General features: G+C 30.9%; 61 protein-coding genes and 2 pseudogenes. 20 read left to right on the top strand and 43 right to left on the bottom strand.

The genetic code is table 11. The features are described from left to right. Positions 1-27: 27 nt before the first annotated feature. Together AC2FB1_RS04490 and mspA are read left to right on the top strand one after the other, a co-directional pair. The gene (locus tag AC2FB1_RS04490; RefSeq protein WP_490674096.1) at positions 28-195 is read left to right on the top strand and encodes an SE1832 family protein; all 168 of its coding nucleotides are present in this window, start codon (positions 28-30) and stop codon (positions 193-195) included. Positions 196-267: 72 nt separating this feature from the next. Beyond that, a complete protein-coding gene (mspA, locus tag AC2FB1_RS04485) occupies positions 268-585 on the top strand; it encodes a membrane stabilizing protein MspA (RefSeq protein WP_490674095.1) in 318 nt (105 codons plus the stop codon). 64 nt (positions 586-649) lie between these two features. Here the strand turns inward: mspA and AC2FB1_RS04480 are convergent, their stop codons facing one another. Together AC2FB1_RS04480 and AC2FB1_RS04475 are read right to left on the bottom strand one after the other, a co-directional pair. Further along, the gene (locus tag AC2FB1_RS04480) at positions 650-3823 is read right to left on the bottom strand and encodes an efflux RND transporter permease subunit (protein ID WP_490674094.1); all 3174 of its coding nucleotides are present in this window, start codon (positions 3821-3823) and stop codon (positions 650-652) included. Positions 3824-3929: 106 nt separating this feature from the next. Beyond that, positions 3930-5192 carry a lipid II:glycine glycyltransferase FemX gene (locus AC2FB1_RS04475; RefSeq protein WP_490674093.1) on the bottom strand — a complete coding sequence of 421 codons (1263 nt, stop codon included), beginning with the start codon at positions 5190-5192 and terminating at the stop codon, positions 3930-3932. 122 nt (positions 5193-5314) lie between these two features. On the opposite strand from AC2FB1_RS04475, the gene AC2FB1_RS04470 reads away from it, so the two are divergent. Beyond that, positions 5315-5614, top strand: coding sequence for a hypothetical protein (locus AC2FB1_RS04470; RefSeq protein ID WP_490674092.1), 300 nt, complete (start codon positions 5315-5317; stop codon positions 5612-5614). On the opposite strand, the gene AC2FB1_RS04465 is transcribed toward AC2FB1_RS04470, so the two are convergent. Next, positions 5607-6377, bottom strand: a complete 771-nt coding sequence (locus AC2FB1_RS04465; protein WP_490674091.1) for a VOC family protein — start codon at positions 6375-6377, stop codon at positions 5607-5609. The two genes, AC2FB1_RS04470 and AC2FB1_RS04465, sit on opposite strands and share 8 nt — an antisense overlap. 170 nt (positions 6378-6547) lie before the next feature. On the opposite strand from AC2FB1_RS04465, the gene AC2FB1_RS04460 reads away from it, so the two are divergent. Both AC2FB1_RS04460 and AC2FB1_RS04455 read left to right on the top strand, forming a co-directional pair. After that, the gene (locus tag AC2FB1_RS04460; protein WP_490674090.1) at positions 6548-6991 is read left to right on the top strand and encodes a MarR family winged helix-turn-helix transcriptional regulator; all 444 of its coding nucleotides are present in this window, start codon (positions 6548-6550) and stop codon (positions 6989-6991) included. Beyond that, complete coding sequence (locus AC2FB1_RS04455; RefSeq protein WP_490674089.1) at positions 6978-8183, top strand: MFS transporter; 1206 nt, start codon at positions 6978-6980, stop codon at positions 8181-8183. Before AC2FB1_RS04460 ends, AC2FB1_RS04455 begins: the two co-directional genes overlap by 14 nt. A gap of 58 nt (positions 8184-8241) precedes the next feature. Here the strand turns inward: AC2FB1_RS04455 and AC2FB1_RS04450 are convergent, their stop codons facing one another. The 7 genes from AC2FB1_RS04450 to AC2FB1_RS04420 form a co-directional block, all read right to left on the bottom strand. Then, positions 8242-8592, bottom strand: coding sequence for a SarA family transcriptional regulator (locus tag AC2FB1_RS04450; RefSeq protein WP_490674088.1), 351 nt, complete (start codon positions 8590-8592; stop codon positions 8242-8244). A 232-nt stretch (positions 8593-8824) separates the two neighbouring features. Further along, positions 8825-9847, bottom strand: coding sequence for a GTP 3',8-cyclase MoaA (moaA, locus tag AC2FB1_RS04445; protein WP_490674087.1), 1023 nt, complete (start codon positions 9845-9847; stop codon positions 8825-8827). Between the two features lie 15 nt (positions 9848-9862). After that, positions 9863-10468 carry a molybdenum cofactor guanylyltransferase MobA gene (gene mobA, locus AC2FB1_RS04440; RefSeq protein WP_490674086.1) on the bottom strand — a complete coding sequence of 202 codons (606 nt, stop codon included), beginning with the start codon at positions 10466-10468 and terminating at the stop codon, positions 9863-9865. Between the two features lie 2 nt (positions 10469-10470). Further along, positions 10471-10704, bottom strand: a complete 234-nt coding sequence (moaD, locus tag AC2FB1_RS04435; protein ID WP_490674085.1) for a molybdopterin converting factor subunit 1 — start codon at positions 10702-10704, stop codon at positions 10471-10473. Further along, a complete protein-coding gene (locus AC2FB1_RS04430) occupies positions 10705-11154 on the bottom strand; it encodes a molybdenum cofactor biosynthesis protein MoaE (protein WP_490674084.1) in 450 nt (149 codons plus the stop codon). After that, the gene (gene mobB / locus AC2FB1_RS04425; RefSeq protein WP_490674083.1) at positions 11141-11632 is read right to left on the bottom strand and encodes a molybdopterin-guanine dinucleotide biosynthesis protein B; all 492 of its coding nucleotides are present in this window, start codon (positions 11630-11632) and stop codon (positions 11141-11143) included. The genes AC2FB1_RS04430 and mobB overlap by 14 nt, the downstream gene beginning before the upstream one ends. After that, positions 11629-12888, bottom strand: a complete 1260-nt coding sequence (locus AC2FB1_RS04420; RefSeq protein WP_490674081.1) for a molybdopterin molybdotransferase MoeA — start codon at positions 12886-12888, stop codon at positions 11629-11631. Before AC2FB1_RS04420 ends, mobB begins: the two co-directional genes overlap by 4 nt. Before the next feature lie 141 nt (positions 12889-13029). Here AC2FB1_RS04420 and moaC point away from each other — a divergent pair, with 141 nt between their 5' ends. Further along, positions 13030-13524 (top strand): cyclic pyranopterin monophosphate synthase MoaC, encoded by a 495-nt coding sequence (gene moaC / locus AC2FB1_RS04415; protein WP_490674080.1) that lies wholly within the window; start codon positions 13030-13032, stop codon positions 13522-13524. Between the two features lie 84 nt (positions 13525-13608). Here moaC and AC2FB1_RS04410 read toward each other — a convergent pair whose 3' ends face one another. The 5 genes from AC2FB1_RS04410 to modA all read right to left on the bottom strand — a co-directional run bounded on the left by AC2FB1_RS04410 (position 13609) and on the right by modA (position 17321). Continuing rightward, the gene (locus tag AC2FB1_RS04410; protein ID WP_490674102.1) at positions 13609-14115 is read right to left on the bottom strand and encodes a MogA/MoaB family molybdenum cofactor biosynthesis protein; all 507 of its coding nucleotides are present in this window, start codon (positions 14113-14115) and stop codon (positions 13609-13611) included. Positions 14116-14131: 16 nt separating this feature from the next. Continuing rightward, positions 14132-15136 carry a ThiF family adenylyltransferase gene (locus AC2FB1_RS04405; RefSeq protein WP_490674079.1) on the bottom strand — a complete coding sequence of 335 codons (1005 nt, stop codon included), beginning with the start codon at positions 15134-15136 and terminating at the stop codon, positions 14132-14134. Positions 15137-15237: 101 nt separating this feature from the next. Next, complete coding sequence (locus AC2FB1_RS04400; protein WP_490674078.1) at positions 15238-15843, bottom strand: ATP-binding cassette domain-containing protein; 606 nt, start codon at positions 15841-15843, stop codon at positions 15238-15240. Further along, a complete protein-coding gene (modB, locus tag AC2FB1_RS04395) occupies positions 15844-16515 on the bottom strand; it encodes a molybdate ABC transporter permease subunit (protein WP_490674077.1) in 672 nt (223 codons plus the stop codon). An 11-nt stretch (positions 16516-16526) separates the two neighbouring features. Then, positions 16527-17321, bottom strand: coding sequence for a molybdate ABC transporter substrate-binding protein (modA, locus tag AC2FB1_RS04390; RefSeq protein WP_490674076.1), 795 nt, complete (start codon positions 17319-17321; stop codon positions 16527-16529). A gap of 154 nt (positions 17322-17475) precedes the next feature. Between modA and fdhD the strand changes: the two genes are divergently transcribed. Then, complete coding sequence (fdhD, locus tag AC2FB1_RS04385; protein ID WP_490674075.1) at positions 17476-18270, top strand: formate dehydrogenase accessory sulfurtransferase FdhD; 795 nt, start codon at positions 17476-17478, stop codon at positions 18268-18270. 38 nt (positions 18271-18308) lie between these two features. On the opposite strand, the gene AC2FB1_RS04380 is transcribed toward fdhD, so the two are convergent. From AC2FB1_RS04380 to AC2FB1_RS04350, 7 genes are all read right to left on the bottom strand, one after another. Continuing rightward, positions 18309-19073, bottom strand: a complete 765-nt coding sequence (locus AC2FB1_RS04380; protein WP_490674074.1) for a GNAT family N-acetyltransferase — start codon at positions 19071-19073, stop codon at positions 18309-18311. A 34-nt stretch (positions 19074-19107) separates the two neighbouring features. Then, positions 19108-19653, bottom strand: a complete 546-nt coding sequence (locus AC2FB1_RS04375) for a biotin transporter BioY (RefSeq protein WP_490674073.1) — start codon at positions 19651-19653, stop codon at positions 19108-19110. Between the two features lie 78 nt (positions 19654-19731). Next, positions 19732-20670, bottom strand: a complete 939-nt coding sequence (locus AC2FB1_RS04370) for a nucleoside hydrolase (RefSeq protein WP_490674071.1) — start codon at positions 20668-20670, stop codon at positions 19732-19734. Positions 20671-20762: 92 nt separating this feature from the next. Then, positions 20763-21908 carry an acyl-CoA dehydrogenase family protein gene (locus AC2FB1_RS04365; RefSeq protein ID WP_490674070.1) on the bottom strand — a complete coding sequence of 382 codons (1146 nt, stop codon included), beginning with the start codon at positions 21906-21908 and terminating at the stop codon, positions 20763-20765. A gap of 155 nt (positions 21909-22063) precedes the next feature. Continuing rightward, positions 22064-22408, bottom strand: a complete 345-nt coding sequence (locus AC2FB1_RS04360) for a transcriptional regulator, SarA/Rot family (RefSeq protein WP_490674069.1) — start codon at positions 22406-22408, stop codon at positions 22064-22066. Positions 22409-22867: 459 nt separating this feature from the next. Further along, positions 22868-23596: a transcriptional regulator, SarA/Rot family gene (locus AC2FB1_RS04355; RefSeq protein WP_490674068.1), complete on the bottom strand. Its 729-nt coding sequence runs from the start codon at positions 23594-23596 to the stop codon at positions 22868-22870. Between the two features lie 141 nt (positions 23597-23737). Beyond that, a complete protein-coding gene (locus tag AC2FB1_RS04350; RefSeq protein ID WP_490674067.1) occupies positions 23738-24565 on the bottom strand; it encodes a helix-turn-helix domain-containing protein in 828 nt (275 codons plus the stop codon). A gap of 633 nt (positions 24566-25198) precedes the next feature. Between AC2FB1_RS04350 and AC2FB1_RS04345 the strand changes: the two genes are divergently transcribed. Beyond that, positions 25199-25930 (top strand): CHAP domain-containing protein, encoded by a 732-nt coding sequence (locus tag AC2FB1_RS04345; protein ID WP_490674066.1) that lies wholly within the window; start codon positions 25199-25201, stop codon positions 25928-25930. Between the two features lie 254 nt (positions 25931-26184). Here the strand turns inward: AC2FB1_RS04345 and nhaC are convergent, their stop codons facing one another. Both nhaC and AC2FB1_RS04335 read right to left on the bottom strand, forming a co-directional pair. Further along, positions 26185-27576 (bottom strand): Na+/H+ antiporter NhaC, encoded by a 1392-nt coding sequence (gene nhaC, locus AC2FB1_RS04340; RefSeq protein WP_490674065.1) that lies wholly within the window; start codon positions 27574-27576, stop codon positions 26185-26187. Positions 27577-27632: 56 nt separating this feature from the next. Then, positions 27633-28703 (bottom strand): NAD/NADP octopine/nopaline dehydrogenase family protein, encoded by a 1071-nt coding sequence (locus AC2FB1_RS04335; RefSeq protein ID WP_490674064.1) that lies wholly within the window; start codon positions 28701-28703, stop codon positions 27633-27635. Positions 28704-29219: 516 nt separating this feature from the next. Here AC2FB1_RS04335 and AC2FB1_RS04330 point away from each other — a divergent pair. From AC2FB1_RS04330 to AC2FB1_RS04315, 4 genes and pseudogenes are all read left to right on the top strand, one after another. Further along, positions 29220-29747, top strand: a pseudogene (locus tag AC2FB1_RS04330) (CHAP domain-containing protein). A gap of 206 nt (positions 29748-29953) precedes the next feature. Then, positions 29954-30283: a DMT family transporter gene (locus AC2FB1_RS04325; RefSeq protein ID WP_490674063.1), complete on the top strand. Its 330-nt coding sequence runs from the start codon at positions 29954-29956 to the stop codon at positions 30281-30283. Position 30284: 1 nt separating this feature from the next. Further along, entirely contained in the window at positions 30285-30599 is a 315-nt protein-coding gene (locus tag AC2FB1_RS04320) for a DMT family transporter (protein WP_490674062.1), read from the top strand. A 79-nt stretch (positions 30600-30678) separates the two neighbouring features. Beyond that, complete coding sequence (locus AC2FB1_RS04315; RefSeq protein ID WP_490674061.1) at positions 30679-31638, top strand: 2-hydroxyacid dehydrogenase family protein; 960 nt, start codon at positions 30679-30681, stop codon at positions 31636-31638. A 56-nt stretch (positions 31639-31694) separates the two neighbouring features. Here the strand turns inward: AC2FB1_RS04315 and AC2FB1_RS04310 are convergent, their stop codons facing one another. The 7 genes from AC2FB1_RS04310 to AC2FB1_RS04280 all read right to left on the bottom strand — a co-directional run bounded on the left by AC2FB1_RS04310 (position 31695) and on the right by AC2FB1_RS04280 (position 39519). Further along, the gene (locus AC2FB1_RS04310) at positions 31695-32819 is read right to left on the bottom strand and encodes an FAD-dependent monooxygenase (protein ID WP_490674060.1); all 1125 of its coding nucleotides are present in this window, start codon (positions 32817-32819) and stop codon (positions 31695-31697) included. A 20-nt stretch (positions 32820-32839) separates the two neighbouring features. After that, positions 32840-33625 carry an N-acetylglucosaminidase gene (locus tag AC2FB1_RS04305; RefSeq protein WP_490674059.1) on the bottom strand — a complete coding sequence of 262 codons (786 nt, stop codon included), beginning with the start codon at positions 33623-33625 and terminating at the stop codon, positions 32840-32842. Positions 33626-33648: 23 nt separating this feature from the next. Continuing rightward, positions 33649-33819, bottom strand: a complete 171-nt coding sequence (locus tag AC2FB1_RS04300; protein ID WP_490674057.1) for a hypothetical protein — start codon at positions 33817-33819, stop codon at positions 33649-33651. A 216-nt stretch (positions 33820-34035) separates the two neighbouring features. Then, positions 34036-34503, bottom strand: coding sequence for a helical membrane plugin domain-containing protein (locus AC2FB1_RS04295; RefSeq protein ID WP_490674056.1), 468 nt, complete (start codon positions 34501-34503; stop codon positions 34036-34038). Between the two features lies 1 nt (position 34504). Further along, positions 34505-37456, bottom strand: a complete 2952-nt coding sequence (gene fdhF, locus AC2FB1_RS04290; protein ID WP_490674055.1) for a formate dehydrogenase subunit alpha — start codon at positions 37454-37456, stop codon at positions 34505-34507. Between the two features lie 220 nt (positions 37457-37676). Next, a complete protein-coding gene (locus AC2FB1_RS04285) occupies positions 37677-38624 on the bottom strand; it encodes an LCP family glycopolymer transferase (protein ID WP_490674054.1) in 948 nt (315 codons plus the stop codon). A gap of 115 nt (positions 38625-38739) precedes the next feature. Continuing rightward, positions 38740-39519 (bottom strand): inositol monophosphatase family protein, encoded by a 780-nt coding sequence (locus AC2FB1_RS04280; protein ID WP_490674053.1) that lies wholly within the window; start codon positions 39517-39519, stop codon positions 38740-38742. A 369-nt stretch (positions 39520-39888) separates the two neighbouring features. On the opposite strand from AC2FB1_RS04280, the gene AC2FB1_RS04275 reads away from it, so the two are divergent. The 3 genes from AC2FB1_RS04275 (at position 39889) to AC2FB1_RS04265 (ending at position 42236) form a co-directional block, all read left to right on the top strand. Then, the gene (locus AC2FB1_RS04275) at positions 39889-40596 is read left to right on the top strand and encodes a helix-turn-helix transcriptional regulator (RefSeq protein WP_490674052.1); all 708 of its coding nucleotides are present in this window, start codon (positions 39889-39891) and stop codon (positions 40594-40596) included. Positions 40597-40688: 92 nt separating this feature from the next. Next, the gene (locus AC2FB1_RS04270) at positions 40689-41042 is read left to right on the top strand and encodes a hypothetical protein (RefSeq protein ID WP_490674051.1); all 354 of its coding nucleotides are present in this window, start codon (positions 40689-40691) and stop codon (positions 41040-41042) included. 321 nt (positions 41043-41363) lie between these two features. Continuing rightward, positions 41364-42236 carry a MurR/RpiR family transcriptional regulator gene (locus AC2FB1_RS04265; RefSeq protein WP_490674050.1) on the top strand — a complete coding sequence of 291 codons (873 nt, stop codon included), beginning with the start codon at positions 41364-41366 and terminating at the stop codon, positions 42234-42236. Positions 42237-42448: 212 nt separating this feature from the next. Here AC2FB1_RS04265 and AC2FB1_RS04260 read toward each other — a convergent pair whose 3' ends face one another. Continuing rightward, positions 42449-43837: an amino acid permease gene (locus AC2FB1_RS04260; protein ID WP_490674049.1), complete on the bottom strand. Its 1389-nt coding sequence runs from the start codon at positions 43835-43837 to the stop codon at positions 42449-42451. Between the two features lie 326 nt (positions 43838-44163). Here AC2FB1_RS04260 and AC2FB1_RS04255 point away from each other — a divergent pair, with 326 nt between their 5' ends. Together AC2FB1_RS04255 and AC2FB1_RS04250 are read left to right on the top strand one after the other, a co-directional pair. After that, on the top strand, positions 44164-44508 hold the full coding sequence (locus AC2FB1_RS04255; RefSeq protein WP_490674048.1) for a hypothetical protein: 345 nt from the start codon (positions 44164-44166) through the stop codon (positions 44506-44508). 6 nt (positions 44509-44514) lie between these two features. Further along, a complete protein-coding gene (locus AC2FB1_RS04250) occupies positions 44515-44703 on the top strand; it encodes a hypothetical protein (RefSeq protein WP_490674047.1) in 189 nt (62 codons plus the stop codon). A 255-nt stretch (positions 44704-44958) separates the two neighbouring features. On the opposite strand, the gene AC2FB1_RS04245 is transcribed toward AC2FB1_RS04250, so the two are convergent. The 3 genes from AC2FB1_RS04245 to AC2FB1_RS04235 are packed head-to-tail and all read right to left on the bottom strand — an operon-like array spanning position 44959 to position 46764. Continuing rightward, entirely contained in the window at positions 44959-45150 is a 192-nt protein-coding gene (locus AC2FB1_RS04245; RefSeq protein ID WP_490674046.1) for a hypothetical protein, read from the bottom strand. Positions 45151-45155: 5 nt separating this feature from the next. Further along, positions 45156-45800 (bottom strand): HAD family hydrolase, encoded by a 645-nt coding sequence (locus AC2FB1_RS04240; protein WP_490674045.1) that lies wholly within the window; start codon positions 45798-45800, stop codon positions 45156-45158. Between the two features lie 49 nt (positions 45801-45849). Continuing rightward, positions 45850-46764 carry a bile acid:sodium symporter family protein gene (locus AC2FB1_RS04235; RefSeq protein ID WP_490674044.1) on the bottom strand — a complete coding sequence of 305 codons (915 nt, stop codon included), beginning with the start codon at positions 46762-46764 and terminating at the stop codon, positions 45850-45852. A 283-nt stretch (positions 46765-47047) separates the two neighbouring features. Here AC2FB1_RS04235 and AC2FB1_RS04230 point away from each other — a divergent pair, with 283 nt between their 5' ends. Continuing rightward, positions 47048-47578, top strand: coding sequence for a hypothetical protein (locus AC2FB1_RS04230; protein ID WP_490674043.1), 531 nt, complete (start codon positions 47048-47050; stop codon positions 47576-47578). 45 nt (positions 47579-47623) lie between these two features. Here the strand turns inward: AC2FB1_RS04230 and AC2FB1_RS04225 are convergent, their stop codons facing one another. Then, positions 47624-49225: an alpha-glucoside-specific PTS transporter subunit IIBC gene (locus tag AC2FB1_RS04225; RefSeq protein ID WP_490674042.1), complete on the bottom strand. Its 1602-nt coding sequence runs from the start codon at positions 49223-49225 to the stop codon at positions 47624-47626. Between the two features lie 201 nt (positions 49226-49426). Between AC2FB1_RS04225 and AC2FB1_RS04220 the strand changes: the two genes are divergently transcribed. Next, on the top strand, positions 49427-50188 hold the full coding sequence (locus AC2FB1_RS04220) for a MurR/RpiR family transcriptional regulator (protein ID WP_490674041.1): 762 nt from the start codon (positions 49427-49429) through the stop codon (positions 50186-50188). Between the two features lie 59 nt (positions 50189-50247). Here the strand turns inward: AC2FB1_RS04220 and AC2FB1_RS04215 are convergent, their stop codons facing one another. From AC2FB1_RS04215 to hutG, 6 genes are all read right to left on the bottom strand, one after another. After that, positions 50248-50766, bottom strand: coding sequence for an SRPBCC family protein (locus AC2FB1_RS04215; RefSeq protein ID WP_490674040.1), 519 nt, complete (start codon positions 50764-50766; stop codon positions 50248-50250). Between the two features lie 121 nt (positions 50767-50887). Next, complete coding sequence (locus tag AC2FB1_RS04210; protein ID WP_490674039.1) at positions 50888-52180, bottom strand: Na+/H+ antiporter NhaC family protein; 1293 nt, start codon at positions 52178-52180, stop codon at positions 50888-50890. Positions 52181-52276: 96 nt separating this feature from the next. Then, positions 52277-52888 carry a flavin reductase family protein gene (locus AC2FB1_RS04205; protein ID WP_490674038.1) on the bottom strand — a complete coding sequence of 204 codons (612 nt, stop codon included), beginning with the start codon at positions 52886-52888 and terminating at the stop codon, positions 52277-52279. Between the two features lie 81 nt (positions 52889-52969). Beyond that, positions 52970-53851 carry an SDR family oxidoreductase gene (locus tag AC2FB1_RS04200; RefSeq protein WP_490674037.1) on the bottom strand — a complete coding sequence of 294 codons (882 nt, stop codon included), beginning with the start codon at positions 53849-53851 and terminating at the stop codon, positions 52970-52972. Between the two features lie 87 nt (positions 53852-53938). Then, complete coding sequence (locus AC2FB1_RS04195; RefSeq protein ID WP_490674036.1) at positions 53939-55057, bottom strand: amidohydrolase; 1119 nt, start codon at positions 55055-55057, stop codon at positions 53939-53941. Positions 55058-55215: 158 nt separating this feature from the next. Further along, on the bottom strand, positions 55216-56151 hold the full coding sequence (gene hutG / locus AC2FB1_RS04190; protein WP_490674035.1) for a formimidoylglutamase: 936 nt from the start codon (positions 56149-56151) through the stop codon (positions 55216-55218). A 256-nt stretch (positions 56152-56407) separates the two neighbouring features. Between hutG and sdpC the strand changes: the two genes are divergently transcribed. Then, positions 56408-57415, top strand: coding sequence for a peptidoglycan release complex CPBP-like subunit SdpC (sdpC, locus tag AC2FB1_RS04185; protein ID WP_490674034.1), 1008 nt, complete (start codon positions 56408-56410; stop codon positions 57413-57415). 22 nt (positions 57416-57437) lie between these two features. Here the strand turns inward: sdpC and AC2FB1_RS04180 are convergent. Further along, a pseudogene (locus AC2FB1_RS04180) lies at positions 57438-57671 on the bottom strand (IS5/IS1182 family transposase); the annotation flags it as partial.

Raw genomic sequence — 57671 nt, 5'->3', positions numbered from 1 at the left:
ATTAATAAATAAGGAGTTCGACTAGACATGGATTTAGAATCACAATTAGCTGAGCTTAAATACGATTATATTCGTTTACAAAACGATTTAGAGAAAAGAGAATCACTAAATCAACAGATTGATCCTTTAGTAAAACAATTAGAAGAAATTGAAAAAGAAATTTCAGACATACGTTCAAAATTACGTCAGAAATAATTATTCAATATATCTAGGCATTAAAGCTCATGAATGCTATGATATTAGTCGTAATAGAAAGGATGTCATCAAGTGAAAATATACTTAATTTTATTACCCATACTGTATCTCATTGTAAGTTATATCAGTATATTTAAAATGAAATCAATGTTCGTACGTATTTTACGTATTATTATGGGCATATTATTACTATTTGTAGTAGCTATTACTACCATTCAATTTCCTAGTGAAAATTGGTGGGTATTTGTTGTATTGCTTCTTCTTGTAGGAAATATAGAAGTTACAGCCTTTAAAGCACTTAAAAACGACCATAAAGGTATTTCAATTTTAAATATTATATCTATAATTATTTTTATAATATATATTATTTTAACTTTCACTATGTATTAATAAAAAAGCAATTGAACGTATTTGTTTACGTCTCAATTGCTTTTTTGACTTATTTTAAATATTTTTATTTACGTGTGATTTTGTTTTTTAAAGTAAAGAGTATTTCATAAATAACAGGAACTACGATTAACGTTAGTAGTGTGGATGATACTAATCCACCTATAACTGTTGCAGCCATTCCTTTAGAAATTAGAATTGAACTATTTTGACCAAATAATAATGGTAATAATGCACCAATTGTTGCAACCGCAGTCATCAAAATAGGTCTAATCCGAGTTCCCCCCGCTTCAATTAAAGCTTCTTTCATCGACATACCCTGATGTTCATTTGAAATCACTCTATCAATTAATACAATTGCATTTGTAACGACAATACCAATTAACATCAACATACCAATCAAACTTGGTACTGAAATGGTTTCTCTCGTAATCAATAATGCCAATACTATACCAATTGCTGTAAATGGTAAGGAGAATAAAATTGTAAACGGCGCTAAACCGCCTTTGAAAGTGATTACCAACACAAGATATACAATAACAATAGCAATAAGCATTGCAAAAGCGAGTTGATTCATTGCTGTATTAATATCATCTGTTGCACCACCAACATTAAATTTAACATTATTAGGTTTATTAATTTTATTGATTTCACGCATCACTTTACCAGAAGTGCCACCTACATCAGAAGCGGTAATTTTACCTGAAATCGTTGTAGTATAATCGCCGTCTTCTTGTACAAGTTTACTCGGTGTTATCGTTTTGTTTAGACGTGCAATATCTTTTAATTTAATAGTTTCTCCACTTGGTGCATGTAAATCGATGTTTTCTAATTTATTTTGAGACCAATCAGTTTGTTTATTCTGTTTTACTTTTACATCTATATTATTGCCATTTTCTTTAACCGTTGTAATTGTTTTTTCTGGTAAGTTTTCATTTAAATTCAATGCTAATTGTGCAGCCGAAATACCTTTATCCGTAGCTTTATTTTGATCTACTTTAATTTCATATTGATCATAGGTTTGTGATAAATCTGAATTGACATCTGCTACACCTTTAATGGATTTCATTTTATTTTCAACTTTAGTTACTGTACTTCTAATTGCATCAGTAGAAGGTCCTTTTACAGTTACTTCTACTGAATTGTTCCCAGCTCCTGTACCTAAGTCTTGGTTTTTCCATTCACCTGGATCTTTCATTTTAGAAAGATGTGTAATAACTTTATCTGGTTCCTCATCAAAATGAGGTGTATCCGAATCATATTCCACCATAATAGCCATGCTATTTGTACTTCCCGTTGGGTCTGCTGGAGAAGGCCCACCTACAGAAAATTGAACTGTTTTGACTTTATCTTTACTTTGAAGATATTTTTGAGCTTTTTCAGCATGCTTAAGTACTGCTTCTTCAGTTTCCCCCGGTTTAGGTGTATAAGTTAACGCTAAGAATTTATCCTCACCTGTAGAAATATAACTTGTTCCTAATTTAGCTGCACCAAGTCCTATGCTTGCAATTAATATAATAACGCTAAGAATAAGAACAATCCATTTATGATTAAGCGACCAACCAAGTATTCGTTTATACCCCTTACTAATACCGCCTAATTTATTTTTTTCATTAACGTTACTTTTTAATTTAATTCCATTTTTAAAGAACGTAGAAGCAAGAGCTGGCACGACAGTAATAGAAACAAGGAGCGAAGCCAGTAGACTGAATGTAATCGCTAACGCAAATGGTCGAAACATCTCACCTACTGAACCAGAAACAAAAGCCAGCGGTAAGAAAACTATAATTGTAACAATCGTAGAAGATAAAATTGGTTTAAATACTTCTCTAGTTGCACTAATAACTAAATTGTTTCCTTTTAATTGTTCAGCTGGATCTGATAACCGACGATAAATGTTTTCGACAACAACGATAGAATCATCTATGACACGACCAATTGCAATAGTCAACGCCCCTAAAGTCAAAATATTAAGTGATACATTACTTAATTTTAGTGCAATAAGTGCAATCAAAATAGATAACGGAATTGAAACGATAGATATTGCTGTTGTCTTAATATTTCTTAAGAATAATAAAATAACAATAATTGCGACAATTGTACCTAAGGCCGCTTTTTCAACCATCGTATATAATGAATCTTCAATTGGTTTAGCTGTATCCATTGTTTTAGTGGCTTTCATATCACTATTATTCTTAACAAATTCATCTATTTTCTTTTGTGTTGCTCTAGCAACTTGAACTGTATTTGCATCTTGTGCTTTCATCACTTGTACGTTGACTGCATCTTTACCATTCGTTTTTGAAATAGAATCTCGTTCATCGCCCACAGTGATTTTAGCTAAATCTTTAAGTGGCACGCTTGGCATTTGACCATTTGTTCCTTTTAAAGAGCTATTCGCTTGCGATTGACTTGAACTAGATGATTGACTGCCCTCTTGGCCAGTACTGCTAATACTATTATCGTTAGAATCACTTGATTGTCCTTGACCTGCTATAGAAAGAGGAATCTTTAAATCTTTTAATGCACTGACTGATTTAAATTGACCATCCACAACGAGAGATTTTTCATTATTTCCAAATTGAAATAAACCGAGTGGTGTTTCTCTAGTCGCTGTCTTAATGTAATTTTCAACATCATCCGCAGATAACCTTACTTTATCTAATTCTTTTTGTTTAAATTTTAAAGTAACTTGACGTGTAGTTTGTCCATTCAATTGTGCGCTTTGAACACCATCAACAGTTTGAAGTTTAGGTATTAATTGTTCATTAATTTCCTTTGTAGTAGTTCTTAAGTCATTACTTTTATTTGTAAATGAGTAAGCTACGATAGGAAAGGCATCGATAGAATTACGTATTAATTCTGGTTCACTTACTCCATCTTTAAAATCGATTTTATCTATTTCCTTTTTCAGTACTTCTTCAGCTTTATCCATGTCAGTTCCATTGTTATATTCAACTTTCACGATTGAAGCATTAGGTATTGATTGTGTTTCTACTCTTTTTACGTAAGCAAGTGATCTCACTTGTTTATCAATTTTCGAGCTAATTTCATCTTGTGTCGTTTGAGGTGTAGCCCCTGGCATTGTCGTTTGGACAGAAATAATTGGATTTTCAACATCAGGTAATAGTTCTAATTTAAGTTTAGCGCTTGAATATATGCCACCTATAATGACTAAAAGAATCATTAAGAAAATAGCAAACTTATTACCTAATGAAAACTGAAGCATTTTTTTTATCATTTAGTCACTTCTCCTATAATAAGTTATTAATATTGGTAAAAAAATCTGAACGTTTCTTTATAGAATCGTTCAGATTAAATACTGTATATACAATACTGTAAATTAATTATTTACGTTTTAATTTGCGAGAGAGTTTAATTTTGGCTTTTGTAAGTCTTGGTTTAACTTGTTCGATTAATTGATATAACGGTTGATTTAAGACATAATCAAACTCACCAATTTTTTCACTTAAATAAGTGCCCCATACACGTTTAAAAGCCCATAATCCATAGTGTTCAGAATCTTTTGATGGATTATTATCTGTACCACCAAAGTCATACGTTGTTGCACCACGATCTCTTGCGTATTTCATCATTTCATATTGCATATGATGGTTCGGTAAGAAATCACGATAATCATTTGAAGAAGCGCCATATAAGTAATATGATTTTTTACCTGCAAACATAAGTAATGCGCCTGATAAATATACGCCTTCTGGATGTTTTTGATTCAATCTTTCTAAATCTTCTTTTAATTCAGTTGTCTTAGAAATCTTATTTTTTATATCATTTAATTTATTGGCTGTTTTTTTAACATTTGGACGTGCTTCTAACTTCTCTTCTAATTTAGCTTTTTCTGCTTTTTGAGATTCAAGATCTTTATTAGTTTCATCAAGCACTTGTTGTGGCTCTAATTTCACTAAGAATAATTCGGCATCACCATCTCCATGTAATGAGTCGTAAATATTCTCAAAATAGCTAATATCACGTGTTAAAAAGCCATCACGTTCACCCGTAATTTTCATTAATTTAGCAAATGTTTTAAGGCCCTCACGATTTGAGCGTTCAACTTTAGTACCTCGTTTAAGCGCTAATCTAACTTTAGAACGGTTACGGCGTTCATAGCTTTGAATAATTTCATCATCGGTTTTATCAATAGGCGTAATCATTGTCATACGAGGTTGGATATAGTCTTTTGATAATCCCTCTTTAAATCCTTTATGTTTAAATCCAAGCATCCTTAAATTTCTAAGTGCTTCTGTACCATGCTCTACTTCAACATCTGGATCAATCTTAATTGCATATGCTTTTTCTTCTTTAGCAATTTTCTTGGTTTCATTTAAAAGTGCTCTCAGTACATCTCTATCATTGTAATCGGCTACGAACCCGCGTGATACATAGCATAATGTAAATGGTAATTTCGGTATTTTTTTAAATAACAACTGTCCTACACCTTTAATTTCACCATTTTCACCTACTGCCACACGTTTTGAATACCATCCAGTTAAGCGCTTTGTCTCTGCCCAATTTGTCAGTTGCAATAAATCACCATTCGGATGAGTTTTTACAAATTCGTCATGTTCCTGATTTGTGATATTCATCTTTTCCATGCTATATAAAACTCCTTTATCTTTGCATTAATTATTATTATACATTGTAGATTTGAGAGTGTCGACAAACTCATAACAGAAGTTGAATTTTCTTCCAAAAGCTATTCTTTTTGTTATACTAAATGAATAAAAAAATACTACTATTCTTCGTTAAAGAGGTTTTTAAGTTGAGAAATATTATTTTATTTATATTTATTGTATGCAATGCTATTGCAATTATTTATACAACAAGTCATCCTTTAACTATAGATTATTTCAGTTTGAGAGTAATGTTTGTTGCTTTATCACTTGTACTTACTATTTTATTCATACTATTAAAAACAACTCGTGTTTCTTTAATACTAAGTTTAATCTCTCTAACACTAGTTTTTATTCATATTGCCTTTATCGCTCATAGTACTTACACTTATTTATTTAATTAGTAAATTCATTGGGTTCGAAACGATACTTGGCTCCTTTAATAATTAATGAATAAGGAGTCGTAGTTTCGTTATCTTTAAAAACAATAGTATTGTATCCAGAGTGAGTCTCATCTTGAATTCGATAAACGATAGTATCCCCCTCTAATTTTAAATCAGTATATTTTTCATTGTCTTCTATAACTTCCATATTAAACCAACTTTGCCACTTAGCTAATGTTTTAGAACGTTTAGAACTATCTATAATAATTTTATCAATCTTAAATTGTTTTTGAAAAAATGAATCTAAATTTTGCATATAATCTACTTCATTTTTATTCCACTCAATAAAAAAAGGAGGCTTTACCATGTAGTCTGGATCAGCAATATAAAGTAACTTCCATTTTATCTTTTCCCCCTTCTTATCTTCCCTTTCCATATTTATAGGGCCAATCGTATCTATATTACGTTCATTTAATATTTGTCGTACATTCTCAATATTTTCAGTTCTGAACGCCATTGTTTTGAATCCTTGCTTAAAATCATCGTGAACGACTTTAGTGGCAAAAGCTACTCTCCCTTCTTCAGTTTTAGCTTCCTTCTTTAACTTTTCAACATCTTCAACACCTAAAAGTTCGATGTAATTTCCATTTATATAAGATAGACGATTGAAAGTACCATATTGGTGATGCTTACCTCCAGAATGAATTTTTAATAACTCACCTGGATATTTAAAACCTTTTAATTGATCGATGTAATGAATCATATGATCAAATTTCAACTTCATTTATCAATATCCCCTTTATAAATTCAAGCTTAATTGTATTTTAACAAATTTTACTATACTTTACTCTATAACTTATATTTAGTATTGAAAAATACATAAAATCGTCGTACAATATTCTTCGCCAACAATTAGTTAGCTTTGCTAACTATCATTAAAGGAGAAAATTTAAAATGCTCACAAATGAATTCTTTAATAGTTTTATTGGCATTTATCGTCCTTATATCAAACGTACTCAACCTATTTTAGATCAATTTGAGTTACATACAGGACAATGGTTAGTGCTTAGAGATATTGCTACTCATCATCAAACGACCTTAGTTCAAATCTCTAAACGTCGCTTTATTGAAAAACCGACTACACGTAAAATCATTAAAGTATTGTCTGAAAAAGACTTACTTATTACTACTCCTGGTACCGACAAACGTGAAAAATTATTAAGTTTATCTGAAAAAGGCCAACAGTTATTTGAGGAGATTAATGCTTGTATTACACCTATTCAAGACGATTTAATTCATCAATCTAATATTACTAATGATGATTTGGATCATGTCATAGCAATTATGAATAAATTGCATTACACATTATCGAAGGAGGATACTCATGAATCAGACTAGTACTACTAAACAGCCTATTTTCACTAAGAGTTTTACAATCAATTTTATTATTAACTTCTTTGTTTATTTATGTATGTACTTATTATTAGTTATCATCGCTGACTATTCTAAAACTTACTATCACGTATCTGACAGTTTATCTGGACTTGTTGTAGGACTATTTATTATTGGATCATTAATAGGGCGCTTTGGAACTGGAAAATATGTCAATCGTTTTGGTCCTAAAAAGATTTTAATTGCTGGTTTAATCTTTTTAATCATTACCCAATTACTTTATTTTATTTCTGGATCGATAACTATCTTGATGTTTGTACGACTCATAAATGGAATTGCCACAGCTGTCGCTACTACAGCAACGGGCACAATTGCTGCACATGTTACCCCTGTAGAACGCAAAAGTGAAGGGATTAGCTTATTTTCACTAAGTCTTGTTCTTGGGTCAGCCATTGGTCCTTTCTTTGGAATTTTATTAATGAAATCGTTCTCAATTAATTTACTATTTCTTATCTGTCTCATACTAGGTATTGCAAGTTTAATTGTTTCAATCTTTATTAAAATTGACTTTAATCCTAGTAAAAATGACCTTGATAAAAAAGTAGCACAAGCCTCTGGTTTCAGCATTCATAACTTTATTGCTAAAGAAGCTGTACCAGTAGCAATTGTTATGATGATTATCGGATTAAACTATGCATCTATCCTAACATTCTTAAAATCTTTTGCTGAGCAACGTCATTTGTTAGAAGCATCTAGTTATTTCTTTATTTTCTATGCGGTAGCTTCATTAATCACTCGACCTATCGCTGGAAGAATGATTGATGCAAAAAATGAAAACGTTGTTGTTTATCCGGCATTTCTTGCCTTAATTATCACCTTTGTTTTATTAGTATTCAGCTATAATGGGTGGGTATTATTACTTGCTGGTGTGTTCTTAGGTATTGGCTATGGAAATCTCTCTTCATCAATGCAAGCTATTGCAATTAAAGTTTCACCTTCAAGCAAATATGGAATTGCAACTTCAACCTACTTTATTGGGTTAGATATTGGTATTGGTTTTGGTCCATCGTTGCTTGGATTATTTACAGGTTCAATCACTTATACACAAGTTTATATCACTATGGCTATTGTAGCCGCTTTATGTACAATCCTTTATTTAATTATCCACGGTAGAAAAGTTAAAGGTAATACGTATTAAACTTTCTTATAAATAAATAGAGCATCTCTATAATGAATCATAGAGATGCTCTATTTATTTAATTTGCAATACTAATAGCTTCAATTTCATTCTTCATTTTATCTAATACTTTTTGTTGAGATGCATTAAAGAAATAAAATACTTGTCTTTCATCTGTTTCAGAACGTAATTTAGAAATTAATTCTTTTTTGTAAATCTTGCGGATAATTACGTCAATTTTACTTGTATCCCATAACATTTCAAAATGTAATGTATCACGTAACTCTTTTCCGCTAATTTTTTTACCTTCATAAACTTTAAATAAAACAACAAATTCTTCAATAGAAATTTTATATGTCGTTTTTAACCAATGTTTCAATTGACTAAGTTCTCTTTCCGCTTCAATAAAGCGTGTCACTTTATTATTCATAGTACATGCCTCCAAAGTTGATTCTAAGTTGTATAAATACATAATATAATAAAATTGCTTAATTTAATTATATAACATATACACAATTTAATCTATTACAAATATTAATTTATATCTATTTAGTGATTAATATAAATTACTTTGTAATTATTAAAATTAATTAAAGATACTATCAAATTAAAATACAGAAATAAATGATATCACATATCCTTATCATTTGCTTTCGCATAGATTAACCACCAATATAATTCATATTAATTTTCTTTCGTTGTCGATTTTTTACTGTTTGTTCTGTCCGTTCATCTGAATATCGATCATCACGTGCTTGCCATAATGAAATAAGTGTGTCTTTTAGTTCTTGGTGTGTGGCACCACTACGCAATAACGATTTGATATCAAAACCATCAACCACACTAAATAAACATCCATAAAATTTCCCATCAGACGATAGCCTAGCCCTTGTACAAGTTGAACAAAATGAAGCTGAGACACTTGTGATTAGACCAAACTGTGCTCCATTATCTTTATGTCTATAATATGTGGCAACTTCTCCAAAATATTTAGGCGGAAGTGGTTCTATATCAAACTCTTCTTCAATTGTGGATAGCATTTCTTCTTTCGTGACTACTTTACTAAAATCCCAACCATTATCATTTCCTACATCCATAAATTCAATGAATCTTATTTGAATATGTTTATCTTTAAAGTATTCAATCATAGGTAAGATTTGATCATCATTAATCCCTTTTTGTATAACTACATTTACTTTTACATGAAATCCAATAGATACCGCATAATCAATTTGTTGTAAGATAGTAGAGGCTTTAATGTTACGATTGTTGATTGTTTGAAACATTTCATCATCAATCGCGTCTAAACTTACATTAATTCTACGTAAGCCTGCATCATACAACTTTTGACCATGTTTTTTTAATAGTAAGCCATTAGTGGTCATACCAATATCTTCAATACCTTCAATATGATTGAGTTTTTCAATTAATTTATATAAATCACGTCGTAATAAGGGTTCTCCACCAGTGATTCTTAATTTTTTTACACCTAATTCAGCATAAACTTTAGCAATTGTTGTAATTTCATCAAATGTAAGCAATTCATCTTTAGGTAAAAAAACAAAATCATCACCAAATATTTCTTTTGGCATACAATAATCGCATCTAAAATTACAACGGTCTGTTACAGAAATTCGTAAATCTCTTATAGGACGTCCTAATTTGTCTTTAATTTGGATCGTCATTAACGTGTTCCTCCTTTAATCATTAATCTGATGAAGTAAAGTATTCAAATCATCTTGATAATTAATATTTTTAGACCAATTTTTTAAAGGCTGAACCTCTTTAGTATCTAGAAAGCATGTTACCACATTTTTATAAACATGCCGTAAGCTATAATCATTAGAATTGAGTGCTTTCTCAATATTCGAATAGACTCGACGACTGTAAAAAGCAATGGTCGGTATAGTTTTGTCATTGTCTGAATAAGCTACTATATCAACTTGACGTTCAATACGCTGTGAAATTGCAAATTGATATAGCTGAGTTATTGCTTCTTTTGTAATCATAGGAGTGTCTACAGAGACCACAAAAAACAATTCTTCATTACTATAATGTTTCATAACTGTGTAGATTCCTGATAACGGGCCTTTCTCTGCATGTGCTTCTTCATCTATCATAATATCTTTATGCTCAAATTTATTCTTAAGTTGTCGGTTTGTACTTATAATAATTTCGTCAAATAAATTAGTTTCTTTTAGTGTGTTAATAATTCGTTTATAGAACATTTGTCCATGAATACACGCAAAAGCCTTAGGTCTACCAAAACGCTTAGAATGCCCACCAGCTAGAATAATTGCTTTCATATTTAACCTCCACTAACTGGAGGAATTAACGCAACAACGTCATCTTGCTTTACGATATCATTAAGTTGAACAAATTCTTCATTTACTGCTACTTGAAACTTTTTATCACGAATGGATGGGTGACGTTCAAATAATAACTCTTTAAATGTTTCTACAGTAATATCTTCTATTAAATCAATATCTTCTGAATTCATTTTTAATATTTCTTTTATTTCTGCAAAATATAATACTTCCATTTAACCCTCTCCTTTAGTCACTTGACCATAATCTCCTCTTTGATGTCCTTGCCACTTTGCGCCGTCTTCCCAAATCTCTTTTTTCCAAATCGGCACAATTTCTTTAATTCTTTCAATCGCATATTCATTTGCACGATAAGCATCTTTACGGTGCGGCGAAGAGACAGCAATCAATACTGCAATATCAGAGATTTGTAAAGGACCAATGCGATGTACAATAGTTGTTATTGTTCCTGGCCAACGCTGTGTAATTTCTTCTCCAATTTGTTCTATTTTTTTTTGAGCCATTGGAATATAAGCTTCATATTCAAGATACTCTGTCTTTACTCCTTTAGTCCATTCACGAACATGACCTGTAAATACAACAATAGCTCCTTGATGTTCATTTAAAGTGAATGTTCTATATTGATCAGGTTCAATTGGATTTGTCACGATTTCAAATTGTTTCATTTTTATATTCATCCTTTTGTTTCAACCAGTTTAGTAACCATTGTTCATAGTCTTTTAAAGCATTCTCATTATTATAATTATAAAAATATTTAACACGTGTAAGAAGTCTCAGTTTTTCTAATTCCTCTTTGTTGTTATATACCACTATTTTGTCATAATTCTCATTTTTAAATCCTTCAACTAAAATAACGTCATAACTAATAGTTACACTTTCTCTTATCAGCTGTTCAAGCGATGGTTGGTTTCTACGAGTTACTGTTTGTTGATAAGCCAACCCTTGAACAATACTCTGATCTGCACCAGCTTCAAAATGTTTCATATGATCTACATTAGATGATTGAAGTGTAATATCATCTTCATGATGTCCGTGATGTTTAATCGTCACAATGTGATAGCCTTGCGATTTTAGAAATGTAACAGATTGTTGTAACAAAGTCGTTTTACCCGAATCTTTAAAACCGACTATTTGTAAAATCATAATGACAGTTCCTCTTCGAAAACATTTGATTCAGTCAAAATAACGTCTACAGTGTGGCCAGCTTTAAATCCTCTTGTCCCTCCTGGCAACATAATCATTGCATTACTATGTGCAATTGCTATTACAGCACCCGATTTATTAAAACCAGATGGAACCACTGTTGCACAATTATGAGTGAAAGATGCAGTTGCTCTAATAAATCTTGTAAATGGATTTGCTTTAGTAAAATCGTCCATTAATGTTGCTTTCACAATTTGCGGATAAACTGCTTTCGCTTGCATCATATGTTGAACTGCTGGTTTAACAAATAATTCAAATCCAGTAAAACAAGCAGATGGATTACCTGATAATCCGAATAAATACTTATTGTTTGCAACTGCCACAGTTGTCACGCTTCCAGGACGCATCGCTATTTTATTAAATAACACTTTTGCTTGAATTGCTTTATATATTTCAGGTAAAAAGTCATAATCACCTACTGAAACGCCTCCAGTAGTAATAACTATATCATGCTGTTTCATTGCTTTTGTGATCACTTGGATATTACTTTCCAAATCATCTCGTTGTATATTATAAACTTCAACTGTTAATCCCATTTTATCAGCCAATGCTTGAATCATTGGCCCATTAGAATTTCTAATTTTTCCTGGTTGTAATTCTTCGTCTACATTTAATAATTCACTTCCAGTAGCAATCACTGCAATACTTGGTTTTAAAAACACCGGCACCTCCATATAACCATAGGTAGCTAGTACTGCAATGGCTCCAGGATTAATAACCTGTCCTTTTTTTAAGACGATATCTCCAGTTTTAGTTTCTTCTCCTTTAAGCGACACATTTTCATTCTTTTCAAAAGGTTTTCGAATAGTAAATGTATCACCATTTTCCAAAGTTTGTTCAAACATAACTACTGCATCTGCACCATCAGGAATTTGAGCGCCTGTCATAATACGGACTGCTTCATTTTCTCCCACAGTTTTATGAGACACGGTTCCTGCACCAATATGATCTATTACTTTAAATGTTTTACGATTTTTTGAAAAAGCACCAGCCGAATCTTCACTTCTTATAGCAAACCCATCATAAGGGGACTTATTAAAACGTGGTATATCATAAGTTGCTACAATATCTTCTGCTAAGACATATCCTAAACTCTTCTCTAATGTTATGTTACTTTGCTGAGTATATATTTTTTGTTTTACAATACGTTCAATTGCTTCCTTTACAGGTATTGGTTTTCTTTTTTCGACTACCATTTTATCAACTCCATTTACACAATAAATTCATGATATACTATTTTATAATCTCAGTAATATAGCGATTTATTAATTAACAATATTTTTTATAACTTTATCTAAATGTTAGGATTTTTTAAATATTTCTATAGGAGGCTATTTATGTCAAATTTTACACATATCAATCATCAAGGTAATGCGAAAATGGTCGATGTTTCCAATAAAGATATTACAAAACGCGTTGCTAAAGCTCATTCAAGCATCACAGTAAATGACACAATTTACCATCAAATTATTGACAACACAAATAAAAAAGGTAATGTACTTAATACTGCTCAAATTGCAGGTATAATGGCTGCTAAAAATACATCAACAATTATTCCAATGTGTCATCCGTTACCACTAACTGGTATAGATATTGAATTCTCTTGGAATCAGACGAACACACTACGCCACTATCAACTAAACATTACTGCTACAGTTTCAACAACAGGTAAGACAGGTGTTGAAATGGAAGCATTAACTGCCGCTTCAGTTACTGCTCTCACGATATACGATATGACAAAAGCAGTTGATAAAGGAATGATAATTGGTAACACATACCTTGAATCAAAATCTGGAGGCAAATCTGGAGATTATCACCGTCAATTAGATTAATCTATATGTTCTTCCATTATGATAGTCATAAGTAGCTTTTTCAATTAGGGAAACCTATGATTTACAATGCTCTTTATGACTATTTTATTTATTGAGTTCATACACCATATGATTTAATTCAGGAATAATGAGCTTAGTCATTGCTAACTTCACTGCCCCTGTTGAACCTGGTAAAGTAAAGATTAATTTATTCATAATTGTACCTGATAAAGCTCTTGAGAGAAGTGCTTTTGTTCCTACATCTTCCGTATAGCTTAAATATCTAAAGAGTTCTCCAAATCCTTCGATCTCTTTATCTAAAAGTGGTTGTACCGCTTCTATAGTCACATCACGTTGTGCGATACCTGTACCTCCAGTCGTTATAATGACATCAATATCTGATGCTAGCCATTCGTCAATTTGAGATTGAATATCTACCTTGTCATCTTTAACGATGCTATAGTGTTCTTTTATAACCTCTATATTCAGTTCTTTTAAACATTCTTGAACTAATTGCCCCCCTTTATCTGTTTCTTTATTTCGTGTATCAGAAACTGTTAGCACTGCACATTGAATCTTTTTTTGTACTTCTTTATTTTCATGTTGATGCATCATCATCATTCTCCCCTTATCCAAATAATTGATTGATTAACTGTATTGCTTCAGACTTTTTAGTTGTACCGTGAATCAACATTCGTCCGCCCGAAAAATATACAATTCTATGTTTTTTAAATTCAAATACTAACATATATTGATTTTCACGATAACGAATATCATGTTTTGTAAGAAAATCAATTAATAATTTTTTTGTAATGTCTTTATTTTCATATTGCACTGTATCTCTACCACACAATGTTGCATATGAAGTTGGATGAGTATATAAATACGGAAAGCTAGGATGAGTACCACAAGTAGGGCAATCATCACGGCGCATTTTACTATAACCGAAAGAAAAATGTGTATTCTCCCAAATATCTCCATATGTCAACTTTGCGGGAAGCTGTTGACCAATCAATATCTTTAAAGCATCGCGTAATTGAAAACTTGTTGCCATAGTTACGGCTGGTTGAATCACACCAACAGTATCACATGTGAGATTTATAATTGGTAATTGAGGCATTAAGCAATTAAAACATGGCGTTATCCCCGGAATAAACGCTGTTTCTACATAGGTACTTTGAACTACTCCACCATAAATCCAAGGAATGCGATATTTATAAGAAAAATCATTGATTATCTGTCTTGTTTCAAAATTATCAGTTGCATCAATAATTAAATCTACAGTTATTGCATTTTGTTCTAAACAATGAACATCTAAATGTTCAACATAACTATTTATTTTTATATCAGAACGAATATGTTTCAAGTGATATTGTGCAGCTACAACTTTTGGCAACATGCGATCTGCATCACTTTCTGTAAACAATGTCTGTCTTTGTAAATTACTATATTCAACATAGTCCCTATCCACAATAGTCAACTCTCGAATTCCAGCACGAACTAGTCCTTCAGCTACATGTGTACCTAAGGCCCCCATTCCAACAATAAATACGTGTTTCTGATGAATGCTTTGTTGTCCATGTTCTCCAATATTTTTAAATAAAATTTGTCTTGAATAACGTTCTTGAGTCATGATTTGAAACCTCTCTCAAAATTCTCTCTTCTTTTTATTATAACTAAATAGGAGTAGGACAGAAATCTAAAATGGTCTAGATTTTGATACCCTACTCCTATTTAGTTAATTTGAATAATTTCGTCTGCTAATACTTTTGCTTCATAATTAGAGTGCGTCACAAAAATGATAGGTATACACCATTCTTTATGAATTTGCTTAACTAGATGTATTCCTTCATCTTTAGACGCATCGTCTAAACTTGAAAAAGGTTCATCAAGCAGTATTAAACTTGGTTTCGTACTTAAAGTTCGGGCAAGTGCTACACGTTGAGCTTCCCCGCCAGATAGTGTCATCGGAAACTGATTCATTAAATGACTAATATTTAATCGTCGAATAAGTTCATCAATATGGTTAGAGTGTTTAGCCATAAATGTAATATTCTGTAAAACAGTCATGTTAGGAAATAGTTGATAATCTTGAAATAAATAGCCAATTTCGCGTTGTTGAATCTTTACATTAATATGGTTTTTAGTATCCACTAATACATTATTATCAATATTGATATATGCCTCATCTGGCTGTCTTAAACCCGCAATGATATTTAATATTGTTGTTTTTCCAATGCCAGAGGGACCTTGTATTGCGTAAATTTTAGCTTTTGTATCTTCAATATTAATATGAATTAATGATTGTTTTAACTGATGTTGTAATTTAATTTGTAACACCTAGTCTACCTCCTGTGATTTATCACGATTCGCAAAATTCAACACACTAATGACTGTAATAGAAAATGCAACGAGTACAAGTACCCATAACCACGCTTGATTTTCTTTCCCTTGTTCTACTAAAAAATAAATTTCAAGTGGTAGTGTATTAGTTTTGTTAGGAATATATCCTGCAATCATCAATGTTGCACCAAATTCTCCAATAGCTCTCGCAAAACTCATCATAATACCCGCTATAATTGAACGTTTAGATAATGATAGAATTAAACGATAAAAAATTTTACGTTCACTTGCTCCCATTGTTCGTGCAGTATTTAGCATTTTAGGATTAATACTTCGAAAACCATGTATAGTATGTTGATACATCAGTGGAAAACTAACAATGACAGATGCAATTACTGCACCTGTCATTGTAAATACTACGGGTAAATGAAGTATATTTTGAAAGAATTGTCCTACAAATGTTCTAGGTGAAAAGATAATAATAAGTATAAATCCTAGAACTGTTGGTGGTAAAACAATTGGTAATAATATTAAGCTTTCAAGGAATTTAGTTGCATGCCCTTTTCTTTTATATAACATTTTACAAATAAAGATTCCTAATATAGAGACAATTATCGTACTGATAAGCGCTACTTTAATAGAAATCCATAGAGGTGTTAAATCAGGCATATGTCATCTCCCTATACTTCAAAATGATATTCTTTTAAAATATCTTTCGCTTTTTTAGATTTTAAGAATTCCATCCACTCTTTAGCAAGTTTATTATCTGATGTCGCGCCTGCTTCATAAGTGATAGTTTTTTTCAAATCAGCTTTTTTAATTTCATTTACTTTATCAGTTCTTTCATTATTTATATATAAATCAGTTTCATATACAAATCCCATTTGTGCATTACCTTTTTCAACGTAATTTAATACTTGTTTAACATCTTTCGCATATACAATTTTATCTTTTACATCGTTATATAAATTTTGATCATCTAAATATTGTTTCGCATATTTACCTGCTGGTACAGTTTTCACTTCACCAATAGCTAATTTTTCATTGCCTTTTAAATCTTTTACTGAAGCTTGATCACTGTTTTTATCACCAATCAATACCAACTGATTATGTGCGTATTTATATGTATCATGTGCTTGATTATTCTTTTTCAGTAAATCCACATCTTTTGTATTGGCAGACATAAAGACATCAGCTGGCGCACCTTTTTCAATTTGTTGTCTTAACGCACCTGATCCCCCATAATTAAATGTAATATTTACATTTTTATGTGTTTTCTCAAATTCTTTTTTTAATGCTTTACTTACATCACTCAAACTGGCTGCTGCAGAAATTTTTAATTCTACTTTAGGATTATCATTATTTGTATCGTTCTTAGCCTGTTTATGATCCTCTTTATCTTTTGTACTTGAACATCCTGTGGCTAATATTGTGATAACTACCATTAAAATTGCTAAATAACGTTTTATATTCATAAAATATAATACCTCCGTTTCAAATAAATATTATACGCTATTTCATTATTTTGAAAAGTTTTACTGAAGTTAATAATATATTGCAAAAATTAAAAGCACTATTTTTTGATAAATGCTAAAGTATAGAGTAGAGATAAATCTAGGGGGGATAAGTATGGACAAAGATGTTCAACAGAATCAATCAATTATTAGATATGAAAATGGAAAATTAATTGATACTAAAGATAGCTATGTTACTGAATTCCCTTTAACAATTATGGTGAATGGCAAAGAGTTTGCGACCGTCATTTGCAGTCCAACACATTTAGAGGAATTAGTAATAGGATTTTTAGCTTCTGAAGGTGCTATTTATAAAAAAGAAGAGATTCATTCTTTACAAATAGATGATAGTAAAGGCTTTGCTCATGTAGAATTGACTAAGACTTTAGGAGATCGGTTCAAATACTCTACAAAACGCATGGTCGCCTCATGTTGCGGAAAGAGTCGTGAATTTTATTTTCAAAATGACGCAGCGGTTGCTAAAACATCAATGTCTAATATTGTATTAACACCACGTCAAATCTTGAATATGATGACGGGTTTGCAAAGTGCAAGTACATTATTTAAGCAAACCGGTGGGCTGCATAATGCTGCAATTAGCGATGGAGAAACTTTTTTTGAACATCGTCAAGATATAGGCAGACATAATGCTTTAGATAAACTTTATGGTTTTTGTCTCTCTCATCGTATTTCTGTTAGAAACAAAGTCTTGATTTTTAGTGGTCGGATATCATCTGAAATTTTGTTGAAAGCCGCTAAAATCGGTGTTGGTGTTATTTTATCAAAATCTGCGCCTACAACATTGGCAGTCACGCTTGCACAAGATTTAAATATTACTGCTATTGGCTTTATTAGAGACGGTTCTTTTAATATTTATAGTCATCCAGAACGTGTAAAAGGAGTGAAATAGAATGTATTATAAATTCACATTTCACTCCTTGATTTTATTTACATTACATCTTCTTTAATAATTTGATATTGAAAACTTTGGAAAATATAACCTTGTTTAATATACATATCTTTTGCCGTATCGTCACCATCTGCAACTAAAATAACTGGACGAGATTCAGCTAAATCGCCTACATAGGACTGCATTGTAGTACCAATACCTCTGTGTTGATAAGTTTCTATCACACCAAATCCGTCAATTTCAATTGTATCATTTGTCACAATTGCATCTAAGATTCCTACTGGCTCTTGACAATAATATGCAACAATACGATTTATATTATCTTCTCCATTTAATATTGCTTTTTTCGTACGTAATTCATTTTCTTTAACAAACATTTCTCCATATGGTTTTGAAAATTCATTATAAATATTTAAATAGTCTTCCATATTATTTTTAGTTACCGGTTCAATATCGACATGGCTATTTTTATTGAATTGTTTTAGTATGTCACTTTCTATAGCATACAATTCAAATAGTCCTAATTGAAATCCTTTATTACGTATCGCTTCTAACCAAGTTACATTAGGTGTCATATTTTCTGGAAACGTAAAAGCTAGATGAGAAGACTGCTGACGTTTGTGCATTTCCCACTGTTTCTCTATATCTGAATACCATTGGTTTATAGTGGGTAACACTTTATATTTCCATTTATTCATATGATAAGTCAGTGGTTCGGAAGGTGTTAAATATATAATCTTAAACTCATCTTCTAAATATACTTCTCCTTCTTCTTTTATCTGCTTCATTGTTATTTGTGTCATAGCACCCTCACCTAATTATGTATATTTTATGCTATTATACCAAATTTTTAAAACGTGAGTGATTAAGTAATGTTGTACCAATTAAGCTCGCAATAATCGCTTTAATGATATCTCCAGGAACAAATGTAAAAGATAATAAAAATGCTTTACTTACAGGCATATGTATAATGAATCCCATAATAATTGTTCCTACTATATCTAATAATAAAACACCAAACACAAGTATACCGATAAATAATGTGAAGAAATTAATATGATCTCTAAATCGATCTCTTACTAAACCTATTAGATACGCCACTACTGGATATAAAAATAAAAATCCTGCTGACGATCCGGCAAATACGCCTATTCCACCACGCCCGCCTGATAGCAATGGTAATCCAGTAGCTACCAATAATAAAAATATAATAACACTTAGTGTGCCATATTTACGACCTAATATGATACCTGCTAAAAATATACCTATATTTTGTAATACAATGGGTACAGGCATAAATGGTAACGGTATGCCAGGCACTAGACCTAAAATACAAATAATTGCAGTCATTAATGCTGTATATACTAAATTCTTTGTACTCATTCTATTTCCTCCTTTTTATGAAGAAAATTATACCATTAATGTAAACTGTTTTATACAAAAAGTTTACATTAATATTTATTAAATCACTTTTTTAGCTAAATCAGTGATATATTCAAAAAACTCATCATGATTTACATGATTAACTACTCGAACTAAACGCCCATGATTACACTTATATGTACGTCCTTGACTGGGTCCTTTTGTATGTACATCTACTTTAAGTTCAATTGAATGCGTTAAACTTTTTCTTCCAATTTGAGCAGTCGTCAATACATCCCATAAAAAGTAAGTAGAGTTCGTGACAAAATGAGTAAGAGGAGGGACAGCTGCATAACTGACTCCTAAAAAATCAACTCCTATAAACTGACGTTGATTTGCCCACATTTGACGAATAGCTGGTGTCAATGGTACTTGATTTGTGCTTTCTAACGCTACCATCTCTATCTCTATTGGTGTATTAAATACTGTTTTAACCGCTTCAGGATCCCAAAAAGCATTCCACTCAGCTGTGCCATCATGTTCGGGTTCTTCTACATTTCCTTTTTCCAAAAATGTACCTCCCATCCAAACTAATTTTTCAATATTGTTTACTATTTCTTTATCGTGTTTGATTGCTTTAGCTAAATCGGTTAACGGACCAGTAAACAATAAAGTTACCTTATCTTTGGTATTATTTAATACATTTATAATATCTTCGTAGGCTTCAAATGTACTTCTTACAGATTGTTTACCAATCCATTCCTCATTTAAAATAGGAAGCGCATCCATAAAAAAGGCATGCATTCTCCATTCTTTTGGAAAAGGATTAACCCCTCTCTCGTATGAAGGTGCTACATCGATAGATAAATTTGAAAAACGATTTATAATTTTACATGAAGCACTTAAAGAAGGTTCTAAATAACAATCTGCACCTATCGTACTGACACCTACTAATTCAATATTGTCCATTTGTAATAATAAAAAAAGTGAGATCAAATCATCAACACCGCCATCATGATTAAAATATAGTTTAGTCATTAAACCCCTCCAAAAATTATGATAAAAAAGCTATGACTACATTATAAGTAATCATAGCTATCTTTAAACGTATTATAAATAGAAAATAAATTTTACATTAAATCAAGTACAGATTTTGCAATATTCGTATACGCCGCATCTTCCATAGGTGGATTATGTAAACCAGCACGCATATTACGATAATAGCGTTGTAATGGACGATCCATTTCCAAACTTTTCGCACCTACTATTCGCATAGCAATATCTACCACTTCTAATCCTTGATTCATGACTAAAATTTTACTCGCAGATGTTTCATTCCAAATATTAAGTGTTTCATTATATTGGTTATAACCTTTAGCCGTACTCCATAAGAAATGACGGGCCGATAATAAGAGTGATTCCATTTTCCCTACATTTTGCTGTACAGTAGGTAGCTTAGCAATTGTCCCGTCAATACTATTAGGAGAATGAGTTTTAGCGAACTCAATTGCATAGTCTCTTGCTGCTTGAGCAATACCTAAATATACACTTGGAATATGTAGAATCCATCCATTTGGTTGAGGTTTATGTTTCGTTTCTACGAAGTTTTCAAATGGAACTATAACATCATTTAATACTAAATCATGGCTTTCGGTTGCACGCATCCCTAACATATTCCAATTATCGGCAATTTCTAGCCCTTTAGCGTTTCTAGGAATTAAAAAGAATCCTACTTCTTGAATATCTTCTACAAATGCGGCAACTATATAATGTGTCAATGCTTTACTCATAGAAGTAAAAGTTTTCACACCATTTAGCTTATATCCATCTTTAGTTTTTATTGCATGTGTTGCAGGTCTACCACCACGTGTAGGACTACCAGTATCAGCCTCACTTACGGCTCTATTTACAAGAGCACCATTTTTTACTTCTATTGCAAATCGATCAAGCATAGTTTGACTCCACATGTGTTGTTGGTATAGTTGGCCAATAACGCTTAGATGCCAACCTATAGACAATGCTGTAGCGCCATCTATAGCCCCAAGATACGATTGTAAAACGACCATATCTTCTATTGTTGCACCTTCTCCACCATATGATTTAGGTAAAGTTAACACACTATAACCTTCCTCTACAAGCCATTTTATATTGTCAAATGGAAATTTAGAGTCAATATCTTCTGCTGCTGCTCTTTGTTTAAATGTATCTTCAATTGTCTTAAATTTTTCAATCCATTTTCTTTGAATATCACTACTAATTAAAAATGAATCTAACATGACTATCACCTATTCAATATTTGATATATTTAATCATAGTTTAACACTCGGTTTTAATAATATAAAGCATCAGATTAGCATAATATAATAGAATTAAAAAAAGAGCGAACAGAAAAAATAACTTTTCTGTCTCACTCTTTTATCCCTTCATCATTCTATTTTATATATTTCTCTAATTCAGCAATTAAGGCATGAATTCTCTCTCGTTGCTCTTTTGTTACATAAACAATAACTGTTCTTTCATCTTGTATACTACGTTTTTTTGATAATAATTGTAAATCTTTTAGTTTTTGTAATGCTTTAGTTAAGTAATAAGGTTTAAATTCTGAATAGGTTGCAATTTCTTTTGAAGTAATTTCATCTGTTTTACTTTTAACAATATAATTTAGAATATAAATTTCTTCATAATTTAAATTATATTTTTTCTTAATATCTTTAAAAAACTTTTTCACTTGAAATGTTGCGTTCACTAAATCATTGATGTCTTTAATTTGTCCCATATTCTAAACCACTCCTCCGATGTACGTCTAGTTGCTACAAGGTTCATGTATACTAACTACTACAACACTAAACATTTCTTATGCTATAAAAATTATTTTATAACATTTAAGTATAATATTTCAATATTTTTATGAAATTAAAATGATATTATATATTAAAATGTCATATGACAAATTAAATTATACATAATTATTCCAGCTACTAGGAACTTAAATTAAAATAACTGAAGTGTGGCTCGTCATTCATGTTGACTGCACTATTCTACGCTAGTCTCTCTCTGGCTTCCATTGAGTATAGCTTTTCTCGCTGAAATTCTCTTTACTTCGACATCACTAGAATTGAAAAATCTTAGTCTAGGAGGGATTTAAATTCAGTCATTGACTAACACATGACAAAAATACCTGAGACAACTCATAATGTCCCAGGCTCGCTAGTTATCAATCATTTTTATAATCTACTTATACTCCTAGTTCCTTTTTTAATACACAACTACATTGATTTAAAATATCATCAATTTCGTTTAATTTCGACATGTTTAACTTAATTGAAACTCTACGTTCATCTATAGTATCCCTTTCCTTTAAGATATAACCTCTTTGCTGTAATCGTTTAATTACTAAAGTTATATTTACAGATTGACAACGTGAAAAATAGTTTATTGTTTTTAATGATATATACTGCTGATTAGACCGTATAATACCTAGAATAAGCAAGTCATTTAATGTTAAGTTAAAATGCTCAATACTACTTTTAATTTTATTCAACGCATTATATATTGTAATTAGATAAGCAAATTTATAATAACATGTATGCTCACTTGCTATTAATAGGTATGCATTTTCAAGTACTTCTCCAATGTCTAGTAATAAATGATTAATTTTTCTCTCATACATTTCTATAGGTATAATTCTCAGTTTTCTTTGATCATTGGCATCATATAATTTAAAAATCCAATTTTCGTGATATAAATGGCTAATAAGATAAAGTAAACTTCGTTTCGATGTATACGTCTTTTTCATTAAAGTTTCAATATCCATGCCTTGTTGACACATTTCATAATGTTCAATGATAGTATGTAGTATGTTCAAATGTTCAAGACTCAGATTTTTAGAATATTTTAATATTTCATCTACTGCTTTATAAAATAAAAGATAAAATAACAGTGCATCTATATCATTCTTTTTCATGATATTTGTCACCTCGCAATTTTTATAACAATTCTAGAAGATAGTCTTCAGTATTGCGATAAAATTTAAAAGCGTTGTAAACCTATCTTTATATTAAGTATGAGCAACTCTTTCTCTATGTCCTGATTTTCTATCATTTTTTTAGGTATGATAATTACTTTTAGCCTCTGCAATAAGCGACTGTGCTTCAGTGTCTAAAGGTAATTCAATCGTTTCTGTGGTTTTATATATTGGAGCGAATTGTTTTTTCCTTGCTTGACCAGGCGTCATTCCATACTTTTTACTAAATAGAGCTATAAACCTTGGAAAGTGATTGAACCCATGTTTGTATGCAATATTTTGAATGAATTCATTACTACTCAAAATATCGAGCAAACATAATTTTAAACGAATATCATTAATATATTGAGGAATGTTATGATAAGGTGTATGAAATTTAATCACTTGACTCAACTCTTTATTAGACATATCAAGAGAATTTGCCAATGCTTGTTTATTAATCTTTTCATGGTGATGCTCGATAATATATTCATGAACTTCATCCACAAGTGGATTATCTAGTTTATAGTTATGACGATGCTTTCGTTGAATGTAGCCTAATTCTACACATAAGTGTTTCACTAATTTATCTCTTATATGTGGAAGTCTCGGTTTTCGACTCTCGAATTCAAGAAGATTAATAATAAATGATTCTATTTGTTTTCGTTCAATTGAAGAAAATTTATAACCTTTTTGTCTAATATAATCATCCGCAAATCTTAAATAATCTTTAAAATCAATCTCAATGATTGCTATAACAGAATTGGATTCACCTTCTATTGAATATAAATCATTTAACATAATAAATACGAAATCTCTAGTTTTCATAGTATATGTATCTAAATCTAAATTAATCTTCCCAGAACCTTTTAACCAATATATAAGCTTTATATTAGATTCTTTTTGTTTTAATATTCTCGTATTCTTCAAAAGCTTTACCGAAAATTTATCTATCATACGTCTTTCCTCTCTTTTGTAATATAAAGACAAGATATAAGTAATGATATTTCTCCACTGTATTCATCACTTAATTCTATTGAATTATCGACTCAATACTTATTCATAAGTATCGAAGATCCATCTTCATATACAATTGTATGTTTTATCTCGGTATTAGCAGTAGCAATATTTTAACTTATTTTATCACTTTATCATCTTATAGTATGATTTCACTGTTTTCCAATATAAACTTGCTTAATTAACCTAAAAAAGATAATCAATTAAACCCTTATATAAAAAATAATTAATTAGCTATATTACTTCGTTATACTCTTTTTTTCTATTATTTTACAAATAGATTACAAAAAAATGAGTGATTTTTTCATATTATCTTAGGAAGGCTGATGTAATAGGATTTTTTTATATTACAAAATATTACTAAAAATCAAATTTATACCTCCTAATATTAGCGAAAAATTACAAATCAATAACATTCCACACAAATTACATTTTTTTTGATAAAGTAAATTTTGTCTTTAAGAATACAAATGATTTATAGACTAAGTTAACAAATGACTATTAAATATAAACTAAATTAATTTAATTCTCAGGAGGAAATTTAAAATGAAAAAAATCGCTACAGCTACAATCGCTACTGCAGGAGTTGCTACAATTGCCATTGCTGGACATGGACATGAAGCTCACGCAGCTGAACAAGGTTATAATCCAAATGACCCTACTTCATATAGCTACTCTTACACTATCGACCAACAAGGTAACTATCATTACACTTGGAAAGGTAACTGGAGCCCAGATCGTTTAAATCATTCTAATTACCAATATAGCTATTCTTACAATAATGCAAATACATACCAAAATAATCAAAATACTGGATATACTACACAATCTTATACATCAAATAATCAACAAACTGGTGGTCTAGGTGCTGCTTCTACTTCACACAAAAATGTAAAAGTTACAACTACAACTGCACCTTCATCAAATGGTACTTCAATTTCTAATTCTGCTAGTTCAGGTAGAAACTACTATACTTCTGGACAATGTACATATTATGTATATGATCGTGTAGGAGGTAAAATTGGTTCAACATGGGGCAATGCTAATAACTGGGCAAATGCCGCTGCTGCTGCTGGTTATACAGTAAATAATCGTCCGTCTGCTGGTGCAGTAATGCAATCTACTGCTGGTGCATATGGTCACGTAGCATACGTTGAAAGTGTTGGTAGTGATGGTTCTGTTACAGTTTCTGAAATGAACTATGGCCATGGTGTAGGTGTTGTTACATCTCGTACACTTTCTGCAAACGAAGCTGCTTCATACAACTACATTCATTAGTTAAAATAATGCACCATACAATTAAAAAAGCGTTCGAAACATAAAATATAGTTTCGAACGCTTTTTTATATTATTAATTTTTATTCTCTTTATTTATGGATTCAATTCTCACTACAAAAATTGAACCCACTGTCAATTCATCTTTTAGGATATTTATGGTTAAGCATTTTTAAAGATAGCATCGCTACTATATATCCATACCAACAGTTTAACCATACTTATCTCCTTTTTTAGAAGAATTAAACATTTATACATTAATTTTCATTACGTTTTTTTCGAATACCAATACCAGTAAAACCATAAATAACTGCTAATATTGCACATAAATAACATGGTACTGTCCAAATAAAGAATTGATCAACTGAAACTCCTAATTGTTGCGCATAGTAAATACCTGATGTGCCCCAAGGAATTAATGGTAGAACCATAGTACTTGAATCTTCTAATGTACGAGATAAATTACTTCTATCTAAATTCATATCTTCAAACATTTCTTTCATAAGTACTCCAACCATAATAATAACAATTGACGCCACACCGGCAGCAAATACCAACATTAGTGACGATAGCACAGTAATAAGAACAAGGGTTCCAACAGATTTAACACCTTTTGCGACAGTTTGTAACATTACATCTAAACAACCAGATTTCTCTACAATACCTGCAAAGGCATAACCACAAAAAATGGTCACAATGATTTGTGTCATACTCATCATTCCACCTTGTTCAATCAATGTTTTTGCATTTTCGGTGATATGAGAATGACCAGTCATAGATGATGTAAAGCCATCAAACGTTGCTTTAAAACCATCTACAAATTTGAATCCATTATTAAACTTACCTATCAAAATAGCACTCAACGCTGAAACAAGCATAGATGGAACAGTTGAAATTTTAAGTATTAAGCAAATGATAATCACAATTAAAGGAATCCATACGAAAAAATTAATATTATAAATACTAGATAGTTCATTTAAAAGTACTTTTATTTGCTTTGTATTTACATTACCTTGGGAGTTTAATCCTGCAAAAAACCATACGATAAGTCCAATGATTGATGCTGGAATGGTTGTCCGCATCATTGCTCTAATATGAGAAAAAATGTTTACTTTTGTTACGAGTGCAGCAAGATTGGTTGTATCTGATAAAGGTGACATTTTATCTCCAAACACTGCACCTGCAATAATTGCACCTGCTGCCATTCCTTGATTTATACCAAGTTGACTTCCAATAGATATTAAGGCGATCCCAGCTGTAGAGGCAGAGCCCCAAGCTGTCCCGGTCGCTAAACTACATATAGCCGAAATAATAAATGCTGAAATTAGAAAATAACTAGGATTCAAAAACTTAAGTCCATAGTAGATTAATGCAGGTACAGTACCTGCGTACATCCAGCTACCTACAATAATACCTACAGCCAAAATAATGAAAATAGCAGGCATAGCTGTTGTCAATCGATGTGTAATTCCTTCTTCCAAGTCTTTCCATTTTAAACCGACACGCATAGCAATAAAGGCTGCGTAGGTTGAGGCGATAAGTAACAATACTTGAATAGGGATATTAAATTTAATAAATCCAATTGTAACAACTATGACCATGACAATAATTGTAGATATTGCTTCTAAAAATGTGGGTTTTCTTTTCATATATCTGCTCCTTTTTCTTTTTTCTTAAGACCTCTTTTCTATACCAAACATTATATTTATTTTAATCCTAATTTATCTAGGCCAAGTTCTTCTACTGTTAATCCTTCTTTAAAGAAATCACGTTCAAGAATAGTAGAAGCAATGGTAATCACTGCATCAATATTCGGTGTATCAACACCAATTTCACGTCCTAAACTTGACCATAATACAAGTCCATATGCGATATCTTCAGTAAGATAACGATTTTCTACAGAGTTCGGTCCTGGAATTTGTGAAAATACAGGACTTGTATTAAATAAACGATTTAGCGGTTCATCCTCGTCTTTACGTTCTAGATAACCTCGTTGAATACGCGCTTCTTTAGCAGTTAATAATTCAAATCCTAATTTACGTCCTAAAGTTAGACGTTCTAATTCTATGGCATGTAAAAGTCGCACTGTATGTTTTGTGATACCTTCTTTATATAATGCAAATGTATCTGCATAATCTATACGACCTACATTTAATAGTGTAGGAGCTGGATGAACTTCAGGATTTCCATTTTCTAGATTCGTTTTCCACAAACTTTCTTCTTTTACTAATTGTGGATACAATTGACTCACTTTATCAAAACATTCATTTAACTCTCTTTTATTGTATGTTGAGAAAAAGACTTTTCTTACATTAAGAGATAAATCCACTCGAGCCTCTTCAAAATCTACACGTGTTCCGTAAGTAAGTGTATTAGCTTCTGCATATTTAGGTTGAATATTAATATGTCGTTCTTCTAATACATTCATAAATCGAATTGATCCCATAGCTGCTGCGATATTAAAGAAAATAATTTGTTCCGATGTTACATAATGAGACATTACTTTCGCATAATATTCAATATATGAAGAAGGAATCACTACTTGTATAACTTCTGCATCTTTTAATACATATTCAATATCATCACTAATATCTGTAAAAGGCACAAAAGTTTCTTGTCCTTCATTATTAAAATCAAAACCGCCTTTTTCAAGTGCCTTATCAAATTTTTTAATAGATGAGTTGCGACAATATAATTTAACTTCATGACCTTGATTAACCATATCTACTGCAGCAGTTACTGCACCATTTCCCGATCCTACGATTGCAATTTTCATATTTTAATTCCTCATTTCTCTTTATAGAATGTTTAGTAGTATCCATTAAAAATGTATTCTCAAAAAATAAAGATGCAGATATATATGCTGCATCTTCAAAATAGTATTGTTATATTCTATAGCCTAATTTTAATTTTTACAAACACTATTAATATTATGATATCAAACTATACCGTATAATTGTAACAGCTTATCCATATTATATATCTTAATAAAATAAGTTTGTCACAAAAAATTGTAATATAAATTCTATTGATATTATTTAAAAATAGAATTTATATAGGAAAAATGCAGTTTCCAAGAAATATATCAACTAGAAATATTAGACTGTCTTTTATTACATAGTTGTTCAAAAATTTTGAGTTTCATTTATGTTAAAGTAACAATGCTCTATTATGTGTTTTTATCTGCTAAAGTATGAATTGTCGTTAACAGGAACAATTCAATTTTAAAAACATATTCAACATATCACTAAAATCATCCTATTGTTGAATAGTATTTAGGAGGACTTTATTTATGAAAAAAATAATTACAATATCGACTCTAACAGCAGGAATAGGAGCATCTGCTTCGTGATTAAATTATACATCATGCAGACGCAGCAGAATTAACTCAACACCAATCTACACAGCAATTCAACCAACAACAGACAAGTCTATCATCTACCTCAAAATCAACAAGTATAACGAGTACATCAACAAAGACAACCTCTTCAACTAATAATAACTTTTACACTGCTGGTCAATGCACATGGTATGTATATGACAAAGTAAATGGCGCTATTGGTTCAACATGGGTAACGCAAATAACTGGGCAAATGCTACAACAGCAGCTGGATACACAGTCAATCACAATGCCGAAACAGGTTCAATTCTACAAACAACAGCTGGAAGCTTAAGACATGTGGCTTATGTAGAAAGTATGAATAATGATGGATCCATTACAATTTCAGAAATGAATTATACTGGTGGCGCATACGTAACTGACACACGTACAATTTCAGCAAGCGAAGTAAGTTCTTATAATTATATTCATTTATCATAAATATCTAAGATTGATATAACTTAAATATAATAGAATCGCTATTTTATTGTCTCAGATCATCCTTAAAATTATACTATCGTTAACTTAAAGTGAGAAAATGAATTCATAATGAATTCTTTATCACTTTTTTCAAAAATTGCATAGCACTTCATTATTTGAGAAAATATTCCTACTTAATAAAAATAATATAAGGAGTAATAGATGTAATGCAGTGGTTAAAAGTCATTTTATCTGGATTGATAGAAGTTGTATGGGTAACCTATCTAAATTATGCGCATAATGTATTGACATGGATGATTACCATATTATTTATTGCCTTAAGTTTTTATCTAATGCTTTCTGCTACGAAACAACTTCCAGTAGGTACAGTTTATGCTGTCTTTGTTGGCATAGGAGCTGTAGGAACAGTCATCATTGATATGTTATTTATTAATCATACTTTTTCTCTTATAAAGTTATTATTTATCGTTTTATTAATTATAGGTATTATTGGATTAAAACTTTCTACAGATGAGCAATCTGAAGGAGGTCAATAAAATGTCGTGGTTATACCTTTTAGTTGCAGGTTGCTTTGAGATTTTAGGCGTTGTATTCTTAAATGAACTTAATCGTACACATAAAAAAATATATATCCTATTAGGTGCTATTACTTTTATATTTAGCTTTAGCACTTTAAAACTAGCCATGCAATCGATTTCAATGGGAACTGCCTATGCAATATGGACAGGAATTGGTACTGCAGGAGGTGCCCTTGTAGGCATGATTTTCTATAATGAATCAAAAAAATTCATTCGTATCTTTTGTATTGCTTTAATCTTAATATCTGTCATAGCTTTGAAATTGATACAGTAATTTTATTGATATGAATTCTTTGTATCCCTATCTTTCTTTTATTATACTTAGTTTGAAAGAATACAAAGGAGTGAGATGGATGGAAAAAGTATATATAGCTGGTAAAATTCCAGAAGCAGGTTTAAATCTACTTAAAGAACATTTTGAAGTAGATATGTATGAAGGTGAAGGTATCATTGATAAGGAAACATTAAAAAAAGGCGTCAAAGATGCTTCTGCTTTAATTAGCATTTTATCAACTAATGTAGATAAAGAAGTGATTGATAGCGGTAAAAACCTAAAAATCATTGCTAATTATGGTGCTGGATTTAACAATGTAGATGTAGATTATGCACGCGACAAAGATATTGATGTTACAAATACACCGAAAGCATCTACAGATGCAACTGCTGAATTAACATTTGGTTTAGTACTAGCAGTTGCTCGTCGAATCGTTGAGGGGGATAAACTTTCCCGTACAAAAGGATTTGAGGGTTGGGCACCGTTATTCTTTAGAGGCCGTGAAGTTTCAGGCAAAACACTTGGTATTATAGGATTTGGAGAAATTGGTAGCGCAGTAGCTAAGCGCGCAAAAGGATTCGATATGGATATCCTTTACACAGGTCCTCATCAAAAAAAAGAAAAAGAACGTAAAATTGGCGCAAAATACGTTGATTTAGATACTTTATTAGAACATTCTGATTTTATTACAATCAATGCAGCTTACAGTCCAGATTTACACCACATGATTGATTCAGAACAGTTCAAAAAAATGAAATCTACTGCATATATAGTAAATGCAGGACGTGGACCTATTGTCAATGAACAAGCACTTGTTGACGCATTGAAAAATAAAGATATTGAAGGAGCAGCTCTAGATGTATATGAATTTGAGCCAGATATTACTGAAGGCTTAAAATCTTTAGATAACGTAGTAATTACGCCACATATCGGTAATGCTACATTTGAAGCTCGTGACATGATGTCTAAAATTGTAGCTAATGATACAATTAAAAAATTAAATGGTGAAGAACCTCAATTCGTTGTCAACAAAAAATAGTGTTAAATAAAACAGGGAGTTATCATAGAATTCATAACGAACTCTATGATAACTCCTTATTCATCTTTCGTTTTATATAAAAATTTAGTTTGACCACTAAACAATCGTTTTGGTATTCGTTTCATGATAGAATTTCGCAATGTTACGATTATTTTTTTATCTTTTTGAGCAATATTTCCAATTTTTCGAGATCGCTGTATTACTTTTTTAGTATGTTTTACACGCAATTTATTATATCGCTGTAATGCTTTTTCTAAATCATAAGACGCGATACAATTAGCTAAGACAATGGCATCTTCCATTGCTTGTCCTGCCCCTTGCCCCATATTTGGTGTCATTGCATGAGCAGCATCTCCTAGCAAGACTGTACGATGACGTACAAATGAAGATAAAGGTTTTAAATCATATAAATCGTTTTTAATAATACCTGTTTCACTTTGTTTATCTAATAATTCTCTCACTTGATTAGGATAATGATTAAAATAAGCTTGTAAATGTGGTTTTTCAAACGATACATATTTAGAATCTTTCTCATTTGCATTAATTGTAATAAACCAATATGCTTGATTATTAATTAATGGGACAATACCTACGCGTCCACTTCTTCCCCAATATTCATCTGCTGTATCTTGATTCATTATATCCGCTTCTTTTACCAATCCTCTGAAGCACGTATAGCCTTGATACATCACTTTAGAATCTTTGAATAATGCTTTTCTAACTGCTGAATGAATACCATCCGCTCCAATGCATAAATCAAATGTCTGACTTGCATGTTTCGAGAAATGAATCGTCGTTTGTTCAGATTGAGCATCTACTCTAGTCACTTCATAATCTGTAAGTATAGTATTAGGTTTTACATATGAATGTATCAAATCTATTAATGACTGGCGAGATAATGTAACATTTAATGTTTCTTCTTTTAATTTGACAGATGTAAGCAAATCATTTTTATCGCTATAAATATTTAATGCTTTTATATTTTGTCCAGCATTTTTAATACCTTTAGCTAAATCATGATTGCCGAGTTTTTTTAAAACATTATCACCAATGCCAATACCAGCACCCACTTCTTTAATATGAGAATTTCTCTCAAAAACTTTAACTTCATGCCCTTGTTCTTGTAAAAGCGCTGCAACCGTTAAACCACCGATACCAGCACCTATGACTGCAACTTTCATTCCATTACACCTCAATATCTCTATTTATTAGATATATAGTAATTTCTACGTATCTTATCTTTTTTTATACCTAAACGTTCATAATCTTTTTTCATATTATCTGCAATTTTGTCTGCCCATTCAATATCACTCGCATATTGATGAGACCCTGGATTTTTAGGATTCCATCTCATCTGATAAAGCGTAATTTGTTCGTTATCAAAATATTGATGACGAATAAATGACGCACCGCCCATAATCGCTTCACTTGGTGTTGTCCATTTATGTTCTTTAGCATAACTATGACCAGTAGCTATGGCATCTTGATCAAATGCACCAATTCCAAAAAAGTTAAAATATTTATGATTATCCTCTTCAATACCATTTGCAAGTTCGGATTGACCATTCGCTGTTTCTACTATTGCATGATTCATTAAATATATAATATTCACTTGATATTTATCTTGGGCTTTTAAAAATGCTTGGGCCTGACCTGTTAAAATACCTTTATTTTTAAGTATACGTTTTACCTCATCTTCATTCATTGGAACTGTTTTAGATATATCCATATATTTTAAGTCATTATCTTTTTTAGATATACTCATCGCCCTTTTTACTTCATCATTATTTGCCAGAACAAATTGATTATTTTTATCAATAGTATTTAATTGCTCTGATTGAATTTGCTTTTGAAAAGCCTCTTGAAAACTGTACCTTCGATCATTACGTAGTATATCCTTATGATTGATAAAAAGTAGTACAATTAATATTATGAGTACGATAATTAAAAGTAAAGTAGGTAAACGTAAATGATTACTATATTTCATAAATTGGAATTCCTCTAACTGTCTTATTTAGATAAAATACTGTAGGCAACTATAATAGCGATAATAACGATGGCAAATGAAACATTAATGATAATTTTCATGCCCGTACGATCTCGAAATAATACATTAAAAATAACAAGACTAATCGCTAATGAAACGGCAAACATTGCTATTGCTAACATTAATTTCATCATAATTAAAAATATAATTCCTAATACTACAAAAATATTAGAAATAATTGTAATTATTTTAATAATATTCGGATGAATAAGTCCTCTCTCCTTACATTTTAATTTATATACTCTACTTTATAATAATAGATATATACTATATTTTACAAATTCATTTCTAAAAAGACTCCCTAACATAAGTTATCTTATTCTTACATTAAGGAGTCTTGTATATTCAATTTATTTTCTTGACATACCTTTAAGTAAATTTAGCATGTATGTTAAGCTACGATTCATATCATCATCTTTTAGTACTCCCATTAAGTTTCGTATCGTTGTTTTGGCATTTGGACTTGCTTGATTAGCTACATGTAAGCCACTATTAAGTTTATTTAAAAATTGACTCAGTTCTTTAACTTCTAAATTTCCAAGCATAAATACCATTGGAGCTAAATTAGTAATTAAACCAGTGTACATATCTTTATTTAGTTCAGTTGCGAATTTATTTATAATAACTTGACGACCTTTAATACCACCACTAATAGCATCTAAGAGTTTTGCATCATCTAGAGTTTTAATAATACGAATTGCTTTTAAAATACTATCCTTATTTTCAACAATTGCCTCTGTGACTTCATTCAAACTTTCCAATTTAAGTTCTTCTTTTGATTTTTCGAGACGATTAATTTTAGTTATTCTTTCAGCCATATTAATCCACCACATTTCCCGGGAAAGTATAGTCTTTACGTTTCCATTTTTTCTGAACTTGAACACTATATTGCGGATGGCGATGTTTATCTACACGGAAATTCGTAGGATTTAAAGGAGATTTGCCTTTTCTAGTTAAAACCTCTAAACGACAATGTGTACGTTTATAAGATGGCGTATGTGTAGCATAATCCACATCGCTATTCGTTAATTTATTTATAGCCCCTACATCACCATTACTCATAGCATCATTATTCAATGGAATGTATATTTCTTTCCCTTTAACTCTATCAGTAATTGTAGCAACTAAAGTAGCTTCTCCTGTATCAGAAATCAGTTTTACTTCTGCACCTTCATGAATATCACGTTCTTTAGCTAATTCAGGTGAAATTTCTACAAATGCATGAGGCATTTTATATTTAATCATTTCTGTTTGATATGTCATATTTCCTTCATGGAAGTGTTCTAGTACACGACCATTATTCACATGTAAATCATATACTTCATCTTCTTTAAAGAAGTTATCAAATGTTAATTTAAATAATTTGGCACGTTTATTATCGAAATTAAAGCCATCAAGATATAATGTAGGTTGATCTGTGCCATCTGGTGCTACAGGCCACTGTAAACTATTAAATCCTTCTAGTCTTTCATAGCTAACACCAGAATAAGAAGGTGTTAAGCGTGCGATTTCGTCCATAATTTCTGAAGGATGATTATAGTTCCAATCAAAGCCCATTCTTTTAGCAATTAATTGGAAAATTTTCCAATCGGGTTTTGAATCGCCTAAAGGTGATAATGCTTGATTAATTCGTTGAATTCTACGCTCTGTATTTGTAAATGTGCCATCCTTTTCTAATGAAGGACTAGCTGGTAACACAACATCAGCATATGTTGCTGTAAATGTTAAAAATTCATCTTGAACTACCAAAAATTCAACCTTTTCTAATGCGGATTGAACATAGTTAATATTTGAATCTACAATACCTGTATCTTCACCATATAAATACAGTGAATGGATTTTGTCTTCATGAATTCCGTCCATCATTTGATGATTGTCACGACCAGGCGTTGGATTTAATGTGACACCATATTCTTTCTCGAATCTCGCTCTAATTTCATCATTATGTATCATTTGATAACCAGGAAATTGGTCTGGCATACTTCCCATATCACTTGCACCTTGAACATTATTGTGACCACGTAATGGATATGCACCAGTGCCAGGTCTTCTGTAGTTACCAGTTACAAGAAGAAGATTTGAAATTGCTGTACTTGTATCACTACCTATATCTTGTTGTGTGACTCCCATTGCCCAACAAATAGCTACAGATTCTGCTTTTGCACATTCTTCTGCGAAGCTAATTAATCGTTCTTTTGAAATTCCTGTAATTTCTTCAGTAAATTCTAATGAAAATGGAGTTAATGACTCATAATAATCATCAAAGTTGTCCACCCACTGTTTAATAAATTCACTATCATGTAAATTATGATCAATAATATATTTTGTCACAGCACTCAACCATACTAAATCTGTGCCAGGTTTAGGCTGATAAAATTCATCTGCACGTTCAGCCATTTCATGTTTACGAATATCAAAGACATGCATTTTTTGTCCAAATAATTTCTGTGCACGTTTAATTCTTGAAGCAATGACGGGATGTGCTTCTGCTGTATTTGTACCAATAAGTACTGTCATAGCTGCTCTTTCCAGATCATCAATAGACCCTGAGTCTCCACCATGTCCTACCGTTCTAAATAAACCTTTAGTAGCCGGCGCTTGACAATATCTTGAACAGTTATCAACATTATTTGAACCAAATACTTGACGAGAAAGCTTTTGCATTAAATATGATTCTTCGTTTGTACCTTTTGAAGAAGCGATAAATGCTAGGTGATCTCCACCATACTCATTTTTGATACGCTTAAAATTCTCTTCTATAACATCGAGTGCTTCTTCCCACTCAACTTCATGAAATTCATTATTTTTACGTACTAAAGGTTTAGTTAAACGTTGCTCAGAATTAATGTGTCCCCAAGAAAATTTACCTTTTATACAAGTTGAAATTTTATTTGCTGGAGAGTCATGTGATGGTTGAACTTTTAAGATTTCTCTATCCTTTGTCCAAACATCAAACGAACATCCTACACCACAATAAGTACATACTGTTTTAGTTTTATTAATTCTTTCCTTACGCATCTCTGCTTCAGAATCTGACACAGCAAACAATAATCCATCTCCTGGCTCAGCTTTTTTAGTCAAATCAATCATAGCTGCTAATGATCCCGGTTCTGTATCTGTTAAATATCCAGCATTGCCTTCCATATTAACTTCCATCATTGCATTACATGGACACACTGTCGCACATTGACCACACGATACACAAGATGATTCATTTATTGGAACATCATTATCCCAAATAACACGTGGATGCTCACGGTCCCAGTCTATAGAAAGTGTTTCATTCACTTCCACATCTTGGCAAGCTTCTACACATCTGCCACAAAGAATACATTGATCAGGGTCATAACGATAAAAAGGACCATAATCTTTCTCATAAGGCTTTGTTTTATATTCATACGATTGTTCTTGTAATCCCCATGCATCCATTGCATTGTGAATCTCACAATCACCGTTATTATAATCACATACTGTACAATACAGCATATGTTTTTCTAAAATTCTATCCAATGCTTCTTTTTGACTAGCTTTAACTCGTTTATTTTGAGTATTGACTGACATTGGACGGTCAACTACAGTACTACACGCTCTTTCGACTTTACCGTCAATTTCAACCATGCAAGTATCACATGTTTCAATTGGACCCATAGATTCGTTATAGCAAATTGAAGGGACGAAAGTATCACGTGATTTAATAAACTCGAGTAAATTTGTTCCAGGTTCTACAAGATAATCCACATCATCTAGGGTTAAAACTAAATGTTTTTGCATTGCTTTCCCACCTTATATTTATATTCCGTAAATAACCAATTTCATTAACCTACTGTATTGTTCCCCACATTCAATACAGATTAATATTATTGTATAACTAAAACCATAGAATGTTAAGGCTTTCAATAATACATAGTTATTTTTATATATTATTCTTTTAAATAAAAAAATCCGAGACATATCGATAGGTCTCAGATTCTTTTAATCTCCATATAAAACTTTATTTTTTCAAATTATTATTTAGCATCTCAGTCATTTGTGCTTTTGAACTTTCACTTGGAATAAAATACCATAGTCCATCACTTTGAACACCACCCGTACCTTCTAACTGATGCCGATTAACCGTATTATTTGCTTCTTTATAATTACTTCTAATTTCATTTAAATCACCTAATGTTAAATCCGTCGTTACATTTTTTTGAATTTGAGTAATTAACGATGGAAAATGTGTGATTGCTGAAGAGCTAACTATTTTATTTGCCATAGCTTGTAAAACGAGCTGTTGACGTTCCTGACGTCCAAAATCGCCACCTGCACCTGTTTCTTTACGACTTCTAATAAATGACATGGCTGTATCTCCATCAACATGGGTAGATTGTCCTTTAGTAAATGCTGTACCGTGAACTGTAAATGTATCATTACTTACTACATTTATACCACCTACTGAATCAATCATGTCATGTAATCCATCCATATCTATAGTAGCATAATGATCTATTGGTACATTCATTAATTTTTCTAATGATTTAACGGCCATGGTAGGCCCCCCATAAGCATAGGCATGATTGATTTTTTCAGTTGTGTCTCTTCCTACAATTTCTGCTTGAGTATCACGTGGAATACTTACAAGCTCAGTCGTTTTTTTCTTTGGATTAACTGATAAAATCATTATTGTATCACTACGTTCACCATCATTTGTATTTTTCCGTTGTGCATTGGAATCAACACCAAATAATGCAATTGTAAATGGATCTCCATTTCTTAGATTAACATTATTAGAGCGCAATTCAGACTGTTGACGATGAAGTGGATTATGAATTTTATTACCTGTTATAAATATAGTTGTTGCAATAACAATTGCGGTAGCGATAGCCAATATAACAAGTATACTAACTAGCCATATTATTATTTTACTAGAGGAACGCTTTTTTCTCTCAGGACGTTGCATCTTCCCCACTCCTATTCTACCTATATTAAAATATATCTCCATTATTATATATTAAATTTTTAAATTTACTATACAACTTTGGTAGGAAATATATTAATAACCAAGAATAGAATTATCAATGTTTATCATTAATAATTGCTAATATCTCCTCATAGCAACCTTTGTTACTTATAATAAATGGCCCACCCTTAGAGAAATCGAGATGTTGTCCATTCAATTGCGTCATCACTAATCCTAATTCTTTAGCAAATAAAAACTGTGCTGCGATATCCCAAGGTTTAGGGTTTGTATTAAAGTGTGCCCCAAATTGACCTTTGATCACTCGCATTGAATCCAAACCGCAAGCTCCTATATATCTCACACTAAAAGATGATTGATACAAAGCGCTATTTAATTCTTCATCTACGTATTCTGAACTAAATGAAACAATAGCATCTTTAAGCGTCACTCTTTCAGGAGATTCAAGTTTTATATTATTCATAAAAGCGCCTTTATCCTTAATTGCTTTATATATTATTTTATGAGTATAGTCATAAATATAAGATAATTTAGGTTGTCCATTTTCAAAGTAAGCTAAAATAATACAATAATCTTCTTGTTGTTTAACTAAATTGGCTGTTCCATCAATAGGATCCATAACCCAAAGATGACCTTGATATGGTTCAATATCATCATTATTTTTTTCTTCAGCTAATAGCTGATGTGTAGGAAAATACTTTTCAAGATATGCTGCGAAATCATTTTGTATTTGTTTATCTACATTCGTAACTAAATCAAATCGATTTTCTTTTGTTTCAGTAATCATATTTTCAATTAATTTAGGGATAATATCGTCTAAATGCTGAAACCAATTCGTAATATAATTATCTATAGACTGTAGTTGTTGATTTTGCATGATGTCACCTCAATGTTTTTATTCATATTATCATATAATCTATTATTTTTTGAAAATAAAAAAATCGGCTAGTCATTTGCTAGCCGACAAAATAGAAAGGAAAGTAAGTAATAAATATTGAAGATGTTTCGATGTAACCCGAACGACTCACATTGGGCTATCTGTTATATAGCCTCTACCCCTTTGTTTAAAATCGTTCTCCTCTGTTACAAATATTATATTAGCATAATCTTTTATAAATTGTAAGCGTTTTCTAAATAAAAATAGTTCACTATTACACTTTTAATCGACTCATTAATAGAAATGTCTTTAATCCCAGTGTTATGTTATAATTAATGTAATATGTAATGTTCATAGGTGGTGCGTATATTGAATAAATTGGAAAGACAAAATCAAATTATTTCATTAATTCAACAAGGACATAAAATCAATGCTTCTGATTTAGCAAAACAATTTAATGTCTCTACACGTACGATTACTAGAGATATTGATGACTTAGAATCTAAAGGAGTTCATATATACGCTCATAAAGGAAGACATGGTGGATATGAAATTCAAAATACTGATCATCATTTTCAACTTACATTAAACGAATCTGAACTTATTGCCCTATTTTTAACTTTGCAAGAAAGTCAATCTCACTCTACTTTACCTTACACTCAAGAAATTCAATCTATTATCAATCAATGTCTAAAAACGCCTAATACGCAAATTCTAAAAACACTAAAACATATCTCAGATAGTATAAAATTAGAAGATACATATTCTTTAACATTACCACGTATGTTTTCAGATATTTTAATTTATAGTAATGAAAGACATGTCATGCTTGTAGATTTTACAGAGAATAATGAAGTTACTGCAGAGAATGTTATATTCATAGGCTTACTATGTCGTAATGGTCAATGGTTTGCTATTATCTATGAAATTGGCTTCGATAGAACGCGTGAATTATCAATATTAAATATTGTTGATATTTCGTACTCATTTGAAAAGAAAATTCAAACATATGATATTACTATTCATAACTATAAAGAATTTCTACAATCTAAAAATAATGAAGAGAGTGAAGATTAAATACACTCTCGTATATTCCCACTTTCACTCTCAACTATTTAGACTTACACATCACCTATCCTTAGCATCCTCTTTTAAAGGATGACTGTACAATGTATTATAAAACCTCAATATATGACCAACACATTTTAATTCAATTATTAATTTTATTAGAAAAAGCTAAATATTATTACTTTATGGACATAGCACATTTGTCTTTGGGAATTGAAGATTATAATAATTTTATTAATCATTGTCTTTCCCACTTTAAACATAATCAATTAGACACCATTCCATCTCATAATTCTGATTCACAAATGGATTTTTTCAAACAATACAATGAATTAGTGATTAACTTAAAGCAAATCCCACTTCATAATTTTAATAATGGAAATTTAATTATTGATTTACAAGAACGTCAGAATCATATTTATAAAGTTTATAATCAAATTAGTGATTATCAATAACCCTATTTTTTCGATAAGTTTAATAGGTGAATTGTCATCGTAATTTATAGTATGTATAATAATGTTTGATTAATATTAAGTAAAAGCTGCATACTTTTTTTAATTCTAGATATAATGTCATATTGATGGGAGAATATTGCATTATTTCGCTAATACTATACGTAAACCTTTACTTAACTTAATCATTTTACAGTTATTTATCAATATTTGTGGGAATTTAGATGTAATGTATAACGTATTCACATGCCTAGATAGAGATGTTTTCATTTTCATCTATCTATTTATGATGAAAGAAAAACTTTTAATAAATTAGGTGATTGGATGACAAATATTTTAAATAGGATAGATGAAGTCTACGCTTCGTCTTCTAAAAGTGAACAAAAACTTTCACGTTTCATATTAAATTCTCCACATAAATTAGTATCAATGTCTAATGAAGCGATTGCAGATGAGCTGGATATCAGTGTATACTCTATGAATCGTTATAGTCAAAAATTAATTAATCAAAATTTTAAGGCTATACGTGATGAAATTAAGCAATGGTTTCCAAAGCAAGTTACACCATATAATATTAAGTTAGTAAAAAATGAATCAGTAGAAAGTTTAAAACAAAAATTATATCTTCAAACTAAAACGTCGTTAAAACAGAGTAATCATTTTATAGATCATCAAACAATTGATGCTATTTGTGAAACCTTTAAACAGGCACATACCATTTTTCTATATGGATGTGGAACTTCTTATGTTTGTGCACTTGAATTTTATCAGAAATTATCTCGTATTGGTCTAAATATTCAATTAGTTCAAGATACTCATTTACTTACTACTATGTTGTCCACACATAACAAAAATGACTGTGTCGTTTTTATCACAAATAGTGGTGAACAAAGTGAATTACAAGCCATGGTAAAAGTCGTTAAAGATTTTAATCTTTCAATGGTTACCATTACAAGTTCTTATAACAATTCAATTGCAAAAGATTCTGATTTAGTTCTAACGTATAACGAAGATTATAAAAACGAACTGTGTATGAGTGCTACGACTGCATTATTTGCACAATTATATACGATTGATATTATATTTTATCGCTTTATAGCGCGTAATTATCACACTTCTTTAGATTTTATGACACAATCAAAAATTGCATTAGATAATTATCACAAATATTTATCAAAAATTGAATTTAAACATTAATAAAAAGAGTGGAATAGCATTCACTTTTCCACTCCGATTCAAACTTGCGTTGAACGTTGCCTTTCTGCATGGAATTCTCTATGTTGGGTCACTGAGTACAATTGAAAATATCTTAATATAATCGTATTTTCAATTCAACTCTCTACTGCCAATATGTAAAAAAATCTGAGACACTTAGTTATGTCTCAGATTTTAAATACATATTTATATCATTATTTTACTTTTGTTATTGAATCATTTTTATGATGACCACGAATAAAGTAATAAACTGTAACTCCCGCTAGGAAAATAATACCTATAACCACTGAAATAACTGTATCTTTATTAAATAACATACCAATTAAAACAATGAGTAAAAAAATAATTGTAATAACACTAGCAATTGGACCTCCCGGCATCTTAAATGGATGATTTTCAACTTGCTCTGGATGTAATTTTCTAAAACGTATATGACTAATTAAAATCATAAACCACGGAATCATACCTGGTAAAATAGATGCACTATAAACATATACGAAAATACTATCAGCACCTTTAATGAACAAAGGTAAAATAACATTTAATAAAGCTCCGATTAAAATACCAATTGCAATAGTTAATACAGGATAAATTGGCACACCATTTTTCATGACCCGTGTAAAGATTTTTGGCATTTGTCCTTTTTGAGCAAGTGTATATATCATACGACTTGCACTAAAAATTCCCGAGTTACATCCTGATAATGCGGCAGTTAATACAACAAAGTTGATTAAACCTGCGGCAAATGTAATACCAATTTTAGAGAATGTAGCTACAAAAGGACTACCAATATTTCCTAATTGATTCCAAGGATATATTGAAACAATAACAAAAATAGCACCTATGTAAAAAATTAATATACGCCATATAACGCCGTTTACAGCACTTTTAATATTTTTTTGAGGATTTTTTGTTTCACCTGCAGTAATACCAATTAGCTCAACCCCTTGATAAGAACCAATAACGATTGAAAGTGCAAAAAAGAAACCAACTAATCCATTTGGCATAAATCCACCATGTTTCCATAAGTTAGAAATACCGATTGGATGTCCTCCATTACCAATTCCAAAGAAAATCAATCCTAATCCAGCAATGATCATTAGTATAATTGTTACAACCTTTATCATTGCAAACCAAAATTCAAATTCTCCAAAAGCTTTAACTGAAGCTACATTTGCTGCTAATAATAATAATACAGCAATCACACCTGGTATCCATTGTGGCAAGTGAGGGAACCAATAATTCATATATTCTCCTACGGCAATGACTTCACTCATCCCAACAACAATCCACTGGAATATATTACTCCATGCTGTCATATAGCCAGCAGCTGGATGTATGTAATCACTAGCAAATGTTGCAAATGAACCTGTTGTTGGATTTAAATAAATCATTTCTCCCATTGCTCTCATAATTAAGAACAAAAATAATCCTGCTATTAAATATGCAAAAATAACTGACGGTCCAGTCCATTTAATTGTACTTGTTGCCCCCATAAATAAACCTACACCGATTGTCCCACCAAGCGCAATCATTCTAATTTGACGTGCACTAAGTCCCCTATGTAATTCATGGTTATCCATAAAAATACCCCATCTCTATTTGGACTAAGGTGTGATATTTTTAAACTTTAGAAAATATTTATTACATTTTCTTAGTCAGCATATCCTTTACCTTATTGAAGTTATTATACTATAATTTTCAGAAAATAAAATAAATTTTTCAAAAATATACGTAAGCGCTTCCGTTAATTGATTTAGATTTTTCAATATTTAAAAAATGTATAACTTAATACTTTTATTATTACTTTAGTTTTAAATTGATAATAAAGTCATTAAACTAATATATTTAATTGAATACTTGAATAGTATGCTATACTGCTTATATAGAATTAAAGGAGTTTAACCTTATGCATCATTTATTAAAAAAGGATATAAAAATATCTATTATTTTTGCTATTGTGTTTTTTTTATTAAACTTTTTTAGTGAAAAACAGCACATGGTTGGTTCGCTAATGCTACGAACTCTTTTAGCAACTTTAGCATTTTTCTTACTATATTTAATTGCATTTTCAATCTTTAATTCTGATCAACGTAAAATAAAATTTAGTATTACTTTATCTATCGCAGTAATTATCTTTTTAATTATAGGAACATTATTATCTTCTCCAAAGTTCGGTGTTTTAATAGGAATCTGTGTAGGTATTATTGCAGGATTTATATGGGAATGGATTGAAAAAAGAAAAGGAGAATAAATTTATATGTCAGTAACCATTGGTATTATATTAATTATTGTTTTGTTATTTTTAAGTCTTATACCAAATTATAATGCAATGAAACAAGCTAAATCTCAAGGGTCAAAAAGCACTAGATTTACAGTAATGGTTGGTATTGATGCAATTTTAATTGTTTTATTAGTCGTTACAATTATTTTAAAATTAATTATTTAATCAAAAGTATATAAAATAATTTTTAACATCATTTTAGGGTAATACGATGTAGCTCCACGATAATATTTGAATTCATTATCAGATATGGTATCTACAATTTCATTGACGTGATGTGATATATCAATTATTAGGAATTAAAAAAGAAGAGTAGAGACAATTCATGATTGAATCACCTCTACTCTTCTTTTTTGAATTTTATGACCTAGCATTTTTCGCTATCATGAATTAAGTAAATTTATCATATAAACAATCACTCTATAGTTTACCTTTTAATAAAAAGAAGTAAGCTATAAAAGCAAGTATAAGATATATCATTGTTCCTAACACAAATGAACGTATACGAATTCTAAAAGGAATACGTTTATTAAACAAAGGACCTAATACAAGATTTCCTATACCAATAATGATGGGTCCAGCTAAAAAGAAAATAATTAATTGCCATGACATTTCATTCACACATTACCCTTTTCAAAAAAACGCTTTATAATTTCCTCATCATTTAAATCTTTACCAACATATGGAATTGTTGAGAAATCTTGTTTTTCAGTCATATGATTTGTATTTACTATGACATCTAATCCAGCACGAAAAGCAGCAGTAGCACCATTTAAAGAGTCTTCAATAGCTAAACAATGTGCTGGAGAATAATTAAGCTGCTGAACCGCAGTCAAATAAAGTTCTGGATCAGGTTTTACAGATTCTACACTTTCTCGTCCAACAATAATATTCATATATCTGTCCAAACCTAAACTCTTAACAACTGGAAGAATATCCTTTTTATAACTGCTTGTCGCAATTGCCATAGGTATATGACGTTGTTCTAAGTATTTTATTAATTGTTTAATCGTAGATTTAATTTCCAATTGGTTACTTGTTTGATGATGTTCTTTGTAAATGTTTTCCTTTTTATCATGTCCAATTGTCTGTTCCAAATAATCGTGTAAAGCTTTTGCTTCTCCGCCAATATTTTCACGATAAAAGTCGAAAGTGATTGGCGATACATTATGACTGTTTAAATGCTTATTAATAATATTAAACAAATGTTGTTCAGTATCGACAATGGTACCATCAAAATCGAATACTATTGCTTTATACATGATATTTCTCCTTTAAACTTAACATTATTTATAAGTTTAACATATTACATCACCGTTTAGACCAATATTTGGCAAGAATTGGTCCAGATATATTATGAACAAAACTGAACACAGCTCCTGGCACTGCAGCTAATGGACTAAAATGTACAGTTGCCAACGACACAGCTAAACCTGAATTTTGCATTCCTACTTCAATAGCAATCGCCTTTTTATCTCTTCTATCAAGTTTAAATAAATTTGCTAAAACATAACCTAATAAATACCCCACTACATTATGTAAAATAACTACAATAAAAATAAGTAATCCTGTTTTAAGAATTTGTGATTTACTCCCTCCAACAACAGCTGCTAAAATCAATGAAATAGCTACTACAGAAATAATTGGTAAAATTTTAGTAGCTTCACGAGTTAACTTTTTAGAAGCAAGTTGTAAAATGAATCCTATGATTATTGGTAATAAAACAACTTGAATAACCGACCATAACATACTTAAGAATGATACATGCAACCATTCATGAGCAAATAAATAAATTAAAGCAGGCGTTACAAATGGTGCTAATAAAGTAGATACACTTGTAATTGCCACAGATAACGCTACATTAGCATTAGCTAGATAACTCATGACATTACTTGATGTTCCACCAGGACAACATCCAACTAAAATCACTCCAATTGCTAACTCAGCTGGTAAATTAAATATTTTAGCAATAGTATAGGCTAAGGTAGGCATAATAGTGAATTGTAAAAAAACTCCGATAATAACGGATCTTGGCTCTTTAAAAACCAATTTGAAATCATTAGGTTTAATTGTCATTCCCATTCCCAACATTACAATACCTAATAGCCATGGTACGAGGTGACCAATCGTAGCTAATTGAGTTGGAAACATAAAACCTATAATAGCAGCAATAAACATCCATACTAAAAATGTCTTAGTTGCAAATTCACTTACTTTACTTAACATTATTTCACCCTCTTAATTTAAATAATGAAATAAGAGTATCATAATCGAAAAGGTAAAACAATAAGTTTTCAGAATATTTAAAAAATATATTTTTATTTTTCTTCTTTTAAATAGAATTACGAATATATTACAAAAATATTAAATTAAAATTCATTCAAAAGTCGTAGTGATAATCATAATAAAGAGTGATAAAATCAGATTGTATATAGTAACGTCGTGTTTCAGCTTAGGAATGATAGTTACATGAAGACTACATATTATTAAGAATTGGGGGGGTTCTTTCATGTTGATAGATAAATTTGAAACTTACATTCTAAATATTGTAGATTTGCAATCAAGATCGACTAAAAGACAATTAATGAAAATTTGTAAAAATGTTCAATTTTGCGAATCATTTCAATACAACATTATTAAATACAATAATACTCCAGCCCTTGAAATTAGCTTACCTAAACAACAATTACCTTATTTCATTAGTTTTTTAAGTTTTTATCAAATTTCTATTTACCAAATTCTTTCATCTAGACATACACATACTTTATTAGATTCTGAACAGCATTATTCTTCTTCAAAACGATTTAATTTATGTATAGATGGATTGCAAGATGCGTTTATTAAAGATAAAGTTATTGATATAATGACATATTTCTCTAATCAATATGATTTAACTTATACTTTAAACAGTAATTGTGCTAGCGTATGTTGCAAACCAAATATATTCTCTAAACTTATTCAGTTTATTGCTTGTCGAAATATTGATGTTTTATCAGCCACATATAAAACTCGTGCATTACATAATACACGTATTTCTTAAAATGGTTAAAGGGTCGAAACAAATTGTTTCGACCCTTTTTGTATCTTAATTTTTATTATTTTCATCAAAAACTAAATGTTCAAATGCTTCTCGTACTTGTGGTACTGTCATCCCTACAACTACTTGTACATTCGTACCACTTTTTACAAGTCCATGTGACATTTGTTGATGTGTAAAATATGCAGTATCTTCTACTTTTGATTCATCATTGACAGTTAAGCGCAAACGTGTTGTACAATTTGTCACATCTTTAATATTTTCTTTTCCACCTAGACCTTGTAAATAATAATATGCTTTTTCTTCATATTCATTACTTGGCTCAAAATCTGAAGTTCCTGTACTATGTTCTCCTTTTTTCGTCTTATAATCTTTTTTAGAGAACAGTTTTACTTCTTCTTCAGCCCGACGTCCTGGTAATGGAATATCAAATTTCAAAATAAGATATCTAAATACAACGAAGTAAATAGCTGAGAAAATTAAACCTATAACAACTTGAGCAACGTATGTCATCCAATGATTTTGACCTAAAGGAATCCAGTTTGTAGCAATAAAGTCGAGTAATCCTCCACCCATATTACCAACTACGCCAAAACCATACATGATTGTATCCATTGTTGCTGCTAATAATGCATGAATAACAAATAAGAATGGTGCAATAAATAAAAATGTAAATTCTAATGGTTCTGTAATACCAACTACAACAGCAGTTAATGTAGCAGGTACTAATAATGCAGCTACTTTTTTACGATTTTCTTTAGGTGTTGTTGAGTACATCGCTAATGCAATACCAATTGCGCCAAATACTTTACCATTACCTTGAAGCATGAAACCATAATGGAATTGATCTTTTAATGGTTTACTACTTTCAGCAAATTGATTTAAATGTCTAAACCATTCTGCTTTTAAACCATCTTTTGCTACAACTGGACCTACCTCAATTGGTGCATAAACAAAGTGATGAAGTCCAGTAGGTATTAATACACGTTCTAAGAAATGATATAACCATACGCCAATGTAACCTGACGCGATAATAAAATGTTGGAGTGATTCGATACCATTTTGAATTGTTGGCCATACTACACAAGTAATTGCTGCAACAGGTAGCATGATGAAGAATGAGATAGTTACAACAAATGTTAAACCTTGGAATACGCCAAGCATTTCAGGTAACTTTTTACTGTAGTATCTATTATGTATCCATGTAACAATGGCTGAAATAATGATACCACCTAAAATATTAGTATCTAATGTTGGAATGCCGGCAATTGCTTTTAGTCCTGTAACATTCTCTACACCTTTTTCTAAATTCGCACCAAACGTGTGTGGCCATTGAGTTAACATAGCATTAATAAAAGTATTAAACATTAAATAGCCCATTAAAGCTGCTAATGCTGCATGACCAGGTGCTTTTTTAGCTAGTGAAATAGGTAACCCTACTACAAATACAATTTCCATGTGATTAAAAATTACCCAACCACCAGATTCAATTACAGACCAAAATTTAAACCAAAATGTATGGCTATCTGCTAAACTACCCATTATTGTCGGATTTTTAAATAATGTTGCAAATCCCAATATAATACCAAAGAATGCAAACATTAATACTGGAACAATCATTGCGCTCCCAAAACGTTTTATCGCGTTCATATGCTAACCCCCAAATTTAAATATCACAGTTAATAATATGATATTGCACTTGTTTAAGCGCTTTCTTAATATCTTAACTATATTATAGTAAACGCTTTCACATATACAATATCTTTGACTCATTTTGAAATATTTTTGTATAATCAGTTTATATTTTCTATACGTGAAAAAATTTTCATTATCATAACTTGGGGTGCTTATATGTTACTAGATGAGAGAGTAAATGCTAATTTCGATAAATTAAATGACAATGATCTTCAAATAGCACATTTTGTAAATACGCATATAGAACAATGTAAAACTTTAAAAATTCAAGAACTATCACATTATACACATGCTTCAAATGCAACCATTCACCGTTTTACACGTAAATTAGGATTTGATGGTTATAGTGATTTTAAATCTTATTTAAAGTTTGAAAGTCAATCTTTACATGAAGTTTCTACTGATTCAATCAAACAATTTAAACAAGAAATTGAAACAACATTTACTTACCTAGAAAGAGTTAATTTTAATCTTATTACTGAAAAAATTGATAAAGCTACAAATGTATACTTATATGGTACAGGACGAGCTCAAAAAAATGTGGCTGAAGAAGCACAACGTATCTTATTAACTATGCACAAAAATATAATTGTTTTGCACGATGAACATGAAATCAAAATGGTACTTAATTATTCTGATGAAAATGACTTATTCTTTATAATTTCTTTATCTGGAGAAACTCATCAATTAACTGAAATAACTAATTTACTTCAATTACGGCAACGTTATTTTATTTCTGTGACAACCATGAAAGACAATACATTGGCACAAAAAGCAAATTATAACGTTTACGTTTCTAGCAATACATTTTATTTATACAATAACATAGACTATTCTAGCTTTATTAATTATCATATCTTCTTTGAAACGCTTTTAAGAAAATATAATGAGCGAAAAGAACATGACGAATTACAATAAATAAATAGACCTATTAAGTAATGACATACATTTACTCAATAGGTCTTTTATTATTTTAATTATAGTAACATATCATGGTCTTCTACATATTGATCTAAAACTTCATTCATTTGATCAAACATCAATTCTAAACCATGTGCAGTAGAATCATGATATTCTTTCTTTTTATGTTTATATTCTAAAGCTGTTAAACGACGCTCTTTTTCTACTATAGATTGATAGTAAAAGAACATTTGTGTACCACCCGATTCACGCTCTTCAAATTCTACTTCAATAATATCTTGACTATCGCTTAATTCTGGCATTCCAATAGTCATTTTAATATATTCATCGGATACTATTTCTTCATATTTACCTTGAATTACGTTTTGTTTACCATTGCGAGCATCTACTATACGGTAATGTCCGCCTTCATGAATATCTGCATCAAATAATTTGTTTGTTCGCTGTGAGGTCATAAACCACTGTTTTAACAAGTTTACATCTGTCCACGCATTATAAACTAATTCTGGAGAATATTTAAATAAGCGCTCAATATGAATTTCAACTTGTTCATTTTCTACATTATATTTTGCCACTCATCTCACCTACTTTCACTCTTAGTTATATTTTAACGCATTTATAAATAGTACCAAAATTTCAACTATCAGAAATTTAAAAAATATAAAGTTAGAGTTTTTTTTAATTATTATATATCATTTATTTAGTATTAAGACGTGGAAATCTAAATACAATTGCTAAAATGCCACAAATGCCTAATAAAATCGAATAAATACAATATGGCATCATGCTAAAAGGAGATATACCAGCAACACCCGCTGCTGCAATAAGTTGAGGACTATAAGGCAATAGACCTTGGAAACACCCAGCAAAAATATCAAGAAGACTCGCCGACTTACGAGGATCTACCTCATACTCGTCAGCAATATTTTTAGCTAACGGTCCAGACATAATAATTGAAATTGTATTGTTTGCTGTCGCAATGTCCGCTACACTCACAAGACTAGCGATACCAAATTCAGCGCCACGTTTCGATTTCACTTTAGATTTCACAAAATTAAGCAACCATTCTACACCACCATTATGTTGAATAAGACCAACAAGACCGCCAATGAGTAAAGCAATGATTGCAATATCTTCCATTCCAATAATTCCTTTTGATATAGCAGTTAATAAACCTTTCCAATTGAAAGAACCATCAATAAGACCAATGATTCCAGAAAGTATAGTACCACTAATTAGAACTAAAATGACATTCACGCCAATGATGGCTAAAACAAGCACTAAAATATAAGGAATGACTTTCACTAAGTTATAATCATATTGTTTAGAATGATCGACATGTACACCCTTTGTTAAGAAAAATAAAATGATAATTGTTAGAATTGCGCCTGGTAAAACAATCCAAAAATTGACTTTAAATTTATCGCTCATTTTTGTTTTTTGAGTACGTACTGCTGCTATTGTGGTATCTGATATCATTGATAAATTATCACCAAACATCGCACCGCCTACCACTGTTCCCATCGCTAACATAGCTGAAATATCAGTTGCCTGAGAAAATCCAAATCCTACAGGTGCAAGTGCTGCGATAGTTCCAACTGAGGTTCCCATAGAGATAGAGACAAACATACAAATTATAAACAATCCTACAATAATAAAATTTTGTGGTATGAGTGATAGGCCTAAATTAACTGTAGACGTAACACCACCCATTTTTTCAGCAGTAGTTGAAAATGCACCTGCTAAGATAAAGATGAAAACCATTAGGACAATATTTGAATGCCCTGCTCCTTGGGTAAATATTTCAATCTTTTTTGAAAATTTTTCTTTTCTATTCATCATTAATGCAACAATAACAGTAATCGTTATAGCAACATTTAAAGGCATATTACTAAAATCTCCAGTGGCGATTCCTATTCCTAAAAACAAAGAAATAAATAGCACAAGAGGTAGTAGTGCCCATGCATGGCCTTTATTACCTTCCTCCATATTTAACCTACTTTCCTTAATACTAATTGAATTTATATTTAAAGGTACAAGATTCGTGTGCCATCGTCAATATAATTATATGTAAAATTCATATTATTATGATTCTGGACGTTTAATGGTAAATGTATCTCCAAGTTTAGAATAATCATTTCCAGCTAAACGTGCTACCGGTTTAAGCTGATTAGGATCAATTTTACTATCCTCAAAATAGACATCTTCACTGATATGATACATAGTCACTTCTCCAATAATTAAGTCAGCCCCATCACTTTCATCACCTAATTGAACGATTTGATCTAATTTACATTCAAAACGAATGTTAGCTTCTTCTATTGCAGGAATATCAATAGTAGATGAATCGATAAGGGTCAATGACGTACGTTCTAATTCATTATCTTCATATTTTAAAGGCGCAGCCGTTTCATTGATATCTGAAACATTGAATTCGTCTGTAATATGCACAACAAATTCCTTTGTTTTTTCAATATTTATAGCTGTGTCTTTGCGTTTTCCATTACTTCGTTGTGCTGCAATTGCTATCATAGGTGGTGTATTATTCACTACATTGAAAAAGCTAAATGGTGCAGCGTTTAAGTTACCTTTTTCATCTTTAGACGTCACAAATGCAATAGGTCTAGGAATAACTGAACCACTTAATAATTTATAATTTTGAATATCTGATAATTGATTTGGATTAATCACTTTCATCATTGATTCTCCTTCTTAAAATAAAAAGCGAGAGATTTCTATAAATCTCTCGCCAGCATTCTTTCTTAATATCTTACTTGATTAGTCGATTTGAATACCGCCAGTAACGCTATGAACTTGTCCAGTTAAATAACTGCCATCTTCTGAAGCAAACAATACATATGGTCCTACACATTCAACAGGTTGACCTGCACGACCTAATGGGGTAGCTTGACCAAATTCTGGTATTGCTGATTGAGGTTGTCCACCACTAATTTGTAAAGGAGACCAAAATGGGCCAGGTGCTACACTATTAACTCTTATCCCTTTATTTCCAAATTCTTCAGAAAGACTTTTTGTTAATGAAATGATTGCTGCTTTAGAAGCGGCATAATCATGTAAAATTGCAGAAGGTTTATACCCTTGTACTGAAGATGTTGTTGTAATTGAAGCACCTGGTTTTAAATATTTAGTTGCTGCTTGAGCAGTCCAAAAAATAGGATAAATATTTGTTTCAAATGTTTCAGTAAATTGTTCAGTTGTAAATCCATGAATGTCATCATGATACTGTTGGTGGCCTGCAACAAGAGTAATGTTGTCTAAACCACCTAATTCATTATAAGCTTGTTCTACTAAATCATAGTTAAACTGCTCATTTCTTACATCTCCAGGAATAAGTACTGCTTTTCTTCCAGCTTTTTCGATGACTTCTTTAACTTCTTGTGCGTCTTGTTCTTCACTTGGTAAGTAGTTAAGCGCTACATCAGCACCTTCTTTAGCATAAGCAATTGCTGTTGCACGTCCAATACCTGAATCGCCACCAGTTACAAGCATTTTATAATCTTGTAAACGACCATGACCTTCATATGATTCTTCACCACAATCTGGTTTAGGTGACATTTTATATTGATAACCTGGTGTTTCTTGTTCTTGTTTTTTATAATCAGAATCTTTAAATTTAGTTCTTGGATCTTGTGCACCCATCAAAATCATCTCCTATTTAATTACTCAACGATGGTTTACCACATTAGGTAGTAATTAAATCATGATATTTAAAATTTCTAAAAAATATTATGCTAATAATTGATAAATAAGTTCTATAAAATAATCAGGCACCTTTTCTAAAATACGTTCGTCTGGGTTATATTTTGGATGATGTAAATCATATTCACTATTCGATCCAATAAATGCAAATACACCTGGATGCTGCTCTAATAAACCAGAAAAATCTTCTCCAATGGTATATGGATGTTCTAAATCAATTACTTTATATCCTACTTTTTTAGCCGCTTCTTTAGCATGTTTTGTAAGCTCTACATCATTTATAACTGCGCCTGGTAAACGAGTATAAATAAATTCTATCTCTATATTAAATAATCGTTCTAAACCTTTAGCAATATCAATCATGCGTTGTTCAATATAGTCTTGTAATTCAGGCTTAAATGAACGTACCGTACCTTGAACATAGGCGTTATCTGCAATAACATTCCAAGTATTACCTGAAGATACTTCTCCTATTGTAATAACTGCACTATCAAAGGCTGATAAATTACGACTAACAATTGTTTGTAAACTTGTAATTAATTGCCCTAAAACCATTACAGGGTCATTACCTTGCTCTGGCTTGGCAGCATGTGCTCCTTTTCCATGAATTTTAAATTCAAAACGATCTACGGCAGAAGTAATAGGACCAGATTTAATTGCAAATTCTCCAATATCCAGTGTTGGATAATTATGAAACCCAACAATAGCTTGTACATCATCTAATGCATTGGTTTTAGCCATCACTTTAGCTCCATACCCAAGTTCTTCGGCTGGTTGAAATAAAAATCTTACTCTTCCATTTAATTGTTCTTCTTGTTCTTTTAATTTGGTAGCAATAGCTAAAATACTAGCCATGTGAATATCATGACCACAAGCATGCATCACTCCATTATTAGTAGAAGTAAAGACTTGGCTAACTTGTTCTTGAATAGGTAACGCATCAATATCGGTACGAACAGCAATACATTTTTCTCCTTGCCCAATTTCTGCTACCAAACCTGTTTCCATTGGAATGTCAATCACTTTAATATTGTATGAAGTTAATATATCTTTTATACGTTGAGTCGTATTATATTCGTATTTTGATAACTCAGGATATTGATGAAACATGCGTCTCCATTTTACAATGTCGTTAAAACTTGTCATCAATGTCACTTCCCTTTCTCTAAATTCGTTAAATTGTTGTACAGTTTATAGTAACATAATTGTCAAACTTTTCTTACAACTAAATAAGAGTAGACTCCAAATCATTTAGACTGGTGGTCTACTCTTATATAAAAGTTAATATTCAAGTTTTAAAATCATTACTCTATAAAATGATGAATAAAATTCGCCGCAAGTTGAGCAGTACGATGATCAATATCATAATCAGGATTAACTTCAGCAATACTAATAGAAGATGTCTTTCCACTTAATATTATGCGTTTACCTATGTCAAACACCGAATGCGGATTTAATCCGAGTACAGTAGGTTCACTTACTCCAGGAGCAAATGCGCTATCGATGGCGTCCATACTTATTGTAAACATAATCGTTTCATGCTGATGAATAAAACGTTCAATTTTATCTTTAATGGTTGGAGACAAATCATTTAAAATTTCATCTGCATATACATAGATAATTCCTTTTTCTTCAGCATATTCATATAAAGAACGTGTATTTCTACCTTGAGATAAACCTAAAACTAAGTAATCAATATTATCATCTTTTTCTAAAATTTGTCTGAACATTGTACCAGAATTAGATTGTACATCAGCACGCGTCTCGAAATGTGAATCGATATTAATAATGCCAATAGAAGCATCAGGATAAATGTGTCTCGTTGCTAGATATTGTGCGTATGCGATATCATGTCCTCCACCAATAAAAAAAGATTGGTGATGCTGTTGAATAACTCGAGCAGCCAAACGCCCCATTTCTTCTTGAACTTCACTTAGAGAACCTTTTGTATATTCTACATTTCCATAATCAACAAGAGATTCACATTCACTTAAATCCGGTAATTGGGCAAAAGCTTTTTTTATTTCGTCTGGTCCTTTTTTAGCACCAATTCTTCCTTCATTCAGTTCTATCCCTTTATCAACGGCATAGCCTAACAAACCTACACCAACTTTATCAAATTGATTTTCTATATTTTCTAAATTAGCAAATGTGACGGTCTGAAAATGCTTAAACTGCTTAGGATCATTTTGACTATCTACTCTTCCTTTCCATAATTTTGGATTGCTTTTACTGTACATAATATTAGATGCCTCCTAATTATTTAAGGTTACCTTAATCATATAACATATTTTATACAATCAATACCCATTTTTATTAAATTATTCACTCTTTAATTTATGATTCAGACATTAAATATTAGTTTCAAAAATTTAAAAATAATTCAATACTATTACATTTTAATGATATTTAAAATGGACAATTTATTTATCCCCTTGTAATATGTATAATATTAAGGAAAGAATATATATGGTTACCCTAATGGAGGTTACATACATGAAGACGAAACGTATTTCAGGGTTTCAATGGGCTTTAACAATTTTTGTATTTTTCGTTGTTACAATGGCACTGTCGTTAATCCTGCGAGACTTTCAAGCATCTATTGGTATTAAACGTTTTGTGTTTGATATTAATAATTTAGCACCGTTTATTGCTGCAATCATTTGTATTATTGCGTTTAAAAATAAGCGTGCTCAACTAGCTGGTTTGAATTTTTCTATTGATATTAGAGTTATTGAACGTATGATACTCGCGTTAATTTTACCGCTCATTATTTTTATTATTGGAATGATGAGTTTCAATATGTTTGCTGATAGCTTCATTTTATTACAAACAGACGATCTATCAGTATCTGTATTTACAATTATTATTGGTCATATTTTTATGGCTTTCTTTGCTGAATTTGGATTCCGTTCATATTTGCAAAATATTGTTGAAAGTAAGGTCAATACATTTTTTGCTTCAATTATTGTAGGTCTAATGTATTCTATTTGGACTATTAACACGACATATGGAATGCAATATGCAGGTTATCATTTCTTATATACATTCATGTTTTCAATGATTGTCGGTGAATTAATTAGAGCAACTAAAGGTCGTACGATTTATATTGCAACATTATTCCATGCTGCAATGACATTTACTCAAGTATTCTTATTTAGCGAAGAAACTGGCGACCTATTTTCTATGAAAGTTATTGCTTTAAGTACCACAATTGTTGGCATTATTTTCATTCTTTTAAGTTTAATGATTCGCTTTATTTTATATAAAACAACAAAACAATCATTAGATGAAGTAGCGCCCAATAATTATTTAGACCATGTAAATGATGACGCTAACGATTCAAATAGTACATCTAATAATGAATTGGATAAAAATGAATCTGAAGTTCAAAATCACGATCATCATTTAAAATCATCTTCTAAATATGAAAAAGATAGACACTCATCTGTAGTAGATAATGTAAAAGAAGAAATCGATGATATCCATAAATCTAATAAATAAAAGAGGATAGGGACACTAACCCTTAACATATTAAAAGAAGAGTCCGGGACATAAAGTATCTGGATAAGTGAAAAAAGACAATTTCTATTGAAATAATATAGAAATTGTCTTTTTTATAATTTTTTTGATTATTTTCAGCTCGTTGAGCTGTTACTTTTCTTATATTAAGTGCCATTAGCACAAATCCTAGTTCTCTTTTGGCTTTATTTATCCCTCGAACGGACATTCGAGTGAAACCCAAAATAGCCTTCATAAA

Source organism: Staphylococcus sp. CoH_129_LAB_1 (assembly GCF_058191515.1).
Note: the sequence above shows the minus strand (reverse complement) of the source record. Positions and strands in the feature narration are given on the sequence as shown.

What these genes read in the sequence shown, in the direction of transcription:
- AC2FB1_RS04320 (WP_490674062.1), top strand. Translation starts at nt 30,285, where the DNA reads ATGTCGTGGTTATACCTTTTAGTTGCAGGTTGCTTTGAGATTTTAGGC.
- AC2FB1_RS04345 (WP_490674066.1), top strand. Translation starts at nt 25,199, where the DNA reads ATGAAAAAAATCGCTACAGCTACAATCGCTACTGCAGGAGTTGCTACA.
- AC2FB1_RS04360 (WP_490674069.1), bottom strand. Translation starts at nt 22,408, where the DNA reads ATGGGACAAATTAAAGACATCAATGATTTAGTGAACGCAACATTTCAA.
- sdpC (WP_490674034.1), top strand. Translation starts at nt 56,408, where the DNA reads ATGAAGACGAAACGTATTTCAGGGTTTCAATGGGCTTTAACAATTTTT.
- AC2FB1_RS04430 (WP_490674084.1), bottom strand. Translation starts at nt 11,154, where the DNA reads ATGAAACAATTTGAAATCGTGACAAATCCAATTGAACCTGATCAATAT.
- AC2FB1_RS04300 (WP_490674057.1), bottom strand. Translation starts at nt 33,819, where the DNA reads ATGATGAAATTAATGTTAGCAATAGCAATGTTTGCCGTTTCATTAGCG.
- AC2FB1_RS04465 (WP_490674091.1), bottom strand. Translation starts at nt 6,377, where the DNA reads ATGAAGTTGAAATTTGATCATATGATTCATTACATCGATCAATTAAAA.
- AC2FB1_RS04270 (WP_490674051.1), top strand. Translation starts at nt 40,689, where the DNA reads ATGTATTATAAAACCTCAATATATGACCAACACATTTTAATTCAATTA.
- modA (WP_490674076.1), bottom strand. Translation starts at nt 17,321, where the DNA reads ATGAATATAAAACGTTATTTAGCAATTTTAATGGTAGTTATCACAATA.
- AC2FB1_RS04260 (WP_490674049.1), bottom strand. Translation starts at nt 43,837, where the DNA reads ATGGATAACCATGAATTACATAGGGGACTTAGTGCACGTCAAATTAGA.
- AC2FB1_RS04470 (WP_490674092.1), top strand. Translation starts at nt 5,315, where the DNA reads ATGAATAAAAAAATACTACTATTCTTCGTTAAAGAGGTTTTTAAGTTG.
- AC2FB1_RS04305 (WP_490674059.1), bottom strand. Translation starts at nt 33,625, where the DNA reads ATGAAATATAGTAATCATTTACGTTTACCTACTTTACTTTTAATTATC.
- modB (WP_490674077.1), bottom strand. Translation starts at nt 16,515, where the DNA reads ATGCCTGATTTAACACCTCTATGGATTTCTATTAAAGTAGCGCTTATC.
- AC2FB1_RS04315 (WP_490674061.1), top strand. Translation starts at nt 30,679, where the DNA reads ATGGAAAAAGTATATATAGCTGGTAAAATTCCAGAAGCAGGTTTAAAT.
- AC2FB1_RS04220 (WP_490674041.1), top strand. Translation starts at nt 49,427, where the DNA reads ATGTTACTAGATGAGAGAGTAAATGCTAATTTCGATAAATTAAATGAC.
- AC2FB1_RS04265 (WP_490674050.1), top strand. Translation starts at nt 41,364, where the DNA reads ATGACAAATATTTTAAATAGGATAGATGAAGTCTACGCTTCGTCTTCT.
- AC2FB1_RS04475 (WP_490674093.1), bottom strand. Translation starts at nt 5,192, where the DNA reads ATGGAAAAGATGAATATCACAAATCAGGAACATGACGAATTTGTAAAA.
- AC2FB1_RS04455 (WP_490674089.1), top strand. Translation starts at nt 6,978, where the DNA reads ATGAATCAGACTAGTACTACTAAACAGCCTATTTTCACTAAGAGTTTT.
- moaC (WP_490674080.1), top strand. Translation starts at nt 13,030, where the DNA reads ATGTCAAATTTTACACATATCAATCATCAAGGTAATGCGAAAATGGTC.
- AC2FB1_RS04255 (WP_490674048.1), top strand. Translation starts at nt 44,164, where the DNA reads ATGCATCATTTATTAAAAAAGGATATAAAAATATCTATTATTTTTGCT.
- AC2FB1_RS04245 (WP_490674046.1), bottom strand. Translation starts at nt 45,150, where the DNA reads ATGTCATGGCAATTAATTATTTTCTTTTTAGCTGGACCCATCATTATT.
- AC2FB1_RS04210 (WP_490674039.1), bottom strand. Translation starts at nt 52,180, where the DNA reads ATGGAGGAAGGTAATAAAGGCCATGCATGGGCACTACTACCTCTTGTG.
- AC2FB1_RS04310 (WP_490674060.1), bottom strand. Translation starts at nt 32,819, where the DNA reads ATGAAAGTTGCAGTCATAGGTGCTGGTATCGGTGGTTTAACGGTTGCA.
- AC2FB1_RS04250 (WP_490674047.1), top strand. Translation starts at nt 44,515, where the DNA reads ATGTCAGTAACCATTGGTATTATATTAATTATTGTTTTGTTATTTTTA.
- fdhD (WP_490674075.1), top strand. Translation starts at nt 17,476, where the DNA reads ATGGACAAAGATGTTCAACAGAATCAATCAATTATTAGATATGAAAAT.
- hutG (WP_490674035.1), bottom strand. Translation starts at nt 56,151, where the DNA reads ATGTACAGTAAAAGCAATCCAAAATTATGGAAAGGAAGAGTAGATAGT.
- AC2FB1_RS04200 (WP_490674037.1), bottom strand. Translation starts at nt 53,851, where the DNA reads ATGGGTGCACAAGATCCAAGAACTAAATTTAAAGATTCTGATTATAAA.
- AC2FB1_RS04460 (WP_490674090.1), top strand. Translation starts at nt 6,548, where the DNA reads ATGCTCACAAATGAATTCTTTAATAGTTTTATTGGCATTTATCGTCCT.
- AC2FB1_RS04195 (WP_490674036.1), bottom strand. Translation starts at nt 55,057, where the DNA reads ATGACAAGTTTTAACGACATTGTAAAATGGAGACGCATGTTTCATCAA.
- AC2FB1_RS04205 (WP_490674038.1), bottom strand. Translation starts at nt 52,888, where the DNA reads ATGAAAGTGATTAATCCAAATCAATTATCAGATATTCAAAATTATAAA.
- AC2FB1_RS04420 (WP_490674081.1), bottom strand. Translation starts at nt 12,888, where the DNA reads ATGGTAGTCGAAAAAAGAAAACCAATACCTGTAAAGGAAGCAATTGAA.
- AC2FB1_RS04240 (WP_490674045.1), bottom strand. Translation starts at nt 45,800, where the DNA reads ATGTATAAAGCAATAGTATTCGATTTTGATGGTACCATTGTCGATACT.
- AC2FB1_RS04410 (WP_490674102.1), bottom strand. Translation starts at nt 14,115, where the DNA reads ATGCATCAACATGAAAATAAAGAAGTACAAAAAAAGATTCAATGTGCA.
- AC2FB1_RS04365 (WP_490674070.1), bottom strand. Translation starts at nt 21,908, where the DNA reads ATGTTAGATTCATTTTTAATTAGTAGTGATATTCAAAGAAAATGGATT.
- mobA (WP_490674086.1), bottom strand. Translation starts at nt 10,468, where the DNA reads ATGAAAGCAATTATTCTAGCTGGTGGGCATTCTAAGCGTTTTGGTAGA.
- AC2FB1_RS04355 (WP_490674068.1), bottom strand. Translation starts at nt 23,596, where the DNA reads ATGAAAAAGAATGATATAGATGCACTGTTATTTTATCTTTTATTTTAT.
- fdhF (WP_490674055.1), bottom strand. Translation starts at nt 37,456, where the DNA reads ATGCAAAAACATTTAGTTTTAACCCTAGATGATGTGGATTATCTTGTA.
- AC2FB1_RS04405 (WP_490674079.1), bottom strand. Translation starts at nt 15,136, where the DNA reads ATGACTCAAGAACGTTATTCAAGACAAATTTTATTTAAAAATATTGGA.
- AC2FB1_RS04480 (WP_490674094.1), bottom strand. Translation starts at nt 3,823, where the DNA reads ATGATAAAAAAAATGCTTCAGTTTTCATTAGGTAATAAGTTTGCTATT.
- nhaC (WP_490674065.1), bottom strand. Translation starts at nt 27,576, where the DNA reads ATGAAAAGAAAACCCACATTTTTAGAAGCAATATCTACAATTATTGTC.
- AC2FB1_RS04450 (WP_490674088.1), bottom strand. Translation starts at nt 8,592, where the DNA reads ATGAATAATAAAGTGACACGCTTTATTGAAGCGGAAAGAGAACTTAGT.
- AC2FB1_RS04380 (WP_490674074.1), bottom strand. Translation starts at nt 19,073, where the DNA reads ATGACACAAATAACAATGAAGCAGATAAAAGAAGAAGGAGAAGTATAT.
- AC2FB1_RS04295 (WP_490674056.1), bottom strand. Translation starts at nt 34,503, where the DNA reads ATGGCTGAAAGAATAACTAAAATTAATCGTCTCGAAAAATCAAAAGAA.
- AC2FB1_RS04370 (WP_490674071.1), bottom strand. Translation starts at nt 20,670, where the DNA reads ATGACTAAACTATATTTTAATCATGATGGCGGTGTTGATGATTTGATC.
- AC2FB1_RS04325 (WP_490674063.1), top strand. Translation starts at nt 29,954, where the DNA reads ATGCAGTGGTTAAAAGTCATTTTATCTGGATTGATAGAAGTTGTATGG.
- moaA (WP_490674087.1), bottom strand. Translation starts at nt 9,847, where the DNA reads ATGACGATCCAAATTAAAGACAAATTAGGACGTCCTATAAGAGATTTA.
- AC2FB1_RS04375 (WP_490674073.1), bottom strand. Translation starts at nt 19,653, where the DNA reads ATGAGTACAAAGAATTTAGTATATACAGCATTAATGACTGCAATTATT.
- AC2FB1_RS04280 (WP_490674053.1), bottom strand. Translation starts at nt 39,519, where the DNA reads ATGCAAAATCAACAACTACAGTCTATAGATAATTATATTACGAATTGG.
- AC2FB1_RS04335 (WP_490674064.1), bottom strand. Translation starts at nt 28,703, where the DNA reads ATGAAAATTGCAATCGTAGGATCGGGAAATGGTGCAGTAACTGCTGCA.
- mobB (WP_490674083.1), bottom strand. Translation starts at nt 11,632, where the DNA reads ATGATTTTACAAATAGTCGGTTTTAAAGATTCGGGTAAAACGACTTTG.
- moaD (WP_490674085.1), bottom strand. Translation starts at nt 10,704, where the DNA reads ATGGAAGTATTATATTTTGCAGAAATAAAAGAAATATTAAAAATGAAT.
- AC2FB1_RS04225 (WP_490674042.1), bottom strand. Translation starts at nt 49,225, where the DNA reads ATGAACGCGATAAAACGTTTTGGGAGCGCAATGATTGTTCCAGTATTA.
- AC2FB1_RS04235 (WP_490674044.1), bottom strand. Translation starts at nt 46,764, where the DNA reads ATGTTAAGTAAAGTAAGTGAATTTGCAACTAAGACATTTTTAGTATGG.
- AC2FB1_RS04230 (WP_490674043.1), top strand. Translation starts at nt 47,048, where the DNA reads ATGTTGATAGATAAATTTGAAACTTACATTCTAAATATTGTAGATTTG.
- AC2FB1_RS04285 (WP_490674054.1), bottom strand. Translation starts at nt 38,624, where the DNA reads ATGCAACGTCCTGAGAGAAAAAAGCGTTCCTCTAGTAAAATAATAATA.
- AC2FB1_RS04490 (WP_490674096.1), top strand. Translation starts at nt 28, where the DNA reads ATGGATTTAGAATCACAATTAGCTGAGCTTAAATACGATTATATTCGT.